The 55,307-nt window shown below is 64.2% G+C and carries 52 protein-coding genes, 6 tRNA genes, 1 other RNA gene and 3 pseudogenes (1 of these 62 running past the window's edge); 40 read left to right on the top strand and 22 right to left on the bottom strand.

Going from position 1 to position 55,307, the window contains the following annotated elements:
* Together BN9444_RS03210 and BN9444_RS03205 are read left to right on the top strand one after the other, a co-directional pair.
* Positions 1–1,773, top strand: the 3' portion of a protein-coding gene (locus BN9444_RS03210) for a M13 family metallopeptidase (RefSeq protein WP_066513259.1). Its footprint begins 159 nt before the window's first position; only the last 1,773 of its 1,932 coding nucleotides appear in the window; the start codon falls outside the window, past its left edge; it ends in the stop codon at positions 1,771–1,773.
* Between the two features lie 537 nt (positions 1,774–2,310).
* A complete protein-coding gene (locus BN9444_RS03205) occupies positions 2,311–3,858 on the top strand; it encodes a CotH kinase family protein (RefSeq protein WP_066485849.1) in 1,548 nt (515 codons plus the stop codon).
* On the opposite strand, the gene BN9444_RS03200 is transcribed toward BN9444_RS03205, so the two are convergent.
* Positions 3,855–4,388 carry a CG0192 family protein gene (locus tag BN9444_RS03200; RefSeq protein ID WP_066485852.1) on the bottom strand — a complete coding sequence of 178 codons (534 nt, stop codon included), beginning with the start codon at positions 4,386–4,388 and terminating at the stop codon, positions 3,855–3,857. The two genes, BN9444_RS03205 and BN9444_RS03200, sit on opposite strands and share 4 nt — an antisense overlap.
* 39 nt (positions 4,389–4,427) lie before the next feature.
* Between BN9444_RS03200 and BN9444_RS03195 the strand changes: the two genes are divergently transcribed.
* Entirely contained in the window at positions 4,428–5,294 is an 867-nt protein-coding gene (locus BN9444_RS03195; RefSeq protein WP_068801406.1) for an alpha/beta hydrolase, read from the top strand.
* Between the two features lie 128 nt (positions 5,295–5,422).
* Here BN9444_RS03195 and BN9444_RS03190 read toward each other — a convergent pair whose 3' ends face one another.
* From BN9444_RS03190 to BN9444_RS03175, 4 genes are read right to left on the bottom strand one after another with little or no spacing between them, the layout of a single operon-like run.
* The gene (locus tag BN9444_RS03190; RefSeq protein WP_066485857.1) at positions 5,423–5,881 is read right to left on the bottom strand and encodes a GtrA family protein; all 459 of its coding nucleotides are present in this window, start codon (positions 5,879–5,881) and stop codon (positions 5,423–5,425) included.
* A 15-nt stretch (positions 5,882–5,896) separates the two neighbouring features.
* Complete coding sequence (locus BN9444_RS03185; RefSeq protein WP_373995793.1) at positions 5,897–6,385, bottom strand: GtrA family protein; 489 nt, start codon at positions 6,383–6,385, stop codon at positions 5,897–5,899.
* A 35-nt stretch (positions 6,386–6,420) separates the two neighbouring features.
* Entirely contained in the window at positions 6,421–7,296 is an 876-nt protein-coding gene (locus BN9444_RS03180; protein ID WP_066513251.1) for a plasmid pRiA4b ORF-3 family protein, read from the bottom strand.
* 52 nt (positions 7,297–7,348) lie between these two features.
* On the bottom strand, positions 7,349–7,813 hold the full coding sequence (locus tag BN9444_RS03175; protein WP_066485861.1) for a hypothetical protein: 465 nt from the start codon (positions 7,811–7,813) through the stop codon (positions 7,349–7,351).
* 19 nt (positions 7,814–7,832) lie between these two features.
* Between BN9444_RS03175 and BN9444_RS03170 the strand changes: the two genes are divergently transcribed.
* From BN9444_RS03170 to BN9444_RS03145, 6 genes are all read left to right on the top strand, one after another.
* Positions 7,833–8,111 (top strand): hypothetical protein, encoded by a 279-nt coding sequence (locus tag BN9444_RS03170; RefSeq protein ID WP_066485863.1) that lies wholly within the window; start codon positions 7,833–7,835, stop codon positions 8,109–8,111.
* A 123-nt stretch (positions 8,112–8,234) separates the two neighbouring features.
* Entirely contained in the window at positions 8,235–9,650 is a 1,416-nt protein-coding gene (locus tag BN9444_RS03165) for a decaprenylphosphoryl-beta-D-ribose oxidase (protein ID WP_066485871.1), read from the top strand.
* A 29-nt stretch (positions 9,651–9,679) separates the two neighbouring features.
* Entirely contained in the window at positions 9,680–10,441 is a 762-nt protein-coding gene (locus BN9444_RS03160) for a decaprenylphospho-beta-D-erythro-pentofuranosid-2-ulose 2-reductase (protein WP_066485875.1), read from the top strand.
* Between the two features lie 98 nt (positions 10,442–10,539).
* A complete protein-coding gene (locus tag BN9444_RS03155; RefSeq protein ID WP_082750355.1) occupies positions 10,540–12,531 on the top strand; it encodes a galactan 5-O-arabinofuranosyltransferase in 1,992 nt (663 codons plus the stop codon).
* 9 nt (positions 12,532–12,540) lie between these two features.
* Entirely contained in the window at positions 12,541–12,765 is a 225-nt protein-coding gene (locus BN9444_RS03150) for a hypothetical protein (protein WP_066513245.1), read from the top strand.
* 87 nt (positions 12,766–12,852) lie between these two features.
* On the top strand, positions 12,853–16,260 hold the full coding sequence (locus BN9444_RS03145) for an arabinosyltransferase domain-containing protein (RefSeq protein WP_068801475.1): 3,408 nt from the start codon (positions 12,853–12,855) through the stop codon (positions 16,258–16,260).
* A 64-nt stretch (positions 16,261–16,324) separates the two neighbouring features.
* On the opposite strand, the gene glfT1 is transcribed toward BN9444_RS03145, so the two are convergent.
* From glfT1 to wzm, 5 genes are all read right to left on the bottom strand, one after another.
* A complete protein-coding gene (glfT1, locus tag BN9444_RS03140) occupies positions 16,325–17,248 on the bottom strand; it encodes a galactofuranosyltransferase GlfT1 (protein ID WP_181734619.1) in 924 nt (307 codons plus the stop codon).
* Positions 17,249–17,394: 146 nt separating this feature from the next.
* On the bottom strand, positions 17,395–17,844 hold the full coding sequence (locus BN9444_RS03135) for a hypothetical protein (RefSeq protein ID WP_066485883.1): 450 nt from the start codon (positions 17,842–17,844) through the stop codon (positions 17,395–17,397).
* Between the two features lie 111 nt (positions 17,845–17,955).
* The gene (locus BN9444_RS03130; protein WP_066513241.1) at positions 17,956–18,351 is read right to left on the bottom strand and encodes a hypothetical protein; all 396 of its coding nucleotides are present in this window, start codon (positions 18,349–18,351) and stop codon (positions 17,956–17,958) included.
* 299 nt (positions 18,352–18,650) lie between these two features.
* A complete protein-coding gene (gene wzt, locus BN9444_RS03125; protein ID WP_066485888.1) occupies positions 18,651–19,463 on the bottom strand; it encodes a galactan export ABC transporter ATP-binding subunit Wzt/RfbE in 813 nt (270 codons plus the stop codon).
* A gap of 12 nt (positions 19,464–19,475) precedes the next feature.
* Complete coding sequence (gene wzm / locus BN9444_RS03120) at positions 19,476–20,324, bottom strand: galactan export ABC transporter permease subunit Wzm/RfbD (RefSeq protein ID WP_230384185.1); 849 nt, start codon at positions 20,322–20,324, stop codon at positions 19,476–19,478.
* A gap of 173 nt (positions 20,325–20,497) precedes the next feature.
* On the opposite strand from wzm, the gene BN9444_RS03115 reads away from it, so the two are divergent.
* The gene (locus BN9444_RS03115) at positions 20,498–21,745 is read left to right on the top strand and encodes an aminotransferase class V-fold PLP-dependent enzyme (RefSeq protein ID WP_066485898.1); all 1,248 of its coding nucleotides are present in this window, start codon (positions 20,498–20,500) and stop codon (positions 21,743–21,745) included.
* Positions 21,746–21,756: 11 nt separating this feature from the next.
* Here the strand turns inward: BN9444_RS03115 and BN9444_RS03110 are convergent, their stop codons facing one another.
* On the bottom strand, positions 21,757–22,719 hold the full coding sequence (locus BN9444_RS03110; protein WP_068801404.1) for an NAD(P)H-quinone oxidoreductase: 963 nt from the start codon (positions 22,717–22,719) through the stop codon (positions 21,757–21,759).
* Positions 22,720–23,149: 430 nt separating this feature from the next.
* Here BN9444_RS03110 and BN9444_RS03100 point away from each other — a divergent pair.
* The 5 genes from BN9444_RS03100 (at position 23,150) to BN9444_RS03080 (ending at position 26,422) form a co-directional block, all read left to right on the top strand.
* Positions 23,150–23,237, top strand: a tRNA-Ser gene (locus tag BN9444_RS03100).
* A 131-nt stretch (positions 23,238–23,368) separates the two neighbouring features.
* On the top strand, positions 23,369–24,751 hold the full coding sequence (locus tag BN9444_RS03095; protein ID WP_077210023.1) for an IS3 family transposase: 1,383 nt from the start codon (positions 23,369–23,371) through the stop codon (positions 24,749–24,751).
* 123 nt (positions 24,752–24,874) lie between these two features.
* Positions 24,875–24,948 (top strand) — tRNA-Cys (locus BN9444_RS03090).
* Positions 24,949–25,088: 140 nt separating this feature from the next.
* The gene (locus tag BN9444_RS03085; RefSeq protein WP_066513237.1) at positions 25,089–25,478 is read left to right on the top strand and encodes an ArsR/SmtB family transcription factor; all 390 of its coding nucleotides are present in this window, start codon (positions 25,089–25,091) and stop codon (positions 25,476–25,478) included.
* Between the two features lie 2 nt (positions 25,479–25,480).
* Positions 25,481–26,422, top strand: coding sequence for a cation diffusion facilitator family transporter (locus tag BN9444_RS03080; RefSeq protein ID WP_066485922.1), 942 nt, complete (start codon positions 25,481–25,483; stop codon positions 26,420–26,422).
* A 50-nt stretch (positions 26,423–26,472) separates the two neighbouring features.
* Here BN9444_RS03080 and BN9444_RS14465 read toward each other — a convergent pair whose 3' ends face one another.
* The 5 genes from BN9444_RS14465 to BN9444_RS03060 are packed head-to-tail and all read right to left on the bottom strand — an operon-like array spanning position 26,473 to position 29,745.
* Positions 26,473–26,610 (bottom strand): hypothetical protein, encoded by a 138-nt coding sequence (locus BN9444_RS14465; RefSeq protein WP_154666889.1) that lies wholly within the window; start codon positions 26,608–26,610, stop codon positions 26,473–26,475.
* A 55-nt stretch (positions 26,611–26,665) separates the two neighbouring features.
* Positions 26,666–27,667, bottom strand: coding sequence for a ThiF family adenylyltransferase (locus tag BN9444_RS03075; protein WP_066485925.1), 1,002 nt, complete (start codon positions 27,665–27,667; stop codon positions 26,666–26,668).
* Positions 27,664–28,122, bottom strand: coding sequence for a molybdenum cofactor biosynthesis protein MoaE (locus BN9444_RS03070; RefSeq protein WP_066513232.1), 459 nt, complete (start codon positions 28,120–28,122; stop codon positions 27,664–27,666). Before BN9444_RS03070 ends, BN9444_RS03075 begins: the two co-directional genes overlap by 4 nt.
* Positions 28,112–28,582: a MogA/MoaB family molybdenum cofactor biosynthesis protein gene (locus tag BN9444_RS03065; RefSeq protein WP_066485932.1), complete on the bottom strand. Its 471-nt coding sequence runs from the start codon at positions 28,580–28,582 to the stop codon at positions 28,112–28,114. The genes BN9444_RS03070 and BN9444_RS03065 overlap by 11 nt, the downstream gene beginning before the upstream one ends.
* Entirely contained in the window at positions 28,582–29,745 is a 1,164-nt protein-coding gene (locus tag BN9444_RS03060) for a molybdopterin molybdotransferase MoeA (RefSeq protein WP_066513227.1), read from the bottom strand. The genes BN9444_RS03065 and BN9444_RS03060 overlap by 1 nt, the downstream gene beginning before the upstream one ends.
* Positions 29,746–29,852: 107 nt before the next feature.
* On the opposite strand from BN9444_RS03060, the gene BN9444_RS03055 reads away from it, so the two are divergent.
* Positions 29,853–30,110, top strand: a complete 258-nt coding sequence (locus BN9444_RS03055; RefSeq protein WP_066485938.1) for a MoaD/ThiS family protein — start codon at positions 29,853–29,855, stop codon at positions 30,108–30,110.
* Here BN9444_RS03055 and BN9444_RS03050 read toward each other — a convergent pair.
* The 3 genes and pseudogenes from BN9444_RS03050 to BN9444_RS15320 all read right to left on the bottom strand — a co-directional run.
* On the bottom strand, positions 30,107–30,544 hold the full coding sequence (locus tag BN9444_RS03050) for a phage holin family protein (protein ID WP_066485946.1): 438 nt from the start codon (positions 30,542–30,544) through the stop codon (positions 30,107–30,109). The two genes, BN9444_RS03055 and BN9444_RS03050, sit on opposite strands and share 4 nt — an antisense overlap.
* 51 nt (positions 30,545–30,595) lie before the next feature.
* Positions 30,596–31,963, bottom strand: coding sequence for a histidinol-phosphate transaminase (locus BN9444_RS15000; RefSeq protein ID WP_267886668.1), 1,368 nt, complete (start codon positions 31,961–31,963; stop codon positions 30,596–30,598).
* 219 nt (positions 31,964–32,182) lie between these two features.
* A pseudogene (locus tag BN9444_RS15320) lies at positions 32,183–33,055 on the bottom strand (thiamine pyrophosphate-binding protein); the annotation flags it as partial.
* A gap of 138 nt (positions 33,056–33,193) precedes the next feature.
* Here BN9444_RS15320 and BN9444_RS03040 point away from each other — a divergent pair.
* The 9 genes from BN9444_RS03040 (at position 33,194) to mgtE (ending at position 40,783) form a co-directional block, all read left to right on the top strand.
* Positions 33,194–33,285 (top strand) — tRNA-Ser (locus tag BN9444_RS03040).
* Positions 33,286–33,450: 165 nt separating this feature from the next.
* Positions 33,451–34,752, top strand: coding sequence for a TrkH family potassium uptake protein (locus tag BN9444_RS03035; RefSeq protein ID WP_196131607.1), 1,302 nt, complete (start codon positions 33,451–33,453; stop codon positions 34,750–34,752).
* Positions 34,745–35,422: a potassium channel family protein gene (locus BN9444_RS03030; protein WP_066485975.1), complete on the top strand. Its 678-nt coding sequence runs from the start codon at positions 34,745–34,747 to the stop codon at positions 35,420–35,422. The genes BN9444_RS03035 and BN9444_RS03030 overlap by 8 nt, the downstream gene beginning before the upstream one ends.
* 118 nt (positions 35,423–35,540) lie before the next feature.
* On the top strand, positions 35,541–35,909 hold the full coding sequence (locus BN9444_RS14660) for a YidH family protein (protein WP_066485977.1): 369 nt from the start codon (positions 35,541–35,543) through the stop codon (positions 35,907–35,909).
* Between the two features lie 39 nt (positions 35,910–35,948).
* Positions 35,949–36,965, top strand: coding sequence for a tartrate dehydrogenase (locus BN9444_RS03020; RefSeq protein ID WP_068801403.1), 1,017 nt, complete (start codon positions 35,949–35,951; stop codon positions 36,963–36,965).
* Between the two features lie 120 nt (positions 36,966–37,085).
* The gene (locus tag BN9444_RS03015) at positions 37,086–38,660 is read left to right on the top strand and encodes an SLC13 family permease (RefSeq protein WP_066485984.1); all 1,575 of its coding nucleotides are present in this window, start codon (positions 37,086–37,088) and stop codon (positions 38,658–38,660) included.
* A gap of 173 nt (positions 38,661–38,833) precedes the next feature.
* Positions 38,834–38,906, top strand: a tRNA-Arg gene (locus BN9444_RS03010).
* Between the two features lie 260 nt (positions 38,907–39,166).
* Positions 39,167–39,355 (top strand): hypothetical protein, encoded by a 189-nt coding sequence (locus tag BN9444_RS03005; protein WP_066485986.1) that lies wholly within the window; start codon positions 39,167–39,169, stop codon positions 39,353–39,355.
* Between the two features lie 57 nt (positions 39,356–39,412).
* Complete coding sequence (mgtE, locus tag BN9444_RS03000; RefSeq protein WP_066485989.1) at positions 39,413–40,783, top strand: magnesium transporter; 1,371 nt, start codon at positions 39,413–39,415, stop codon at positions 40,781–40,783.
* A 10-nt stretch (positions 40,784–40,793) separates the two neighbouring features.
* Here mgtE and BN9444_RS02995 read toward each other — a convergent pair.
* A pseudogene (locus BN9444_RS02995) lies at positions 40,794–41,749 on the bottom strand (prephenate dehydrogenase).
* Between the two features lie 38 nt (positions 41,750–41,787).
* On the opposite strand from BN9444_RS02995, the gene BN9444_RS02990 reads away from it, so the two are divergent.
* The 6 genes from BN9444_RS02990 to tgt all read left to right on the top strand — a co-directional run bounded on the left by BN9444_RS02990 (position 41,788) and on the right by tgt (position 47,163).
* A complete protein-coding gene (locus BN9444_RS02990) occupies positions 41,788–42,276 on the top strand; it encodes a tRNA adenosine deaminase-associated protein (protein ID WP_066513121.1) in 489 nt (162 codons plus the stop codon).
* Positions 42,277–42,349: 73 nt separating this feature from the next.
* Positions 42,350–42,811 (top strand): nucleoside deaminase, encoded by a 462-nt coding sequence (locus tag BN9444_RS02985; RefSeq protein WP_066486076.1) that lies wholly within the window; start codon positions 42,350–42,352, stop codon positions 42,809–42,811.
* Positions 42,812–42,846: 35 nt separating this feature from the next.
* Positions 42,847–43,056 carry a CsbD family protein gene (locus BN9444_RS02980; protein ID WP_066486004.1) on the top strand — a complete coding sequence of 70 codons (210 nt, stop codon included), beginning with the start codon at positions 42,847–42,849 and terminating at the stop codon, positions 43,054–43,056.
* 83 nt (positions 43,057–43,139) lie between these two features.
* A tRNA-Ser gene (locus tag BN9444_RS02975) sits at positions 43,140–43,227 on the top strand.
* A gap of 88 nt (positions 43,228–43,315) precedes the next feature.
* A complete protein-coding gene (locus BN9444_RS02970; protein ID WP_066513115.1) occupies positions 43,316–45,715 on the top strand; it encodes an MMPL family transporter in 2,400 nt (799 codons plus the stop codon).
* A 182-nt stretch (positions 45,716–45,897) separates the two neighbouring features.
* Positions 45,898–47,163 carry a tRNA guanosine(34) transglycosylase Tgt gene (gene tgt / locus BN9444_RS02965; RefSeq protein WP_066486088.1) on the top strand — a complete coding sequence of 422 codons (1,266 nt, stop codon included), beginning with the start codon at positions 45,898–45,900 and terminating at the stop codon, positions 47,161–47,163.
* Positions 47,164–47,205: 42 nt separating this feature from the next.
* Here the strand turns inward: tgt and BN9444_RS02960 are convergent, their stop codons facing one another.
* Complete coding sequence (locus tag BN9444_RS02960; RefSeq protein ID WP_066486096.1) at positions 47,206–47,916, bottom strand: queuosine precursor transporter; 711 nt, start codon at positions 47,914–47,916, stop codon at positions 47,206–47,208.
* Between the two features lie 62 nt (positions 47,917–47,978).
* Here BN9444_RS02960 and gluQRS point away from each other — a divergent pair.
* The 5 genes and pseudogenes from gluQRS to BN9444_RS02935 all read left to right on the top strand — a co-directional run bounded on the left by gluQRS (position 47,979) and on the right by BN9444_RS02935 (position 51,995).
* A pseudogene (gluQRS, locus tag BN9444_RS02955) lies at positions 47,979–48,820 on the top strand (tRNA glutamyl-Q(34) synthetase GluQRS).
* 75 nt (positions 48,821–48,895) lie between these two features.
* Complete coding sequence (locus BN9444_RS02950) at positions 48,896–50,458, top strand: cation:proton antiporter (RefSeq protein ID WP_066486016.1); 1,563 nt, start codon at positions 48,896–48,898, stop codon at positions 50,456–50,458.
* Positions 50,459–50,468: 10 nt separating this feature from the next.
* The gene (locus BN9444_RS02945; RefSeq protein ID WP_066486018.1) at positions 50,469–50,840 is read left to right on the top strand and encodes a hypothetical protein; all 372 of its coding nucleotides are present in this window, start codon (positions 50,469–50,471) and stop codon (positions 50,838–50,840) included.
* Positions 50,841–50,873: 33 nt separating this feature from the next.
* Entirely contained in the window at positions 50,874–51,101 is a 228-nt protein-coding gene (locus BN9444_RS02940; protein ID WP_141681470.1) for a hypothetical protein, read from the top strand.
* A gap of 63 nt (positions 51,102–51,164) precedes the next feature.
* Positions 51,165–51,995, top strand: coding sequence for a Cof-type HAD-IIB family hydrolase (locus tag BN9444_RS02935; protein WP_066486023.1), 831 nt, complete (start codon positions 51,165–51,167; stop codon positions 51,993–51,995).
* Between the two features lie 40 nt (positions 51,996–52,035).
* Here BN9444_RS02935 and BN9444_RS02930 read toward each other — a convergent pair.
* Positions 52,036–52,124 (bottom strand) — tRNA-Ser (locus BN9444_RS02930).
* Positions 52,125–52,276: 152 nt separating this feature from the next.
* Here BN9444_RS02930 and ffs point away from each other — a divergent pair.
* The 4 genes from ffs to BN9444_RS02910 all read left to right on the top strand — a co-directional run.
* An RNA gene (gene ffs / locus BN9444_RS02925) (signal recognition particle sRNA small type) lies at positions 52,277–52,371 on the top strand.
* 74 nt (positions 52,372–52,445) lie between these two features.
* On the top strand, positions 52,446–53,717 hold the full coding sequence (locus BN9444_RS02920; RefSeq protein WP_066486026.1) for an aspartate aminotransferase type Ic: 1,272 nt from the start codon (positions 52,446–52,448) through the stop codon (positions 53,715–53,717).
* On the top strand, positions 53,718–54,227 hold the full coding sequence (locus BN9444_RS02915; RefSeq protein ID WP_068801402.1) for a suppressor of fused domain protein: 510 nt from the start codon (positions 53,718–53,720) through the stop codon (positions 54,225–54,227). It begins immediately after the preceding gene.
* A 76-nt stretch (positions 54,228–54,303) separates the two neighbouring features.
* The coding region (locus tag BN9444_RS02910) for a DNA polymerase III subunit gamma and tau (protein ID WP_068801401.1) at positions 54,304–55,307 on the top strand (1,004 nt) is incomplete at its 3' end.

Here is a 55,307-nt window from a genome sequence, read left to right as displayed (position 1 = left end):
TACGCCGCGTTTATGGATGTCGACGCGCTCAACGCCGCGGGCGTGGCTCCGCTCGACGCGGACCTCGACCGCCTCGCCGTGGCGGATACACAGGAGCTCGCGCGCGTGTTGGGTGAGCTGGACCGACTCGGGATTGGTAGCCCAGTGGCTGCCTACATTGAGAAGGACCCGGGCGGCACTGATGCGATTGCGACGCTTATCCAGTCGGGCCTCGGCCTGCCGGATGAGGCCTACTACCGCGAGGAGGCCCACGCGGAGACCCTCAAGGCCTACCGCGCGCACGTGGAGCGCATGCTTGGCTTCCTCGATTCCGGCCGCATCTTTGGTTTGCCTGCCGATGCCGCCGCCACCCGCATCGTCGCACTTGAGACCTCCATCGCGGCTGGTCATTGGGACGTCGTCGCCTCCCGCGACGCTGTGAAGACCTATAACCCGACCGAGTTCACTGATCTGCCCGAGCACGTGCAAGAGATCCTGCGCGGCGCCCGGTTCCCTGAGTCCCGCGTCGTTGTCGCACAGCCGTCCTTCCTCACGCACCTGGATTCGCTGTTTACCGCAGACCGCATTGCGGACTGGCAGCTGTGGGCAACATGGCACATCCTGCGCGGCCGCGCGGCCCTGCTCACCGAGGAGATTTCTAAGGCCAACTTCGCTTTCTACGGCACGACGCTCACCGGTGCCACCGAGCAGCGCGATCGCTGGAAGCGTGCCCTTGGTCAGGCCGGCTACGTGGGCCAGGAGATTGGCAAGGCTTACGTGGACAAGCACTTCCCGGCCTCGTACAAGGAAGAGATGCTTGAGCTGGTCTCTTACCTGCTCGACGCCTACCGTTCCCGTATTTCCGAGCTGCCGTGGATGACCGCCGAGACCCGCGAGCGCGCCCTGGAGAAGCTGGGCAAGTTCAACGCGAAGATCGGTTACCCGGATAAGTGGCGCTCGTACGAGGGCCTGGAGCCCACGGACGACGCCGTCGAAAACGACCGCCGCGGCTCCGCCTTCTCGCACGACTATGAGCTGGCCAAGATGGGCAAGCCGGCCGACCGCACGGAGTGGTTCGCCACCCCGCAGACCGTCAACGCCTTCTACAACCCGGTGGCCAACGACATCACGTTCCCCGCTGGCATCCTGCGCCCGCCGTTCTTCACCGCGTCCGCTGAGGGCGGTGACGTCGCGGAGAACTTTGGCGCCATCGGTGCCGTCATCGGCCACGAGATCGGCCACGGCTTCGACGACCAGGGCTCCCAGTACGACGGCGACGGCAACCTCACCTCCTGGTGGACTGACGAGGACCGTGCCGCGTTTGAGAAGCTCACCGCCAAGCTCGTGGATCAGTATCAGGGCCAGGTGCCCACCGTGCTCAAGGAAGCCGGTATCGAGTCTTCCGGCGTGAACGGCGCCTTCACCCTGGGCGAGAACATTGGCGACCTCGGCGGCCTGGGTATTGCCGTCGTGGCGTACAAGAAGTACTGCGCCGATCACGATCTAGACCCGCTCGGTCAGGTCCGGCCCTTCACCGCTGAAGGCGCCGAGCCCGCTCTCGCCGAGCAGGAGTGGAACGGCCTCCAGCGCCTCTTCTTCGCCTGGGCCCGTGTGTGGCGCACTGCCATCCGCCCGGAGATGGCCGCCCAGTACCTCGCCATCGACCCGCACTCGCCGGCCGAGTTCCGCTGCAACCTCATTGTCGCCAATGTCGCGGAGTACTACGAGGCCTTCGACGTGCCTTCCGATGCCCCCACCTACGTCGCGCCCGAGGACCGCGTCACCATCTGGTAGCTCGCTTCGGCGTCCGATAGCCACAACGCCCGAATAAGGTCGAGAATTTTCAATTTTTCGCTTCTTATTCGGGCGTTGTGGCTATTTCTTCTTGTTGCTTGATGTCGTGCTGCTTGATTTCGAGCTGCGCGCCGATGCTAGCGCGTAGACGAACGCGACCGTCGTCACGCCGATGCGCACCCAGTCATTGGGAAACGCGAGGGTGAGGTGTCAGGATTCTTTTTGACACCCCACCCACAACGCCGTGCGGATCTCGGGCAGCGGGCGGGGCGTGGAGGTAGGCCGCCAGGTACTTCTCTCTAGGAGATTTCAAATCCTCGGGGTGAATGCAATGCTCCTTCCAGTCGCATTGCATTCACCACCTGAACCGGCCCCCATTGAAACGAGGAATTTTCGGCAGGAACAGGAACTGCTCAGCTGGCTTCCAGGAAACCAGGCTCGAACTCTCACGACCCTGCCCAGAAATCCGCGCGGTGCGTGCAGGTGGGTGTCCTTAAATAAGTCTCATACCCGAACATCACGTATAAGAGGACTCCCATGCAGCGCTTGACCTTGCGCACAAAGATCATCGCCGGCATCGTCGCCGGTGCTACCGCCATTTCCCTGGCCGCGTGCAGCGCGAACGACACGACCAGCACCGCATCCGCCACGTCCGTGCAGACCACGCAGCTCGCCGATCTCCTTGAGGACACCACCGACGTCGGCGCGGACAACCCCGACCTTTTTGATCTGTCGCAGTCCCACGAGGTTTCCCTCGATATTGACCAGGACGCCATCGACACCATGCTTGAGGACTACCAAAGCGGCGACGAAAAGACCTGGGTGAAGGCCAACATCACGATTGACGGCACGACCATCGAGAATGTCGGTGTGCGTCTCAAGGGCAACTCCTCCCTGCGCACTCTCGGCGGCAACTCCGGTATGCCGGGCGGCGGACAAGCGCCTGGTGAGAATGCCGACGGTCAGGCTCCCGCAGGAATGCAGATGCCCACGGACGGCGAGAAGCCCACCCCGCCCGACAGTGGTCAGGGTGGCCCTGGCGGGGCCCCGCAAGGCGGCGGCATGTCCGGCTCCAGCATCGACGAAAGCGACGTGACCACCTGGCCGTTGCTCATCAGCTTCGACAAGTATGAGGACGGCCGCGTCTACCAAGGCATGTCCCAGTTCTCGCTGCGCTCGGGCATTCCGTCGCTCAACGAGGCGACGGCGCTCTCGGCCACCGCCGAAACCGGTCAGGCCTCGCAGCGCTACACGTACCTCACGTATTCGGTCAATGGCGGCGAGACGCTTACTCGCATCGCACTGGAGAACCCGGACGAATACTACGCGGCCCGCCTTGGTGACGGCATCCTCTACAAGGCGGACTCCGAAAGCTCCTTTACCTACCAGGGCGATGACCCGGAAACCTACGAGGATCAGTTCAAGATCGAGTCCAAGGATGACGACGTGGAGAAGGAACAGCCCATCGTGGATCTGCTCAAGTGGATGGACTCCGCCGACGACACCGAATTCGACGCGCACCTCGAGGATTACGTCGACGTCGACTCCTTCGCGAAGTACCTCGCCACCCAGAACCTGCTCGTCAACAGTGATGACATGGCCGGCCCCGGCAAGAATTACTACCTCTGGTACGACAATGAGACGAAGAAGGTCTCCGTCGTGTCGTGGGACCTCGACATGTCGATGCAGAATAATGCGGAGCAGTCCCCGGACGAGTCCGCATCCATGGGTGGCGGCCGCCGCCAGCAGGCCCAGCCTTCCGATGCCGCCACCTCCACCACCGCAGACGCCGCAGCCACCCAGACCGCAGACATTCAGGAGCAGCAGGGCGGCATGATGAGCGGCAACGAGCTCAAGACGCGCTTCCTGGCGTCCGAGAAGTTCAAGGCCGTCTATGACCAGGCGTACTGGGACCTCTACGAGCAGATCTATGGCTCGGGATTCGCTGAAAAGACGCTGGAGAACCTGCGCTCGCAGGTTCCGGCGACGGACGGGACGCCACAGTCAGACATCGACTCGGCCGCAGACAAGCTGCAGGAATTCATCACGCAGCGCAAGGACTATCTGGCCACTCAGAAGGCCTAGGCCTTGCGTCGCGAGGCGCGCGGAACGACGGCACCAGCGAGGTAGTCGGCGCCGGTTTCGTGATCAATGACGCGTAATTGGCCGGGGGCCTTTGGCTCGTCGATGAGGGTGGAATAGCAAAAGAACTCGCCCTCGCCGCCGGTGCCATAGGCGGTAAAACGCTGGGGGATGTCGTTGTCCTCGCGGTCGACGAAGCCCGCGGATACGTCCGATTCTTCGACGATCCTCTTGAACTCAGCCTTTGCCACGCGGTCATCGGCGCCGAAGGCGACGGAGCGCTCGCCGAGCACGGAGTGATCCATGCGTGCGATTTCCTTCTTGGTGGCGTTATCCGCGGCGCGATAGGAGAGGAAGAGCTGGCCCAGCTCGCCGGAGAAGGTGCGGCCGATGATGACCTCGATGCCCACCTCGCCGTCCGGATCCACCGCGCGATACGAACCGAGACGCTCGGTGATGGTGGAAAACTCGGCGCACAGCTCGTCCTTGGTGGGCGAGAGGGTGGCTTCGGGGTGCACGGTCGCTTCAGTCATGCCGGCCAGCTTAGCGCGCCGGGGAGGTAGTCTGGGCCCATGACTGACAAGCAACCGCAGGAAGTACCGCACGCCGAACTGGCCGAAGGCCAGTCTTGGGAGATTGGCGGCCAGGACCGCCAGCTCAGCGAGAATGAACAGCTCGAGCAGCTGGGATCGTACATCGATGCGCACTATGAGCTGCCGGACTTCCGTCCGCCGTGGGCCGGTGGCGGCTCGCCGGAGGCGGATAATTACTGTGCGAAGCTGCCGGATCGCATTGTCCAGGCCTCCATGATGGTGTTGGGGACGGCGGTGGACCACTCCATGCCGGGCACGGCGTTTACGGACGGCGTGACCGTGAGCGATAACGAGCACGGCCGCGTCTTTACCCCGAGCGATCCGAACGGCACGTACGCCGTGTCGCTGAATTCGGGCGGCTGGTGGCGCGGCGACGGTCAGGCGCTCGAGATGCAGTGGCGCCCCGAGGTCGCGGCGGCCGCGCAGCTGTCCGGAACGACCATCGTGGACATTGATTACCCGCTGGCGCCGGAACACACCGTGGATGACATGGTGAAGGTCGTGCAGGCGGCCATCGATGCGCTGCCCGGACACGTGACCGTGTGGGGTTATTCCTCCGGCGGCGCGCTCGCGGCGCTGGTCAAGGCCGACGCGTACCTGCTCACGTTCCCCGACTTCGCAGCACTCGGCAACCTGCCGGATGAGCTGCGTGCGGGTTATGAGCTTCCCGATGCCCTCCCCAACACGCTCATCCAGACCGCGACGGAAGATGAAATCGCCGGGCGCGTGGAGCTGCCGGGCGCGCAGACCGCAGACTACGTGGCGCGGCACCGTATTTCTACGCCGGCCGTGGCGCGTCAGCGCATTAAGGACACGGCGGAGTTCCTCAAGAAAGTCGCAGAGTAACGCAGGCAAGCGCGACACGGCGCGTGAAGCCACGCTGATCTCCGCGCTTGTCGATCCGATTATGGGCGCTTGCTGCCTACGATGGAAAGATTCATCGGCGCGCGGCGGCCCGGGAGCGACCCTTAGTCTTAATCGACGACGAAGTTCTTCCGCGTCGAGCGGAAGATGACCCAGCGCTGCACGCAAAAGTTGATGAGCGTCGCGGTGCCTTGGGCGATGACATAGGCGACCACGAGGGCCCAGGAGCTGGGCCAGGCAAGATCGTTGTCGAGGAACTCGAAGCACCACTTGTATAGCGCGATGTTGACTGCGTAGGTGAGTGCGTACGTTGCGGCAACGGCGAGGAAGCGGCGGGTGGAGGCCTTCGCGTTGAAGGTCCAGCGGCGGTTGAGCAGGTACGCGGTGAGCGTGCCCACGATAAAACCGACGGTGCGGGCCGCGGTGTCGCCGAGGAGGTCGAGGCCGATCTGGAGCAGCCAGGTGATCCCGACGTCGATGACGCCGGAGATGCCGCCGGTGATGGCGAACTTCGTGCCCTGTGCCTGCAGGGAGTTGGAGCGCGAAAGGCGATCGGCGGCGGAATCCATGGCGGTGGTCCCGTCTTACTTGCCCTTGAAGATGAAGACGCGCTGGATGACGAAGTTTGTGATCGTCGCGACGGCCTGGGCGATGACAAACGAGATGGTGTCCTTGACGGCGCCCTCGAAGCCCATCGCGATGAGCGGGGCGTTCGTGGCCCAGTAGAGGAAGTTCTGCACCGCGAAGGTCGAGGCGTAGAGCAGGCCGACTGCGGTGGCAGTGCGGCCGGAGACCTGCGCCCCGAAGGTCCAGCGGGCGTTGGCGAGGTAGGCCGCGATGGTGCCGAAGACCCAGCCGATGGCCTTCGCCGCGGAGCGGTGGAGGCCCAAGTGCGTGAGGATGAGGGTGAGGCCAAAGTCGAGAATGGCCGTAAACACGCCCACGGACACGAAGCGGACGAGCTGGGTGCGCAGCGAATTATTGGGCGTCGCGTTGACGACGTCGTCCGTGCTCAGGGTGGCATCGTGCGCGTCGGGCTGCTGCGGGTTGGGGGTCTGCGCGGTATTTTCCACGCTGATAGCCTACCTGCCGCGGGCCTGCGGAATGGTTAACGACGAAGAAGCGCGCGGAAGAGGTCGAGTCGGTCGACTGGGGCGAGGGCCTCGGGACCGGTGGCGCGGACCTGCGTGAGGACGGCGAGGGAATCGGCGCAGAGGTTAAGGGCAGCATCGGCAAGCAAGGGCGCGCCGGAGTCGTCGACCCAGCCGAGGGCCTCGAGCGTGGTGGTGAGGACGGACTCCGTGAGTTGCTTGTCGCCCATGCAGGTAAGCGCCAGGGCGGTGGACCAGAAAGCGTCGCGGCCCTCGAGCGTGACCTCGCGGGGCAGGCTCGCCAGCGCGTGCAGCGTGGCGGCGGGAAGGCTCACCTCGCGGGTGAGATCGAGCGCCTGGAGGAGCGGCACGAAGTCGAAGAGCCGGGAACGCACGACGGCGTCGCGGACCTCGGGGCGGACTTGCTCGAGGACGGCGTTGATGGTTTTATCGCCGGTGAGCTGAGCATTAATCGCCGTGATATCGAAGGGGACATCGAAAGAACCGGAACCGCCGACGCACAGCGCGCGCGGGGTGTCAGCGTCGCGCAGGTAGACCTCCGCGACGGTGATGGTGAAGTCCCACAGGCCCCAGACGTAGTCGATGTGTTGGCCCGGGCGGCGCAGGAAGTCGCGCACGCGGTGGGCGGGATCGATACGCGCGCCGCGGGCGGCGTCGTGCTCAAAGAAATGCCAGGGCGCGTCTTCGTTGGGGAGCGCGAAGCACGTGGCGAGAACCTCGTGGAACTCCTCGAACGTGAGCGCGTCGTTGATGCCAATCTGGCGGTGGACCTCCGCGTCCGTGCGCACGTGGGCGACCTGGACGATGATGGTCGACTCGGCAGGCTGGCGTCGCGCGCGGGCCTGCTCGAGATCGATGATGGGGGAGGACATGGGCCCCAGCCTAACCACTTTGACGGTCCCGCGCCGTGGGCGCCGAGCTGAGTTAGCGGGACGTGTCGTTGAACGACTGCTTGTCGAGGCCGCGGGCCTCCGCCTCCGAGACGGCGAAGGTGAGTGCTGCGAGCAGCGCGCCGGTGAGGCTCCAGGGCTTGGTGGCGCCGCGCTTGCGCAAGAAGCTGACGATGCCGCGGGCGATCTTCACGTTGAGGAACGCGCCGACGGCGAGTAGAGCGAGGAGGACAAGGAATGCGCCGTACGTCTTGAGTGGGGATGCCGGCTCGACCGTAAGCGGTGCGTCATCGCGCTCGTCCTCGTTCTGGGCGTTAGCGAAGGCGACGAGGCTGCCGAAGGCGGTGAACCCGGTGAGGTAGCCGACCGTGAGACCGACCTTGGACTTGAGGTAGTCCGGCAGCGCGGTGAGAATTCCCACAGCGGCGGCCTGCGCGATGCGGCCGGCAAGCGTGTCGTCGAGGGCATAATTATCGGGCTTATTTTGCGGAGCGGTCATGCGGGATAGTCTAGACGGCATGTATTCCGATAAGCATGAGCATATGACGCCGGCGCAGCAGGCGGCCCAGGACGAGCGCACGGAGGACGACCGTCGCAATGGCTCCTACCAGGCAACACAGAATACGACGGCGCCGCTCAGCGACTTTATGACGCGACTCATGGCGCAGGAACTGCCCATCATGGACTCGACCTCGCGCCAGCGCGTGTACGACATTCTGCGGGAGTATGACGGCCCCGTGATTGAGACGCAGGAGGAACTGCCCAAGGAAATCCGTGACCTCATGGATTTGTATTAAAGGTTTTTGATCGGGCATGAGAATGCCCGGTTTGTTCCGTATATCACTTGGGTCCTGCGTGTCATGCGGGCTCACACGTGGGTAGGCTGGATGGAGCATTATCCGTCGAGCAAAGAGTAAGAGATGGAACTACACACCACCGAACAGTCCCTGCATGGTTGGGGACGTACTGCCCGCACCTCCGCTCACGTCCTGTCCACCGCAGACGTTGAGGTCATCCAGGCGGCCGTCGCCCAGGTGGCGGACGACAACTCCGACAAGCCCGAGCACCTCAAGCGCGGCGTCATCGCCCGCGGCATGGGTCGTTCCTACGGCGACCCGGCACAAAACGCCGGCGGCCTCGTGATCGACATGCAGCCGCTCAACAAGATTCACTCCATTGACCCTGAATCCGCCATCGTCGACGTCGACGGCGGCGTCACCCTGGACCAGCTCATGAAGGCTGCCCTGCCGTACGGCCTGTGGGTTCCGGTTCTGCCGGGCACCCGCCAGGTCACCATCGGCGGCGCCATTGGCCCCGATATTCACGGCAAGAACCACCACTCCGCCGGCTCCTTCGGCAACCACGTTGTCTCCATGGAGCTGCTCGTGGCCGACGGCCGCGTCCTCCACCTGGAGCCGGAAGGCTCTGCAGATGATCCGGACGGCACGCTGTTCTGGGCCACCGTGGGTGGCATGGGCCTTACCGGTATCATCCTGCGCGCCCGCATTCGCATGACGAAGACGGAGACCGCCTACTTCATCGCGGATACGGACCGCACGAACAACCTGGATGAGACCGTGGCCTTCCACTCGGACGGCTCTGAGGTGAACTACACCTACTCGTCCGCATGGTTCGACGTCATCTCCCCGGAGCCGAAGCTGGGCCGCTCGACCATCTCCCGTGGTTCGCTCGCCACGCTGGCACAGCTTGAGGAGCTCGCGCCGAAGCTGGCCAAGGACCCGCTCAAGTTCAACGCGCCGCAGCTGATGACGGTGCCGGATATCTTCCCGAACTTTACGATGAACAAGCTGTCGCTCATGGCGATTGGCGAGGCCTACTACATGATGGGTGCTCCGGCCCGGAACAAGGTGAAGAACCTCACGCAGTTCTACCAGCCGCTCGACCTCATCGGTGAGTGGAACCGTGGCTACGGTTCCAATGGTTTCCTGCAGTACCAGTTCGTCGTGCCCACCGAGGCCGTCGAGCCGTTCAAGGACATCATTCGCGACATGCAGCGTTCGGGCCACTACTCGGCGCTCAACGTGTTCAAGCTCTTCGGCCCGGGGAACAAGGCTCCGCTGTCCTACCCCATGCCGGGCTGGAACGTCTGCGTGGACTTCCCCATCAAGCCGGGCCTGGGTGCCTTCCTCGACGACCTTGACCGTCGCGTCATGGAGTTCGGTGGCCGCCTGTACCTGGCCAAGGAGTCGCGTACCTCCGCCGAGAACTTCCACAAGATGTACCCGGGCATGGAGGGCTGGCTGAAGACCCGCAACGAGATCGACCCGACCGGCGTCTTCGCATCTGACATGTCCCGCCGTCTCGAGCTGCACTAGAAACCACCCCGAAAGGACCTGAAAAGAACATGCTGAATGCAGTAGGCCAGGCACAAAACATCCTGCTTCTGGGCGGTACCTCCGAGATCGGTCTGGGCATCGTCTCCGAGTTCCTCTCCCACGGCGGCACCCCGCACGTCACGCTCGCCGCGCGCAAGGATTCCCCGCGTATCGACGCGGCCCGCGCACAGCTCGAGGCCCAGGGCGCACAGGTCGAGGTTGTCGATTTCGACGCCACGGACTTCGACTCCCATCCGGCCGTCATCGACGCCGCGTTTGCGCACGGCGACGTGGATGTTGCGATCATCGCCTTCGGCACCCTGGGCGACCAGGAAGCGCTGTGGCAGGACCAGGCGCAGGCTGTTGCCTCCGCACAGACCAACTTCACGGCGCCCGTGTCCGTGGGCGTGCTGTTGGGACAGAAGCTGAAGAAGCAGGGCCACGGCACCATCGTCGCCCTGTCCTCCGTTGCAGGCCAGCGCGTGCGTCGCTCCAACTTCGTCTACGGCGCGTCCAAGGCGGGCGTCGACGGCTTCTTCGTCAACCTCGGCGAGGCGCTGCGCGAGTCCGGTGCCAAGGTGCTCGTCGTGCGCCCGGGCCAGGTGCGCACCAAGATGTCTGCCGCCGCAGGCGAGGCACCGCTCACCGTCAACGTCGCGGACGTTGCCAAGGCCACGTACGACGCAGTCGTGCACAACAAGGAGTCCATCTTCGTGCACCCGCTGTTCGAGTACGTCTCCCTGGCGTTTAAGTTCATCCCGCAGCCCATCTTCCGCAAGCTGCCGTTCTAGAACGACCCGCAACCCCCGCGCCCGCTCGTCGACTGTGACGTGGTCGCGGGGGTTTCGCGATCCCGGATCCCGGTGGGGAATGTGGTTCACTGGAAGCCATGACTACTGCCGCCGCTCAGCCGCGCCGCCGGGGTACCATTCTGCGTCCCCAGATGCGCACCGAAAACTATGCGTCCGATCTGCTCTCCCTGCGCTCCACGCTCTTAGGGCTCTCGAGCGCCGGTGTGGGCGCCTTTGCGGTGACGCTCGTGGCGTGGATGGTGTTCAAGCGCACGCACCTGCCGGCGTTTAGTACCTCCATGGTCACGCGCGCGCTCGCGACGGCGGGTATGGTGCTCACCCTTGTCATTGTGGCGGGGCTGCTCGCATGGTGGATTTCGGATGAGTACTACGGTAAACGCCGCCGGCCGCAGTGGCGCGTGGCGCTCACGTATTTCTTCTCCTACATGGCACCGGCGTTCATCGTCATCGCTGCGGTAGGAATTCCGCTTTCGGCCACCAAGCTGTGGCTCGACGGCATTCAGGTCGATCAGGTCTTCCGCACACAGTTCCTCACGCGCACGACGGAGCAGGGCGGCTACGCCGACATGAACTACCTGGACATGCCCACGTTCTATCCCATGGGCTGGTTCTGGCTGGGCGGCCGGCTCGCGGCCGTGTTGGGCTTACCGGGCTGGGAGGTTTTCCAGCCGTGGGCACTCATCTCGCTCGCGGTGGCAGGCTCCATCCTCGTGCCGATCTGGCAGCACCTCGTGGGCTCGCTGCCTGTGGCGACGGCCATTGCTGTGATGACCACGGCGGTCACGCTCACGCTCGGCGCGGAAGAGCCGTACTCCGCGGTCATTGCGATGGGCGCGCCGGCGGCGGCGTTGCTCGCGCAGCGTGCCTTCCATGGCTCGTGGTCCGCGACGGCGGGCCTTGCCCTCTTCCTGGGCATCTCGGCGACCTTCTACACGTTGTTCACCGGTGCCATTGCGCTCACGGTGGTTTCCCTGCTCGCCATTATCACCGCGGTTTATGAACGCCGGTGGCTGCCGATTGTCCGGCTCGTCATCATCGGCGTGGCCTCGTTGGCCATCGCCGCCGTCGCGTGGGGTCCCTACGTCATGTCGGCGTTGCGCAGCGGCGTCCCGCTCGAGTCTGCCGCGCAGCATTACCTGCCCAGCGAGGGCACGCAGCTGCCCGTGCCGTTCCTCTCGCCCAGCGTCATCGGTGCGCTGTGCCTCATCGGTGTCATTTTCCTGGCGCTCCGGCTTGCCGATGCCGAGGTGCGGGCGCTTGCTTTCGCGCTCGGCGGAATCTACGCATGGATCGTCGCCTCGATGGTGGTGACGCTCGCCGGTACGACGCTGCTCAGCTTCCGCCTGGAAATCATCGTCGTGCTCTTCATGGCCACCGCCGGCATCCTGGGTCTGGCGGAGGTACGGCTGGTGGGCATTCACTCCCTGTATCCGGCGCGCTTTGACGTGCCGACAAACCGCGCGATTACCACGGCCTTCGTGGTGGTCATGCTGCTGTCAGGTATCTACTACGTGCAGCAGATTCCGCGCCTCAACGAAGACGCCATTGACCACGCGTACGCGGATACGGACGGCAATGGCGAGCGCGCGGACCAATTCACCCCGGACTCGGCCTCGAAGTACGGGGAGATCAATGACTTCATCGTGGACCACGGCTATACGCCGAACGGCACGGTCATCATGACTGACGAGAAGCTGTTTATGGCGTACTACCCGTACCACGGCTTCAACGCCTTTACCGCGCACTACGCCAACCCGCTGGGACAGTTCCGCGAGCGCAGCGCACAGATGGAAACGTGGGCGCGCGAGTCCTGGGATCAGACCCCCGAGCAATTCCGCGAGGCGCTCGATAGCGCCAAGTGGCAGGGTCCGTCCGCCATCATCTTCCGCGGCGAGGTCGCCGAGGACGGTGCGGAGACGGACGGCTATAAGATCCACCTCGCGGAGGATATCTACCCGAACCAGCCCAACGTGCGCTACCGCGCGATCTTCTACAACCCGGAGGTCTTCGCCGAGGGCTGGGACGTCAAGCAGGTCGGCCCGTTCGTCGTCGCCGTGCGCACCCAGTAGTAGACAGTCGTGACAGACCCGCTGGAACACGCCATCGCGGGCGCGTGGACGGCGTGGCTGCCGGACTTCCGGCTGGCCTTCCGCATCGACCGCGCGGCGGGCCTGCTCACGGCGGAAGCCTGCTTCGACCGCGCTCCCGCGAACACGCAGATGGAGGCGGAACTGCGGGCGGCAGAGGAGGAGCTGGCCCACGCAGCTCGGGTGCTGGGGCCGGGATCACCTGCGCAGAGATAAGGCGAACCGTGCGAGGTGGTTTAGACTATCTGGGTGACTTTATCGACCGAAAGCCCAGCATCGAGCGTTGCTTCGCAGCCCGTGCGCATGGAGACCGCGCCGGCATGGTTGAAGTGGACTGCTCTCGTCTCCGGCATTCTTGGCTTCCTGGCCTTTGTGGCCCTGCCGTTGTTGCCGGTCAACCAGGTGCAGTCCAGCGTGCACTGGCCGCAAAATGACTCGCTCAATTCGATCAACTCGCCGCTCATCTCGGTGGCGCCGGAGAAGATTGATGCGGAAATCCCCATCGCAGCGACGCAGTACCTGCGTGAGGGACAGTCGCTGCTCTACGGCACGGTGCCGCCCGAGTCGGAGAAGGCGACCAACCGCGGTATGTTCGTCCGCTACGACGAGGAGCGGGGCCTCACGGTCGCCTCCCTCGACACGGTCATCCTCTCCCTCGACAAGAGCGAGGTCGCGGCTCTGCCTGACGATGCCGTGCTGCATATCGCGGCGGATGGCGACTCCGTGCGCGTTGACGTGGGCAAGCACGAAGAAGAGACCGAAGACGACGAGCGTCCGCAGGTCACCGGTACCTACACCGAGATTGATAACACGCCGGAGGCTCGCGCAGCGCTCAGCGACATGCGTGTCGACGTGGAGGTCAACTCCCGCTTTACTTCCTCGCCGTCCACGGTGAAGACCATTGCCATGTGGTTCGGCCTGCTCATGGTCCTCATCTCCTTGTTCTGCCTGTGGCGTATTGACCGCCTCGACGGCAAGCGCTTCGGCTTTATGCCGGAGACGTGGAAGCAGGTCCGTCCGCTCGATGGCGTGGTCGCCGCCATCCTCGCGTTCTGGCACATCTTCGGTTCGAATACCTCGGACGACGGCTTCATCCTCACCATGGCGCGCGTGAGCGGTCACGCGGACTACATGGCGAACTACTACCGCTGGTACGGCGTGCCTGAGGCCCCCTTCGGTTCCCCGTACTACGACCTACTCGCCGCGCTCACGCACGTGTCGACCTCCTCGGTCTTCATGCGCCTGCCATCGCTCGTCGCCGCGCTCATAATCTGGTTCGTGCTGTCGCGCGAAATCCTCCCGCGCTTTGGCGAGCTCGTTAACGGCCGCCGCGTCGCCCACTGGACCGCGGCGTTTATGTTCCTGGCTTTCTGGTTGCCGTATAACAACGGCATCCGTCCGGAGCCTATGGTCGCCTTGGGCGTCATGCTGACGTGGGCGTCCTTCGAGCGCTCCATCGCTACGCGCCGCCTCCTGCCAGCGGCTATCGGCACCATCATCGCGACGATCACGCTGGCCGTCGGCCCCACGGGTCTGTTCGCCGTGGGCATCTTCCTGGTCTGCCTGCCGCAGCTCTTTGCCTTCCTCGGTGAGCGCGCCAAGGCCACTGGGCTGGGCTGGGTCCCGCTCGTCTCCACGTTCCTCGCCTCCGGCACCGCGATTATGGTGGCGGTCTTCCACGACCAAACGCTCGCGACCGTCCTTGAGTCCACCTCCGTGCGCTCCCAGGTCGGCCCCGCGCTGCCGTGGTACTCCGAGTACGTTCGCTACACCACGCTCTTCCAGGAGTCCGTGGACGGCTCGCTCACACGCCGCTTCGCGATGTTCACCATGCTCTTCTGCCTGGCGCTGATCGTCTACGCGTTCATTAAGAACCGCCGCGTCGTGGGCGCTGAGGCTGGCCCCACCGCGCGCCTGTTGCTCATCATCGCGCTGAGCATGTTCTTCCTCATGTTCACGCCGACGAAGTGGACGCACCACTTCGGCATCTACGCCGGTGTCGCCGGCGTCGTCGCCGCCCTGGGCGCGGTCGTGCTCTCCCAGATCGCCCTGCGCTCCTCCCGCGCACGCACCTTCGCCCTGGCCGCCGTGACCTTCCTCCTTGCCATCTCCCTGGCTGGCTGGAACGCCTGGTGGTACGTCTCCTCCTTCGGCATTCCGTGGTGGGACCGCACCGTCCAACTCAAGGCCATTGAGGCGAACACGGTGGTGCTCGCCATCGGCTTGGTCATCCTCGCTATCGGCATCATTCAGTCCTTCCGTCGCGAGTCGCGCCGCACCAAGGCGATTGCCGCGGGCACGAGCGACGAGGACTTCCGCGCCGCCGAGTCTGACCGCGTGACCCGCTGGGCCGGCGTCATGTCTGCTCCCATTGCCATCGCGTGTATTGGCGTCGTGGCCTTCTCCATGGCCTCCTTCGCTAAGGCCTACGTCTCCCAGGGCGACGCCTACTCCGTGGGCAAGGGCAATCTTGCCTCGCTTGCGGGTAACACGTGCTCGCTCGCCTATGCCACTTTGGTGGAGACCAATACGAACGACTCCTTCCTCGAGCCGATTGCCGGCACTCTGGGCGAGTCCCTCAACGACCCGAACTCCACGGGCTTTGCCCCGGATAACGTGCCGTCCTCCATCGAACCTGAGTATCAGAACTCCGCCTCCGTGGGTGCTATCGGCGGCTTGTCCACGTCGCAGAGCACGGATACGACCAACGCGTCCTCCGGCGCCGACCGCTCCCTGGGCGGCGCGGTTGACGAGAACGAGCAGAACGGCGAGACGGACGGTACGGCCTCCACGAAGACGGAGAGCGAGTCCGCCCACCGCAGCGAGCAGGAGAAGCAGGCTACCTCCGGCGAGCGTGATCAGGCGGGCGTCAACGGCTCCCACATCGCGCTGCCCTTCGACCTGGACTACACCAAGGTCCCCATCACCGGCTCGTACTCTGAGGACCAGGAAGGCACCGCCAGCCTCAAGTCCCAGTGGTTTAAGCTGCCTGAAGCAACCGACGCCGCCCCGCTCCTCGTCGTTTCCGCCGCCGGCAACATCTACCACCACGATGTCAATGGCATTGAGCAGGACGGCATGGAGCTCACGCTCCAGTACGGCACGCAGGACGGCGGCTCCATCAAGGACATCGGCGAGGCCGAACTGTCCGATGTCGGCGCCACCCCGAAGTGGCGTAACCTCCGCATGGCACTCGACCAGCTCCCCGCCGAGGCGAACGTCGTGCGCCTCGTCGCTACGGATGACTCCCTCGATGAGGAAGACTGGCTGGCCATCACGCCGCCGCGCGTACCCACCCTGGACACCCTCAATAATGTCATCGGCTCCGATACCCCGGGCCTTCTCGACTGGTCCACGGCCCTGCAGTTCCCCTGCCAGCGCACCTTCGACCACTACGCCGGCGTGACCGAGATCCCCGAGTACCGCATCCTTCCGGACGCGGCGGCGCAGACCTCGCTCACGGACTTCCAGTCCTTCTCTGGCGGCGGCGCCATGGCTACCGCGGAGGCCGTGAACTACGACTACGAGATCCCGGCCTACCTCAACCACGACTGGGCCCGCGACTGGGGCTCCATCAAGAAGTACGAGCTGCGCACCAACTCCGCCGGCGAGGCCCCCGACCTCGCCTCCATCGACCACGAGATCATCACACGCTCGGGTCTGTGGAAGGAATCTGAGATGAAGATTCGTCCGGAGGGCTCTGAAAAGTAGCCCTTCAATGCCGAAAGCCGCCGGACATCCGGCGGCTTTCGTTGTTTTCAATGAACCCGGGCGGCTACTGCCCCGGCCTACGGAAGTCTTCCTTGCGCCCCCGGTTATGCAGCGCGAGCCACTCCATAAAGCCCTTCGGGTCGTGCTGCTGGACGAGGAAGAACCAACCAAAGCGTGCGAATTCCTGCGGCAGGAGCTTGCGCATGCCACGCTGCCACAACAGGTAGCCGCGGTTGCGGTAGGTAAAGAAGCGCTTGAACTCGCCCTCTGGGTACTGCGTGTGCATCTTGCCGCCCAGAATCGGCTTGAACTCGTCCGAGCCGTCCGGGTGCAAGTACGCGCACGTGAGCGCCGTGCCAAACTCGAGTCCCGAGTTGACCAGGCGGCGGTGGTACTCGACCTCGTCGCCGCGAATGAAGAGGCGATAGTCCGGCACGCCGATGATCGTCATGGCCTCCGCCGAGATGAGCGCGCCATTAAACAGCGACGCGATCCCCGGCAGGAAGTCCCCCTCCAGCTCATCCATCCGGCGCCGCCACACGAGGCCCTGGCGCAGCGGGAACGCGAGGCGCTCCGGCTCGTTGATATTGCACACGGCCGGGGAGACCTCGTGCAAGGAGTTCGCCTCCGCCACGCGGTAGAGCTCCTCCAGCACGCCGAAGTCCGCCGGACGGCCATCGTCATCCGCGCACCAGATGGCATCCGCACCCAGCGCCAGCGCCTTCAAGAAGCCCAGCGCGAAGCCGCCCGCGCCGCCCAGGTTCGTCTTCGACCCGATGTATACCGCGCGTTCGCCCGCCATGGACTCCACGAGTTCACGCACCGCAGCCTCATTGCCATTGTCGACGACGATGACCCATTCCACCGGGTGAGTTTGCCCTACGACCTGCTCTAACGACGCGCGCAGCAGCTCCACGCGCTGGTGAGTGACGATGACAGCGGCAGTTGTTCCCGCCGCGGAAAGGGTCTTAACAGTCATGGCTTCCATTCTGCCACCAGCTTTCCGATGCCCCCTCTAGACACCCCGCGCCAGCCAGCGTCGCGCTCACAACGTGAATGAGTCGTGCCGATTTTTCAATTTTTTGGCCAACTCATTCACGCTAGGATGTGTGCCGGTGTGATGTGTGCCGGTGCTTAGAGCCCCGGGATGTCGATGATGCCCGCGGCATCCGCGCCCACCGCCGCGCCGCCGACCAGAAGTGTGGAGATAGCCGCAATCGTCACGCCGAGGATGATGTCGAGCGTCTGCCCAATCTTCCAGTCGTTCGCCACGTCCGACTTGATGGTCGACACGAGGAACTCGTCTGATGAGCCACGGTCAGCCGCATTCTTGAGATTCTCGATATCGGAGCTGCCGATCTCGCCCTTCTCCGCCTTGGAAGAGATAACGTCTGCAGCTACATCGATAGAAGACCCAAACCCGTCGCCGCCGAAAGCCTCCTTAGCTACGGCCTTGGTGATGGCGACTCCTACCTCACCATCAGTGACCTCCGACGAGGTCTTGCCGTCGGCCGCTCCCGCGACGCCGGTGGACAGGGGCAGGGCAGCGGCCACAGCCACAACGCCCGCAGTGAAACGCTTCATGGTCGTCAATCCTTGAAAGAGAAGATATGTTGAAAAGCAAAAAGCCCTGCTTGGCATGGTAACCAAGCAAGGCTTCGAAATCCGGAAACTAATCCTCGAAATTATCGAGAACTAGAACGGAAGGGAAACGCCCGGGATAACACCGGCATTGACGGCAGCGGCGCCAGCAGCCAGGACAGCAGCGGCGATGCCGAAGCCCCAGAGGATGTCAGCGGTGGTGCCGAGCTTGTACTTGTTGTTTGCGTCGTTATCCCAAGAGGACTGGTAGAAGTCGATGTATGCCTTGGAGGAAGCCGCCTTCTCAGACTTGGAGGAGCTATCCATGGCATCGGAGCTGGTCTCAGCGGAGCCGGAGGCCGGCTCGGAAACGCCGTTCACTGCACCGTAGATGCCAGCGGCAAGACCGACCAGTGCGCTTTCCTCATCAGTATTGGCGGCCGAAGCAACACCGGTGGACAGGGACAGAGCAGTAGCGACGGCAACGGCGCCAGCAGCGAAACGCTTCATGGGGAATCTCCTTGAAAGGGGGATGGAAAGATAGACACGCTCGTAGGGACACCTCCCTGCGGAACTGGTCTAAGCTTAGACCATTCCTGTGGGATTCGTAAGTCTTTTCCGGAGAAAGTAAAATCCCAGGTGGATGAGGTATGAATTAACTTAATCCGGGGGTAAAAGATGGCCGTGGCACAAATGGCGAAAAGGCAAGGTCACGCTAAGTATGTTCACGCTGTTACCTGCAAAAAGAAGGCCCCGCAGACTTCCTTAAAACGGAGCTGCGGGGCGAAGAAGGGGTAAGCGGAAAGCTCTTAGTCCTTATCTTTTTCTTCATCTTCTTCTTCGTTAAAGCGCTTAAGGAGGTCGCGCACATAGTCGCCGGCGCCGGGGCCCTCGTAGGCTTCGACAACGTCGGCCACTTCGCCGACTTCCTTGATCTCGCCGTGATCGACCCACAGGGCGGTATTGCATAGCTGGGCGAGGAAGTCATTGGAGTGCGACGCGAAGACGAGGATGCCGGACTTCTTCACCATTTCCTGGAGCTTGACGCGGGCCTTGGCCATAAACGCGGCATCGACAGCACCAATGCCCTCGTCGAGCAGGAGGATTTCCGGCTCGATGGAGGTGACGACGCCGAGCGCTAGGCGCACGCGCATGCCGTTGGAGTAGGTGCGCAGCGGCATCGCCAGATAGTCGCCGAGCTCAGAGAACTCCGCGATCTCATCCATCTTGGACTTCATCTGCTTGATGGTCTGGCCCAGGAAGAGGCCGCGGATGATGATGTTGTCGTAGCCGGAGACCTCCGGGTCCATGCCCACGCCCAGGTCGAAGACCGGCGCGATGCGCCCGCGCACGTCCGCGGTGCCGCGGGTGGGCTCATAGATGCCGGAGAGCAGACGCAGCAGCGTGGACTTGCCGGCGCCATTATGGCCGACAAGCCCCACGCGGTCGCCCTCACGCAGGTGAAGGTTGATGTCCTTGAGTGCCTCGACCACGACGGTATTGGAAGCGTTCTTACCAATCGCGCCACCGGCGGTGGAGAGCATGGCTTTCTTCAGGGAGCGGGACTTCGCGTCAAAGATGGGGAAGTCGACGCAGGCGTTATACGTATCGATGGAAACCATGGTGAGAAGTCCTTATACCCAGTAGCTAACGCGGAAGCGCCATTGGCGCATGGCGAGGGCGGCGAGCAGCACGCCGCCGATGGTGCAGGCGATCACGATCCACCAGTGGTAGGCCGCGACAGGCTGGCCAATCATGGGGGCGCGGACGATCTCCATGTAGTGGTACAGCGGGTTAAGCTCCGCCAGACGCGCGCGCGAGGACACGGAGGCGTTGTCCTTCAGCGTCGAGGTCATCCACACAATCGGCGTGACGTAGAAGAGCAGCTGCGTGAGCGAGTCGAGCAAGGGCGCGACGTCGCGGAAGCGCGTGGCCACGATGCCGAAGAACATGGACACCCACACGCCATTGACCAGCAACAAGGCGAGAGCTGGAAGGAACAGCCAGAACTCCCAGCCCAGGTGGCGCGGGAAGATGGCGAGGAGGATAAGCCAAATAATGAGGTTGTGGCCCAAGAAGAGGGTCTGGCGCCACACGAGGCGGTAGACGTGGACCGAGAGCGGCGCGGGGAGCTGTTTAATAAGGCCCTCGTTGTCGATGAAGACGGTGGCGCCTTCCTTGATGGCGCCCGAGATGAAGTTCCACATGATAAGGCCCACGGTGACGTGGGGCAGGAACGTAGCCAGCGGGATCTTGAACAGCAAGGAGTAGAGCAGGCCCAGCGCGGCGGCCATGACGCCGGTGGCGATGGTGATCCAGAAAGGACCCAGGACGGAGCGGCGGTAGCGCTGCTTGATGTCCTGGACGCCGAGCTTGAACCAGAGCTCGCGTTGGCGCGCACCCTCAATGAGATCGGCGAAGGCTGCCTTGAAGGTCATCGACTGCGAAGGAGGAATCTCTCCTTGGTCGGTGACGGCAGTCATGCGGGCGATATCGGCGCGCAGTTGGTTATTGTCATGCACGTGGCATACCCTATCGTCTCCGAGGTCCCCAGTGGGAGTGGCCCGCCGTGAAAAGGCGATGAGCTGCAAGAAACACATTCTGGTGCGAACGGTATAGAGTGGGGAAGTTGTCAGCGCGGAAGGGAAGAGTTGCCATGGTTGCCTATGACGCGGCGAGTGTTCGTGGTTTATATACGGGACTCGCTGACGGCTGGACGTACCTCAACGCGCACGCCGCGCCGCAGATTGCGGAGAAGGTTGCCTCCGGCGTCGCCCGAGCCTTCCGCACCGCGAATGCCGTCTTGCCTGCAGATGCCCCCGTGGGCGCCCATTCCGCAGCCCCTGTCGCCGGCATGCTTGAGGGCGAGAAGCACCTTCAGGCCGCCCGCATGGCCGTCGCCGATCTCGTGGGCGCGCGTGCCGATGCCGTCGTGCTCGGCCCCTCCCTGCCCGTGCTCTACCAGTCGCTCGCCCGCGCCCTCGGCCCGCTCCTGCGCCGCCAGTCCTCGGTGGTGCTCTCCAAGCTTGACCCGCCGGCGCTCTACGCCGCCTTCGCCCACGGTCCGCATGGCTCGACCGTGCGCTGGGCCCAGCCGGATCTCGGCACCGGCGAGCTGCCCGCCTTCCAGTACGCGGAGCTTGTCGATGGCTCCACGCGCCTCGTGTCCCTTTCCGCCGCGCATGAGTTGCTTGGCACCGTGGCACCCGTCCATGACATCATCGAGACCGTCCGCTCCCGCTCCCGCGCCTGGACGCTTCTCGACGTCACCGCGCTCGCCCCGTACCGTCCCATCGACATGGATGACCTCGGCGCGGACATCCTTGCCATTGACCTGGCGCAGCTCGGTGGCCCGCAGATCGCCGCGCTCGTCTTCCGTGACACCGCGATGTTCCGCCGCCTCGACGCTCTCAGCCCCGGCCAGACAGCGCACACCGCCGCGAAGCTCGAGACCCCCGTCTCCGCGGGCCTCGCTGGCGGCGTCGGTCCGCTCGTCGACCATATGGCGACCCTCGCCGGCGGCGACCGTGGTTCCCGCCGCGTGCGCCTGCGCGGCTCGATGGAGTCCCTCGAGGCCTACCTCGACGATCTCCGCGCAGACCTCTATATCTATCTCGGCACGCTGAGCCAGGTCCACATCCTCGGCGCTACCGGCGAGGCCGCCGCCGAGGCTTCCGATGACCGCCTCCCGCGCCTATCCTTCGCCGTGCGCGGCGTGCCGGCCGAGACCGTCCACCGTCGTCTCTTCGACAACCGGCTTGTCACGACGCTCGCCCCGGCCACGCCCCTGCTGCGCGACATGGGCATCGACGAACTCGGCGGCGCCGTCACCGTAGCGCTCGGTCCGTTTAACACGCACAACGACATCGAGCAGCTCACCCGCGTCGTCGCCTCGCTGGCGTAAGTCTCCCCGGCCTAGTCGGCGTTCGTGAGCACCAGGGTGCCCGTGACCTCACCGGAGTCGAGGGCCTCGTGGGCGCGGGCGGCACGAGCAAGCGGGAACGTCGTGTGGAGTGCATGCTTGACGCGGCCATCCTCGAGCATGGGCCAGACGTTCTTCACCGTCTCGGCAACGATGGCGGCCTTGTCCGCGTGGTTGCGGCCACGCACCGTCGTGCCCTGAATGGTGAGCCGCTTGTTGAGGACGACGCCGAGGTTAATCTCGCCTTTCGTGCCGCCCTGCATACCGATGATGACCATGTGGCCGTCCACGGCGAGCGCCTTGAGGTTCTGCTTCAGGTACTTCGCGCCAATGATGTCGAGGACGACGTCGCACTGGTTCTTGAGCTCTTCAGCGAAGTCCTGCTCCTTGTAATTGATGAGGATATCCGCGCCGAGCTCGCGGCAGCGCTCGAGCTTTTCCGCCGAGCCTGCGGTAACAGCCACCGTCGCGCCGAGAGCCTTGGCGACCTGGATAGCGAAGGTGCCGATGCCGCCGCCACCGCCGTGGATGAGAATCGTCTGGCCTTCCTTGAGGCCCGCGGCCATGACGATATTCGACCATACGGTGCAGGCGACCTCGATGATGGCGGCGGTCTCTTCCAGTGTGAAGCCCTTGGGGATAGGCAGCAGCTGGCCTTCCGGCACGGCGACGAACTCGGCATAACCGCCGCCGGCGAGCAGCGCGCCGACTTCCTCGCCGACCTGGCGGTCGGTATCGCCTGCGTCAACGATGACGCCAGCGGCCTCGAGACCGATAATCTCCGACTCGCCCTTAGGCGGCGGGTACGCCCCGCGCGCCTGGAGGAGGTCCGCGCGGTTGACGCCGGCGGCCTTGACCTCGACGAGTACCTCCCCGGGCTTGAGCTCTGGCGTATCCACTTCGCCCAGTTCGAGTGAGCGGGGATCTTCTACGTCTTTCTGAATGATTGCGTGCATGCACCCCAAACTAGCGTTTTCTTCCCGCCGCGCGCCGGGCTTTCGGGGCGCTGACTTGGACTGGGGATTCTTTTAGACCGTGGGTACGTACACATTCACGCAGCTAGCGAGAAAGGAGTCAACGATGGTGACTCCGCACTTGGTGATGTGGGCGACCGCGGAGCCTGTCGTGTTCGATGCAGACGATGATGCCTCGTGTCTGCGCGTGTACCGCGAGACTGTGGGCGTCGCCTCTTACGAGGAGCTCACGCGCATCGTGAACAAAAGACATTCTGATACGCCTCTGGCCCAGGTCACTGGCGCCCGACTCGTGCGGGCCACGTGGGAGGACCGATTTTCGGAATTGCGAGGCGAGTGTGAATCGCGGCCCACGGTTTAGTAGGCTAAAGCAGTAACGTTCTGTGGTCGCTTGCGACTGCAGTTGTGACGAGGAGACGTGGCAGAGCGGCCGAATGCACTGGTCTTGAAAACCAGCGTGGGGAAACTCACCGAGGGTTCAAATCCCTCCGTCTCCGCCAATATCATTTCCCCTGGTGGCTATCCACCGGGGGTTTTGCTTTGTCTAGGCTGGTCAACGGCATAATCCATTTTGTCATTTGGGGTTAAGGGACAAAAGGGCATGCGGACGAAATCTTGGAGGATTTCCCGTATGACTAATGTGCGATACACGGATGCCCAGCGGCTTAAGGCATTAGAGGTATTCGATAGAACACAATCTGCTACCAAGACCGTTCGCGAGTTGGGCTACCCAGGCCGTTGGACACTCCATCGATGGATCAGAGAGCGTGATGTACCCCCAGCTGCCCCCATTCGGCGTACGACCTTAAAGCGCTACCCACTTGCGACAAAGCTCAAAGCCGTTGAGCTTTTTACCGCTGGTATGTCTCCTGAGGCCATCGCATCTGAGCTTTCGCTGAACTCGAAAATGAGCGTCTATGCTTGGGCCCAACGATTCCGCGAAGAAGGAAAGTGGGGCTTGATGAGCGCAACTGAACGCAAACAGTCTGCCGGCATTGTTACTCGTAAAGCCTTTGAGAAATCGCTTCCAGATGATGCGGCTGAACTCAAGAAGCTGGCAGCACGCCTATCAGCAGAAAAGGCCGTGTTAGAAAAAGAACTGGAAGAATTAAAAAAAGACGACAGCATCGACCCAGCCAACCTCAGTAACAAGTTCAAAGCCATTGTGGTCGATGCGTTACGGTCTTCTTTTCCAATTTCATTGTTGCTCGACATTGTTGGTCTCTCTTCATCCAGCTTCTATTACCAGCTCAAAGCCCTAAATGGCCCGTCAAAATATGCAGAACTGACAGAGGTGGTAACCAAAATCGTCGAGCATTCTGGATTCAGCTATGGATATCGTCGCGTATGGATCCAGTTGAAGAAACTGGGTATCAAGGTCAGTGAGAAAGTCGTGCGTCGAATCATCTCTGCCGAAGGACTCACGGTGCGCTACGTGAAGAAAAGGCGTCGCTATTCGTCCTATCGTGGTGAGATTTCGGAGGCGCCACCGAATCTGGTTAAACGAAATTTTCATGCCGAAGCGCCGGGTTTATTGTGGTTGACGGATATTTCTGAGTTTCCTGCTGATGACGGGAAAATATACTTTTCGGCGTTAGTGGACTGTTTCGATGGAAAGATTGTTGGGGCGACAACGAGCCGACACCCTAATCAGCAGCTTGCCGACGACTGTCTGAAGCAGGCGCTTGAAAACAATGCACCGCCTGACCCCGCAAAACTAGTAGTTCATTCCGATCGAGGTTGCCATTATCGGGGCAACAGTTGGATTCAAGCCTCACAGGACATCGGCTTTACGCGTTCGATGTCGAAGAAGGGATGTTCGCCCGACAATTCAGCGTGCGAGGGATTGTTCGGCAGAATGAAAAATGAGATGTTCTATGGACGTAAGTGGCCCCATTGTGATGAATTAGAGCAAGCAATTCATGAATATGTTGGCTTCTATAACGAACATAGAATCAAGCTTGAGTTCGATGGATTAAGCATCAATCAACGCAGGCGCGAACTGCTACTCTAAACATTCCTAAAAAATGTCCGCATCCCCTTCTGTCCCTTAACCCGTCATTTGGGGACAGGTATAGCCACAAAATGACGTAATGAAGGGAAAGTTAAGGGAATTTTCTTCCCGTTCCGGCGACTTGGTGCCTTGGCCGAGAGGATAGGCAGCGGTCTGCAAAACCTTTGACACGGGTTCGAGTCCCGTAGGCACCTCCACTTTCCGCTGAGTCCAATAGGGCACGCGTCGCAGGCGGCTGGCAGTCCACCCTCAGGCACGCCGAGACCTCTGAGCTTCATTTCGCATCGAGCGACAGATCACACTCGATAATATCGTCATCGGGCGATATAATCGCCATATGGCTATGAAGCAACAGGACGGGGCAACCCTCGACGAGGTGGCGACGGCAGCATACGCCCACCTATTCCAAGCATTTGCAGAACCGACGAGGTTGGCGATCGTGCAGCACCTCGCCTCGGGTGAGCACCGGGTCCGCGATCTGGTCGAGCACATGGGCCTGGCCCAGTCTACGGTGAGCAAACATGTCGGCTTTCTCGTTGAGTGCGGCCTGGTGACGATGCGCCCGGAAGGGCGCTCCACCTGGTACTCGCTGACACAGCCCGAGCTCCTGCGTACCCTCATCGCCGCTGCTGAATGCCTCCTCGATGCCACCGGCACGCAGGCCCTGCACTGCACGCACCTGCGACTCCCACATATCCACCACGCGACAGATACGGAGAAGAAGTAGATATGGGGGCAGGACACAATCACGGCCCCGCCGCCAGCGAGAACGGGCACCCTGGAGATTTCCGCAAGAAACTCTGGATCGCATTCTCGATCACCGCGATGATCGTCGTTGCCCAGGCCATCGGCTCGGTCATCACCGGCAGCCTCGCACTGCTGACCGACACCGCCCATGCCATCACCGATGCCTTCGGCCTGCTGGTTGCACTGATTGCCGGGACGCTGATGCTCAAACCCGCTAACGCCAAGCGCACCTGGGGGTTCCGGCGTATCGAGGTGATCGCAGCCCTCGGGCAGTCGGCACTGCTGCTGGTGCTGGGCACGTACGCCGCCATCGAAGGCATCCGGCGACTGTTCGAGCCGCCGGAGGTGCCCGCAAGCGAACTGCTGATCTTCGGCATTATCGGCCTGGTCGCGAACACCATCGCCATCACCGTCCTCGCCTCCAGCCGCGGTTCGAACTTCAACATGCGTGCCGCGTTCCTCGAAGTCCTCAACGACGCCCTCGGCTCACTCGGAGTGATCATCGCGGCGATCGTGATCGCCACGACCGGGTTCACGCAGGCCGACGCCATCGCCGGACTGTTCATCGCCAGCCTGATCGTGCCTCGCGCGTTCAAGCTGATGCGTGAGACTATCGGCGTCCTCATGGAGTTCACTCCTAAGGGCCTCGACCTCGACAAAGTCCGCTCACACATCCTCGAACTCGACCACGTTCAGGATGTCCATGATCTGCACGCCTCCACTGTGGCGACCGGCTTACCGACCCTGACCGCCCACGTCGTCGTCGACGACGAGTGCTTTACCGACGGTCATGCCGCCCAGATGCTCCAAGAGATCAAAGACTGCGTTGCAGGACACTTCGAGGTCTCCGTTCATCACTCGACCTTCCAGATCGAGACCGAGCACATTGCCGAACATGAACCGGAAGTCAGCAAGCACAACTGAACGCAGCGCCCCCTCCCGGGCTCGTACCGGGCGGGGGCGCCTAGTGCTGCCTAGTGCGTATGTGGGGATCGATATTCAGCGTCCTCGAGGCGGAGGGTGCTCGTGGCGTTGTCCTCATCGATAATGAGGTCCCCACCGCCGTACCACGTGCGGGCGGTTACGACGAGCGGTGCTGCGGAGGTGGTCATCGCGGTATTCCTTTCGCGCGCTAGCGACGCTACCGGTAGATAACGGTGTTGGCCACTACGAATTCTGCTCTAGCCAGGCGTTGATTCCGCCGCGCAGCGAGACGACGTTGGTGAAGCCGCGCTCGCGCAGGAGGGCCACGGCCTGGGCGGAGCGGATGCCGGAGGCGCAGTGGATGACCGCGTATTCGTCGGGGTCGAGGTCGGGGTTCTCGCCGTCGACGATGCGGTCGAGCAGGAAGTGCTCCGCGCCGGGGATGACGGAGTGCTCGCGTTCCTCGGCGGTGCGCACGTCGATCAGACGGGTGCCGAGGGGAACGGCGCGGACTTCGGGGGCATCGTCAGGCTGGGTGGGTACGGTGCCTGAGGTGACCAACGGGATGTACTCCCACGTGCCGGACAGGGCGTCGAAGTAGCCGAGCTTGCCCACGAGGGGCTCGCCGACGCCGGTGATGATTTTGAGGGCCTCGAGGGCCATGGCGGAGCCGACGATGCCCACGACGGGGCCGAGCACGCCCGCCTGCGAGCACGACGGCACGGAGCCGGGCGCGGGGGCCTCGGGGAAGACGTCTTCGTAGACGGGGCCGTGGCCAGACCAGAAGACGGACAGCTGCGCGTCGAAGCCCAGGATGGAGGCCCAGATATGGGGAATGCCCAGCTCGTGGGCGGCCCAGGAGGACAGGTAGCGCGCCTCAAAGTTATCGGTGCCATCGAGGATGACGTCCGCGCCACGCAGCTGTTCGAGCGCGGTAGCGGACTCGAGGCGGCCGAAGGTCTCGACTGTGACGGCGGGGTTGAGCGCGGCGATTTTTTCGGCTGCGGATGAGGTCTTCGGGCGTCCCACGTCCGGCGTGGCATGGATGACCTGGCGCTGCAGGTTGGACAGGGAGACCTCGTCATCGTCGAAGAGAAGGACGCGGCCTACGCCGGCGCCGACGAGGTAGAGCAGCGCGGGGGAGCCGAGCCCCCCGGCGCCGATGACCGCGACGGTGGCACGGGCAAGCTTGGCCTGGCCCTCCTCGCCCCAGAGAGCCTCTTGCCGGGCATAGCGGACGCTCATTCGAGACCCACCCAATTCACGGAGCCGTCAGTGTGGCGTTGCTCTTTCCAGATGGGCACCTCGGCTTTGACGCGGTTGGCGCAGTCCTCGGCGGCATGGAACGCGTCAGCACGGTGCGCGGCGGCGGCGACAACCACAAAGGCTGAGTCCCCGACGCGCAAATCGCCCGTGCGGTGCGCGCACCACAGGCGGGCGTTGGGATGGGAGCTGATGACCTCAGCGGCGACGCGTTTGATTTCCGCGTCCGCGCTGGGGTGCGCAGTGTAGGTGAGCAGTTCGACGCCGCCGCGCCCGCCGTCATGGTTGCGCACGATGCCGTCGAAAGTGACGGTCGCGCCCATGGCAGGCGTTACGGTCGCGGCGACTGCCGCGGCCGTGTCGATGGTCTCGTTCGTCATAAAAGCGTCGATGACCAGGCCGGTGTGCTCTGCTACGTACTGTGGATCAGTGCTCATGCTTCCCTTCGAGCTGTTCAATGATGTGTCCCAGGATAGGCTCCAGCACCTTGACGCCGTCCTTGACCCCACCCGTCGAGCCGGGCAGTGCCATGGCGAAGGTCGTCCCGCGCGTGCCCGCGACGGTGCGCGAGAGTGGGGCGGTGGGCACGCTTGCCGATGCCGCGTAGAACGCGTGGGCAATTCCCGGCAAGGTTCGCTCGAGGTGGGCTTCGAGGGCCTCGACCGTCTGGTCATCGGGGCTGAGCCCCGTGCCACCCGAGGTGAGGATCACCGCGGGCTTCTCGGCGAAAGCCTGGTCGACAGCGGCGCGAATGTCTGCGTCGGGAACCACGGAAGCATCGGCGCACTCCAGGCCCTGCGCGCGCAGGAACTCGACGGCGATGGGGCCGGAGCGGTCCTCATACGTGCCCGCGGCGGCGCGGGTGGAGGCGACGATAACGATTCCGGTGCGTGCCATTAGATGGGGAAGACCTCAACTGGATCGCCGGCCTTGAGGTGCGCGCCAGCGGGGATGCGGATAAGGGCGGTGGCGGACATAGCCTGGGAAATGAGGTGGGAACCTGCACCCGGGAGAAGCTCGGCCTGGCCCATGCCCTCCGGCGAGTGGGAGAGCACACCGCGGCGGAACTGGTCGCGGGACTCGAGGCCGTCCACGTCCTGCATGATGCGCGAGATATACGGCGGGCGCGAGTGGCCGAGGACCGGACCGACGTAGAGACGGAAGCTCACAAGCGTGGAGACCGGGTTACCGGGCAGGCAGATGACCGGAACATCGCCCAAGTGGGCGAGGCCCTGCGGGCCGCCGGGCTGCTGAGCGACGTGGCCGAACCAGCCGTTGGCCTCGAAGACCTGGCGCACGACCTCGAATTTGCCGTGGGAGACGCCGCCGGAGGTGACGATGGCGTCCGGCTGGTAGAGACGCACGACGCCTTCCAGATCGGAGCGCAGGATGCCCGGGTCATCGTTGGTGCGTACGTAGGCGACGACCTCGATGCCGTACTCCTTGCACAGCGCGGCGATCATCGGGCCGTTGGAGTCCGGAATCTGGCCGGCGGACAGGTTGGCGGTGCCGATCTCGGCGCCGCCGGTGACGACGACGATGCGGGCGGGGGCGTACACCTCGACCTCGGTGTAGCCCTGGCCAGCGAGCGCGGAGATAGCGGCCGGGAGCAGGCGCGTGCCGCCGGGGATGAGCAGCTTGCCTTCCTCGACGTCAGAGCCGGCCTTACGGATGTACTGGCCTTCCTTGACGGCCGGGATGGTGACGGTGCCGCCTTGTTCGACGAAGGTGGACGGCTCGCAGAATTCCACCGGCACGATGGCCTTGGTGCCCTCCGGCACCTTGGCGCCGGTCATGATTGGGGTGGCGATGCCCTCCTTGAGCGGTGTCGCAGCCGTGTCACCTGCGGCGACCGTGGCGCCCACAGTGAGCGTGCCGCCAGCTGGGTCCGTGATGGCGTAGCCATCCATCTGGGAGTTATCGAAGCGCGGGGAGTTGTAGGTCGCGTTGATGGACTTGGCCAGGACCATGCCATCGGCCTCCAGCAGGGAACGCGTGACGACGTTCGGTGCGGTGACGACGGCGCGGACGGCGCTCAAGTGTTCTTCGTACGTGCGCATGGCAACTCCTTGTACAAGGGGGATCCGTGGGTGAAACCCCGGTGGGGACACATCTTCTACAAGTCTAGGCTTTTTCTCGCGTGTTCTCGGCTGGCATAGTGGGGTGCATGCTTGAGATTCATTACTTTGCCGCGGCCCGCGCCGCCGCCGGTACCGCCCAGGAGTCTGCGGAGCCCGCAGCCTCCCTGGGCGAGCTTCTCGATGCCCTCGCGGCCGCGCATACCGGCACCACCGAGGCGGGCATGACGCTTGCGCAGGTCCTCGAGCGGTGTACTTTCCTCATCGACGGCAAAAACGCCGAACGCGACGCCGTCCTCGACGGCGCCGCGCGCGTGGATATCCTCCCGCCCTTCGCCGGCGGCTAGCGCGCCCGCAGCGGGCTTGTGAAGAAATTCACCACGCCTGAGACGAGCCCGAGCACGATCGCGCCGAGGATGGCGGGCAGCCAGCCGTCGATGTCGAGGTGACCCAGCGAGGTATCGAGGGAGTTAAATGCCCACTCCGTGATGAGCAGCGCCGCGCCATTGATGACGAGCGCGAACAATCCGAGTGTGGCGCAGGTGAGGGGTGCGCCGAGGAACCGCAGCACCGGCGTGATGACGGCGTTGACGAGAACGAAGACGGCCGCGACGGCGAGGAACGTCGACGAGGAGCCCGCCTCATTGGTCGACCCGATGCCTGGCTCGCCCGGAGTGAGCGCGGGCGGCACGATGTCGATGCCGGGGACGAAAGAGACAACGACCCATAAGGCGAGGGCGACGGCTATGACGTTGAGTGCGAAGTTCCACAGGGCTTTCATGGGTGTGACACTACCGGCCGTCCCTGCGGACCGCCTGAGAAAACGCGCAGACTAGCCGCGGACGGCCTTCCACGCGGCGAGGAGCTGATCGGTCTCCTCCGGGGTCGTCACCGTGATGCGGATGCCTTCGGGGAAGGAACGCACGAGCACGCCCTGCTCGGCGAGCGCGGCGGCGAGTTCTGGGGTCTCGCCCGGCAGCCACACGAAGTTGGCCTCGGAGGGGTACGCGCCGGTGGCCTCGATGACGCGCTGGCGCTCGACGACGGCGGTATCGGTGCGCTGCTTCAGCTCATCCTGCGCGGCGAGGGAGGCGAGAGCGCCAGCCTGGGCCACGGAGTTCACGGAGAACGGGATCGCCACCTTGTTGAGGGCCTCGATCATCTCCGGCTGGCCGAAGGCGTAGCCGATGCGCAGGCCGGCCAGGCCGTAGGCCTTGGAGAAGGTGCGCAGACCCACGAGGTTGGGGTACTTCGCGATTTCCTCGGTGGCCAGCGGGGTGTCCTCGGCGCGCAGGTACTCGGTGTACGCCTCGTCGAGGGCGACGGTGATCTCGGCCGGGACCTTGGCCATGAACTCAGCGAACTCGGCGCGGGTCACGATGGAGCCGGACGGGTTATTCGGGTTGCAGATGAAGATCAGGCGTGTGCGGTCGGTGATCGCGGCGGCCATGGCCTCCAGATCCACGCCCTCGTCCTTGAGCGGGATGGCGACCGGGGTGGCGCCGTGGACCTGGGCGAAAATGGGGTAGGCCTCGAAGGAACGCCACGGAAAGACGACCTCGTCGCCGTCGGTGCAGGTGACCTGGACGAGCTGCTGGCACAGCGCGGAGGAGCCGGTGCCCACGGCAACCTGCTCGAAGGCGACGCCGAGGTGCTCGGCGAGGGCCTCGCGGATGGCAACGGCGCCCATGTCCGGGTAGCGGTTCGCGCCGGNAAGGTGCAGCTCGAGGAACGCGCCGGCATCCGAGGACTCGATGGCGGCGAGCGCCTCCTCGAGTTCCTCGAAGGTCTGCGCGGAGTAGGACTTCATCGTCGTATCCGGCTTGAAGACCTGCGGCAGCGCGCCGTACGACCAGTTCTGGATGTCGTTGTACTCGTCCTCCATGCCCAGGATGTAGCGCTCGATGGTGTAGCCGCGGTTATTCATGAGTACGATGATGGGATTGAGTTCCTCGCGCAGGATGGTGGACAGCTCCTGGGCGGTGAGCTGGAAGGAACCGTCGCCGATGAAGAGGACGTGGCGGCGGCCCGGCTCAGCAAGCTGAGAGCCGAGCGTCGCGGGCAGGGTAAAGCCGATGGAGCCCCAGATGGGCGAGTTGATGTACTTGACGTTCGCGGGCAGCTGCTGGGCGCTCAGGCCGATATGCGAGGTGCCGGCCTCGGCGATGACCACGTCGTCCGCGCGGAGGAAACGTGCCATGCGCGGCCACAGCTCGGCCTGCGTGAGCGGACCGGTAGGCGCGGCGGCGCTCGTGGTCGGGGCGGGCTCGCGCGGGGTGGCGGGACGCTCGGGGGCGCGGTCGATGAGGGCATCGATAAGTTCGCGGGTGGTGAGCCCCACGAAGTACTCGCCGTCAACGCTGGCGTGCTGGTCACCGAGGTTAACCACGAGCGCGTGGTCAAGCTCGTGCGTGAACGAACCGGAGTTGACCTCGATGAAGCGCGGGTTCGTGGTCACCAGGAAGTCCGAGTGCTCGACGCGGTCCTTGACGCCGGGCGCCGAGGCCGCGCCGTTGTAGGTGCCGATGAAGAGCGGATGATTCTCGGGCAGGAGGGCCTTGCCGGAGGACATCTGGGCGAAAGGAATCTGTGCCTTCTCCGCCAGGCGCAGGAGGGGCTCGGTAAAACCGTGGCGGTCCGCGTCCTGGTCAATAAGGAGGAGTGGGTGCTCGGCGCGGGCGAGGACCTCGAGGATGCGTGCGGCCGCGGCCTCGAGGCGCTCGGGGTCGGAGGCGGGCAGGGAGGTGTCGAGCGGGGCATCGGGAGCCTCGATGGTGAGATGCGTGATGTCCGAGGGGAGCTGGATGTGGACGGGGCGCTTCTCACGCAGACAGGTGCGCAGCGCGCGATCGATTTCCTCAACGGCGTTCATGGGGGAGACGCGCACGGCGACCTCCGTGAACGGCGCGATGGCCTCGAGCATATTCGCGAAGTCGCCATCCGCGAGGGAGTGGTGGAGGTTCCAGCGGAACTCCGTGGCGTACTGCGGTGGGGCGCCGCCGATGGAGACGACCGGGATGTGCTCCGCGCGCGAGCCCGCAATGCCGTTGAGAGCGGAGAGCTCACCCACGCCGTACGTGGTAAGAAGCGCGCCGACGCCGCGCGAGCGAGCATAGCCATCCGCCGCATACGCCGCGTTGAGCTCGTTGCAGGCGCCCACGAAACGGATGCCTTCTGCGTCGCGCAGCTGTTCCAAAAAGCTCAGGTTAAAATCGCCAGGCACGCCGATGACTTCGGTAATGCCAATGTCTTTGAGACGGCGGAGGAGGAATTCGCCCACGGTTGTCTGCATGCAGTGCTCCTTTCGAGACGGTGAGTGCTGCCGTCTATTATGACGCGTTGACATAAAGGGGGCGGTCTTTTGTGTGCGCTCTTTTGTGTGCAGGGGCGGCCCTCAGGTAAAGTCTCCGTGTGATACTTTCGAGTATCTGGAGACGTGCCAGAGCGGCCGAATGGGGCTCCCTGCTAAGGAGTTGACTTACTTGCGTAGGTCCGGAGGTTCAAATCCTCTCGTCTCCGCCACTCAACCCCCGGTTCTCGCCGGGGGTTGTCGCATGTGTGGGGCAAGGCGCCACGCGCGTCGAGGAACCTGCGTCACATAACTAGGCGGCGGGAACGCGCTGGGGTTAGGATCGGCTGGTGAAAATCTCGTGGCTTGGACCCGCGCGGCTCACCGCGGTCGGGTTTATGGCTCTCATCTTGACGGGCACGCTGTTGCTCATGTTGCCCATCTCGGCGCATGTGCCGCACTGGACGCCGTTTCTTCCGGCATTTTTTACGGCGACCTCGGCGGTGTCGCTCACCGGGCTCATCGTTGAGGACACCGGTTCGTACTGGACACATTTCGGCCAGTGCGTCATCCTGGCGCTCATCCAGCTGGGCGGTTTGGGCATCATGTCGCTCGCGTCGCTGTCGGGCATGCTGCTTACCGGGCGGGTGAGCCTCAAGGCGCGTGCTGCGGGCGCGGCGGAGGGACGCCCCATCGTCGAAGGCGGCATTCGGCGCACGCTCACGTTTACCTTTCTCTTCACCTTCGCAGCAGAGGCGGCCGTGGCGCTCGTCGTGGGTGTGCGCGGCATGGTGCACTACGGCTGGACCGGGCCGCAGGCGGTGTGGGAAGGCACGTTTCACGCGGTCTCCGCATTCAATAACGCGGGCTTTTCCACGTACTCGGATAACCTCGTGGGTTTTGCCGCGGACCCGTGGATTCTGCTGCCGCTGGCGGCGGCGATCATCGGCGGCGGTCTCGGCTATCCGGTTCACGCGGAGTTCCTGCGCCGCGTCCGCGCGCGGCTTACGGTGCGCGCACGCGTCCACCATGCATCGGTGACCGCGCGCATGACCTTGTGGGCATCTGCGGTGCTGGTCGTGGGGGGGACGGCGTTCATGTGGGCATCGGAAAGCCGGGGCGTCCTGGCGGGGATGCCGGCGGGGCAGCGGCTGCTCAATGCTTTCTTCATGGCGGTCTCGCCGCGCACGGCGGGCTTCAATGCGATTGATTATGGCCAGGCGCACCCGGTGACGCTCATGGGGACGGATGTCCTTATGTACATCGGCGGCGGCTCGGCGGGTACGGCCGGCGGCATCAAGGTCACGGCGGCGTGTGTGCTCCTTGCGGCGATCGTGGCGGAATTTCGCGGCCGTGATGACGTCGCCATCGGACACCGGCGCATCCCCACTGCGGCGGTGCGCCAAGCGCTGGTGCTGGCATTCTTCGGAATCGCCGTCATTGCGGTGGGCGTGGGCCTGTTGCGCGCCTTCGACCCGCAGTTCACCGCGGACCAGGTCATGCTGGAGGTGACCTCCGCGTTTGCGACGGTGGGCTTGTCCACCGGCATTACCGCGTCGCTGAGTGCGCCGTCCCAAATTATCCTGTGTTTCATTATGTATCTGGGCCGCGTCGGCCCCACCACACTCATCGCGGCGCTCGCCGCGCGCGCGGTCACGCAGCGCTTTAGCTACCCCGAGGAAAGGCCCTTCATTGGTTAATATTTTTGGTTCCCGGAAGACCATCGACATCGCACCCGTCGTGGTCGTGGGCCTCGGCCGCTTCGGCCACGCGTTGGCCCGCGAGCTCATGGACCATGGCGTGGAGGTGCTCGGCATCGACGCTTCGGACAAGTTGGTGCGCGAGATGGCGCCCGAGCTCACGCAGACCGTCCAGGCAGATACTTCCGATGCCGCCGTGCTCACGCAGCTCGGCATCGACGAGGTCGAGCGGGCCGTTGTCGCCATCGGCTCGGACGTGGAGGCCTCTATCTTGACGGCCTCGAATTTGGTGGAGCTGGGCGTGCGCGACGTGTGGGCGAAGGCAGACTCGGAGGCGCACGCGCGCATCCTGCTCAAAATCGGTGTCCATCACGTCATCCGCCCAGAACGCGATACCGGTCGGCGCATCGCGCACCTCCTGTCCGGCCGCTTCGAGGATTTTGCGGAGATCGCGCAGGACTACGGCGTGACCAAGCTCGTGCCGCCCGCGTGCGTGCAGGGCAAGCCGCTCGACCTGGCCAAGGTGCTGCGCGAGTACAAGGTGCAGCTGGTCTCCGTGCGCACGCTGGGGCGGTGGCTGCCGCTTACTGATGGCCGCGAGCTCACGGCGAACGACCTCATCGTGGCGGCGGGCTCGCCGGCGGCGTTGGAGAAGTTCACGGAAGGATAAGCTGCGGCGCCGGCTACAACTCGACCGGCCAGTGGTGGGGATACCGCTTCCTGTGCGCCCTGCGGTCGATCGATGGCCTGCGGGGCGCACGCCTGTCTGCCGCGTTAGACTGCGGGGCATGAGCAACCCTGACAAGCGTTTCCCGCGCGCCGTCTACGGGCGTGGCGAGGAGCCGGACCCGCGCTTTAGCCTGGCCAATGAACGGACGTTCCTCGCGTGGACGCGCACGGCGCTCGCGTTCATTGCTGGCGGCGTGGCGTTGCGCGCCTTCGAGCTCGACTTGCCGGACCGCGTGACCGGCGCGGTGAGCGTCGTCATGCTCATCGCGGCGCTCGTGCTGCCGGTAGCCGCGTGGTTGCACTGGGCGCGTTGCGAGCGTGCCATGCGTGAGGGAACACCGCTGCCGGGCAGCTTCGCGCTACCGGTGTTGATCCTCGCCGTCCTCGTCATCGCGGGCATCCTGCTGTACGGAGAAACCCGTGCCTAGCGCGCTCTNATCGCCGGTGATGGAATCGGCACCGAAGTTATGCCCGAAGGCCTGCGCGTCCTGCGCGCGGCGGCTGAAAAATTCGACCTGGAGATCGAGTTCACCGAGTTCGATTGGTCCTCGGCGGAGTACTACCAGCGCACCGGAAAGATGTTGCCGGACGATTGGAAGGCGCAGCTGGGTGGTTGTGACGCCATCTACTTCGGTGCCGTAGGCTGGCCGGATGTCGTCCCTGATCATGTGAGCCTCTGGGGTTCGCTCCTCCAGTTCCGCCGCGAGTTCGATCAGTACATCAATCTGCGTCCGGTGAAGCTACTCGCCGGCGTGCCCTCGCCGCTCGCAGGCCGTGAGCCCGGCGATATCGATTTCTGGGTCGTGCGCGAGAACACCGAAGGCGAATACTCCTCCGTGGGCGGCACGATGTTCCCGGACACGGATCGCGAGACCGTCATCCAGGAAACTGTCATGACCCGCACTGGCGTCGACCGCGTCTTGAAATACGCCTTCGATCTCGCGCAGCGTCGCGACGCCAAGCATCTCACGTCCGCGACGAAATCGAATGGCATTGCCATCACCATGCCGTATTGGGATTCCCGCGTTGAAGCCATGGCGGAGAATTACCCGGAAATAAGCGTGGATAAATATCACATCGACATCCTCACGGCCCAGTTCGTCATGCACCCGGACCGCTTCGATGTGGTGGTCGCCTCCAACCTCTTCGGTGACATTTTGTCCGATCTCGGCCCGGCCTGCACCGGCACCATTGGCATCGCGCCGTCAGGCAATATCAATCCCACGGGCGAGTTCCCCTCCCTCTTCGAGCCCGTCCACGGATCGGCCCCAGACATCGCTGGCCAGGGGATTGCCAATCCCATCGGCCAGATTTGGGCCGGCGCGATGATGCTCGATCACCTCGGCGAGCGCGAGGCTGCCGATGCCGTCATCGCGGCCTTCGAGTCCGTCCTCGCCGAGGGCCAGGGTTTGACGCCCGATATGGGCGGCACCGCGACTACCTCCGAATTGGGGGCCGCAATCGCGGCTCGGCTGGCGGACTAACGGCCCGCCGTGGGGTTGACGTGGGGGTGGCACGATGTGGCCCCGACCCTAGTGCGTGGTTTATGGTAATGCGTGTCTCTCGCGGTGAACGCCGCCGTGTATCTCATTTCCAGGAGCATCATGACCACCCCACAAACGCACCCATCGACCGCCCATGCCGAGGGCGAAGACGACAAGCCCCTCGGCACTTTCGAATGGCGCCGTGAATTCACCGGCCTCATTGTCGGTCTTGTTCTTGCCGCACTCATTTGGTTCTTTTTCCCGTCCAACGCCGTGGAGACTGTGATGCAGTCTTCCGGAGCTGACCCGGAGGAGACCTACACGCTTGAAGGCCTGCGCGCCGTCGCCGCCGTTACCGTCCTCATGGGCGCATGGTGGATGACCGAGGCCATTCCGTTGGCCGCCACCGCCCTTATCCCGCTCGTCGTCTTCCCGCTGGCTGGCGTGGGCACGATTAAGGAAGTCGGCTCGCCGTACGCGTCCTCGACCATCTTCCTGTTCATGGGTGGCTTCCTTATCGCGCTGGCCCTCCAGCGTTGGAATGTCCACCGCCGCATGGCGCTTGCCGTTGTCAAGGTCGTTGGTACGTCGCCGAAGCGCCTCGTGCTCGGCTTCATGCTTGCCACGGGCTTCCTGTCCATGTGGGTGTCCAACACCGCGACCGCCGTGGTCATGCTGCCTATTGGCATGTCCGTCCTGACGCTTACCGCTGACACGGTCGGCGGCATGGCTAACCAGAAGAAGTTCGCGACCGCGCTCATGCTCGGCATCGCCTACGCTGCGTCCATCGGCTCCCTGGGCACGCTCATCGGTACTCCGCCGAACGCCCTGCTCGCTGGCTACATGCGTGAGTCGCATGACATCGACCTGAGCTTCGGCAAGTGGATGATCGTCGGCATGCCGATTGCCATCGTCTTCCTCTTCATCGCCTGGTTCCTGCTCGTGACCATCTTCAAGCCGGAGATGGATCGTATCCCGGGCGGCAAGGAGCTCATCAACGACGAAATCAAGGCCATGGGTCCGTGGACCGGCCCGCAGATCGCCACCGCCATCATCTTCCTGTGCGCCGCTGTCGCGTGGGTTGCTCTCCCGTTCTTCCTTGATAAGGAGTCCGGCTACGACGATGCCATCGTAGGTATCGCCGCTGGCCTCATCCTCTTCATCCTGCCGGCCAACTTCAAGTCCGGCGTGCGCCTGCTTGACTGGAAGACGGCCAATGACATGCCGTGGGACGTCCTCCTCCTCTTCGGCGGCGGCCTGTCTCTGTCCGCGATGTTCAATAACTCCGGCCTGTCCCTGTGGATTGGTGAGCTGGCCAAGGGCCTGGGCTCCCTGCCCGTCATCCTGCTCATCGCCGCGATTGCCTTCTTGGTCCTCTTCCTGACGGAAATCACCTCAAATACCGCAACCGCCGCGACCTTCCTGCCGATTATGGGCGGCGTCGCCGTGGGTATTGGCCTCACGGCGAACGGCGACATCAATGTCCTCGTGCTCTGCATCCCGGTCGCACTCGCCGCCACCTGTGCGTTCATGCTCCCCGTCGCCACCCCGCCGAACGCCATTGCGTACGGCTCTGGCCACGTGAAGATTGGCGACATGATCAAGGGCGGTATTTGGCTCAACATCATCGGTACCGTGCTCATCACACTCACCGTCTACTTCATCGCCATCCCGGTCTTTGGCCTCACTGCTTAATCACTTTCTCTTTCTGCGAATGCCCCGCCTCGTGCGGGGCATTGCGTATGGTCTGACCCGGGTAAACAGCAGGTAAAAACATTGACTGGCCTGGCGATTTGTCACAATTCAAAGCCGTGGGTATAGTTATTCCACGTTGCACAGAGAGCACCAACCGCTCGAGGCAATGGTTAGCGCCCGTAGCTCAACGGATAGAGCATCTGACTACGGATCAGAAGGTTGGGGGTTCGAATCCCTCCGGGCGCACAGCACAAACCCGCTGGCCGCAAGGCTAGCGGGTTTCTTCGTGTTCCATCCGCCCGTGCTGCAGCGTGGGGGTAGGGGCGCTTATATTTCGGGCGCGTTATCAGGAGTGTGACGCTGAAAATGAGGCTAGTGCGCCCGATAGTGCCCGCCGTGTTCAATAATGACGGGTCTTATGCTGGTGGCCCAGCGCCGTCGGGTAAAAGCATGGGGCATTAGGATAAAGCCAACAGGCGTGCCCGGCGGGCAGAAGGAGACGAGCAATGAACAAGTGGACCCCGGGCCTCATCGGTGGCGCCGTGCTGGGCGGCATTATGTGGATTGCCACGGGAACGTTCTGGTGGCTGCTTGCAGGCATAGTCGTGGGGCTGGCTGTCGTGCCGCTCGTAGGACGCGAGGACCGGCAGAAGAATTACGCGCGCAAGAAGCGTGATGATAACTTTCGTGACTAACTACTAACGCGGGGTAAGGTGAAGGCGATTAGTTCGCGGTGATAAACGGTGGTGCGCATGAATAACGAACAGCAGGTTCTCGACAACGTAGACAAGCTCGAGGTTATGCTGCGCAGCGAGGATGAACTCGACCCCGGTCAGGCACAGGAGCTCAAGACCTTGGCCACGGGTCTGCCCATTCGGGATGTCATCGCTATTGTGGAGCGTTGCAATGCGGTGCGCGCGGCGCTGGTACTGCGCCTGCTGCCGCGGCGCAAAGCCATCGAGGTATTCGACGCCATGGACTTCGCCCAGCAGGCGGACGTTATCGATGAGTTGGGCAACGCCGAGGTCTTCGAGTACTTCGATGCACTTGAGCCCGAGGACCGCGTGGCGCTGCTCGATGAGCTGCCCGTGGAAATTGCGGACCGCCTGTTGCGCTCGCTTAATAAACCGGACCGTGACATTACGGGCGTGGTGTTGGGCTATGAGAAGGGCTCAGTGGGCCGCCGCATGTCGCCGGAGGTGCCCACGCTGCATCCGGAGATGACTGCGGCTGCAGCGCTGGCGCAACTTAAAGAGACCGCGCAGGACTTGGAGACGATCTACACGCTGCCCATCGTGGAGGCGGACCGCCGGCTGGTGGGCGTGGTGAGTTTCCGTGAAGTATTCCAGGCGCCGGATACAACCCCGCTAGGTGAGCTCATGCGGGAGGCAGTGTTTGCGACGGCCACGGATGATGCGGAGGAGGTCGCGCGTTGGTTCCTGCCGCTGGACTTCCTGGCGCTGCCCATCGTGGATGCCTCGGGGCGCCTGGTGGGACTGCTCGCCTGGGATGACGCTATGGATATCCAGGAAGAAGCAGATAACGAGGACACCGCGCGTGCGGGTGGTACGAATCCACTGCATCAACCGTATCTGTCTACGCCGCTCATGAAGCTGGTGAAGTCGCGCATTGTCTGGCTGCTGGTGTTGGCGGTCTCCGCGCTGCTCACCGTGCAGGTGCTGGCCATGTTTGAGGAAGCACTTGCAGCCGCGGTGGTGCTGTCCTTGTTTATTCCGCTGCTCACCGGCACCGGCGGCAATACGGGCAATCAGGCTGCCACCACGGTGACGCGAGCTCTCGCGATGGGCGATGTGCGCGACCGTGACTTGTGGGGCGTGTTGTGGCGCGAGTTGCGTATTGGCATGGTGCTTGGCGCCGTGCTGGGCACTGTGGGCTTTATCCTTGCGACCCTGGTCTATGACGTGAAGATCGGCACGGTCATCGGAACCACGCTGTTCTTGGTGTGCACGATGTCTGCCTCCGTGGGCGGACTCATGCCGCTGGTCGCGAAGAAGGTGGGAGCGGACCCAGCAGTCTTCTCCAACCCGTTTATCTCGACTTTCTGCGACGCGACCGGCCTTATTATTTACTTCCTCATTGCCAAGTCCGTGTTGGGAATCTAACGCCAGGGAGCTAGAAGACCTCGATACGTCCACCCATGGACTCGGCCTGACGCAGCTGGGAGACCCAGCCGTGGGAGCCGGGGGACAGGCGCAGGACGGGGCGGGAAGAAATCTTCACGGGGGAGACGGACTCCTTGCGGGCGCCGGTGCGCGCTTCGAGGCGGGNTCGCGCGCGGCGGTGACGTAGTTCAGGAACTCGTCGAGCGCCTTGACCACGGCCGCGGAGTTGGTCTCACACATCTGCTGCACGAGCTCCGGTCGGGTGCCCGCCACGCGGGTGGCGTCCTTGAAGGAGCCGGCAGCCAGCGACTGGGAGAGGATTCCGCCGTGGTCGCCGACGACGGCGAGGGACTCGGCGATGACGTGCGGCAAGTGGCTCACGCGCGCGACGGCTTCGTCATGCGGGGCGACCCGCACCGGCATGGCCTCGGCCTTGGCCATGGCGGCGAGGCGCACGACGTCGGCGAAGAGGTCGATCCAGGACTGAGGCAGCTTCTCCACCTCCAGGGCGTAGTCATAGGTCACGGCCCACGCCGCACCGGCGAAGAGACCGCGCTGCGAGTTATCCCAGCCGGACTGGGAGGTGCCGGCCATGGGGTGGCCGCCCACGTAACGGGACTCGAGGCCGCGTTCCTTGACCAGATCGTAGACCTGGGTCTTCACGGACACGACGTCCGTGATGCCGCACGTAGGGGCGTGCTCCACGATGGCGTCGAGGACGGAGGCGACGGCCTCGAAAGGCACGGCGAGGACGATGAGTGCGCCTTCTTTCTCTGCGCGGGCGAGAACGCCGGGCAGGTCATTGGTGACGTCAAAGCCCTGCTTAGCGGCGCGGCGGGCGCCGGAGGTGGAGTGGTTATAGCCGAATACGGCATGTTCGCGTGCGGTCAGATCGCGCAGCAGCGAGCCGCCGATGAGGCCGAGGCCAATAATGCAGACAGGGCGGGAGACGGTATAAGGATTCACATGACAATCATGGCACAACCCGACTAACCTGACGAGGTATGAGTCAGGATGAATTGCTCTCCTTCGCCGTGACGGTCGCGCGCAGCGAGGGTGCCTGGGTTGTCCGTTCCTTCGCGGATGATTTTGAAGACCCCCAGACGTCCATCGCCGCAGTGCGTGCGCTGCGCAGCGAGGGCGCAGCGTTTGCGCTGCTGTGCGTCGACGATGACTACTTCGTCATCGTCCGCCCGGTTCCGGGCGATGTGCGCATGTTGCTTTCCGATGCCACCATGGCCGTCGATGATGATTTCGCGGCAGGTTTCCTGGAGTTGCGCGACCTTGAGATCCCCGATATTGCCCCGGAAGACCTCGATGACGCGGCCCCCTTCGGCGACGGCGACTTCGACATCCTGGCCGACCTCGGCATGGACGAGTATCAAATCGAGGCCATCATCGACAATGACGAGGACTATCCCTCGGACATGCTGCTGCGCATCGCGGGCGAGCTGGGCTTCGGCGACGAGCTGGAAGATGCCCTCGATCTCTAGCACCCCCGCCGCGCCCGACCAGCCCGAGCGCGTCCTGCCCCGCGAATCCGGTCTCGCCCGCGCCGAGGAACGCATGCGCCGTGCCCTCGCGGTCGCGCGCACTACTCCCGCCGGTGACGTGCCCGTCGGCGCGGTTATCTACGGCCCCGACGGCCGCGAGCTTGCCACCGGCGTTAACCGCCGCGAGCAGCGCCAGGACCCCACCGCCCACGCGGAGGTCGAAGCCATCCGCGCTGCCACGGCTGGCGCTGCGGCGAAAAGCAATGATGGATGGCGGCTCACCGATTGCGAGCTCGTCGTCACCCTCGAGCCCTGCGCCATGTGCGCTGGCGCCCTCGTCGGTGCGCGCGTCGGCTCCATTGTCTTCGGCGCGTGGGAACCACGCACCGGCGCCTGCGGCTCCCTCCTCGAGGTTCCTCGCGCCCCGGGTGCCCTACACGTCCCACAGGTCCGCGGCGGCGTCCTCGAGGACGAATGCGCCGAGCTGCTGCGCGGCTTCTTCGGCGACCTGCGCTCAATCGTTACGTCGCTGTAACCCACACAGCTGTGTCACGCCGTTAGGGTGGGGATATGAGCGATTTTGAGAACAAGAAAGACGAAGTACTCGGTTCTGCCAAGGAGAAGTTTGGTCAGGCCACGGATAATGAATCCCTCGAGAACGAGGGTAAGGCGGACCAGGCCAAGGCAGGCGTCAAGCAGAAGTTTGAGGACGCCAAGGATGCCGTAAAGGAAAAGGTCGATGACTCCATCGCCGCTGTGAAGGACGCTACGGAAGACTAAACCGCAACCACACCGCAGTGACGGACGCGCCCGCGGGGCTAGTGATTTTGTTCGGGCCCTAGGTCTGCTTTAAGCTGTTTCGCGGTGGCGTGTCCGAGCGGCCGAAGGTGCTCGCCTCGAAAGCGAGTGTTGGGTAATCCCCAACCGCGGGTTCAAATCCCGCCGCCACCGCACTGAGCCCCAACCTGTTTATGCAGGTTGGGGCTTTATCTTTTGTGTCGGCTACACTTGGGTGAGTTTTCAACCGAGAGAGGACGACATGGCTAAGTTCCTGTACCGCGTGGGACGCTGGTCTTTCCTGAACAAGTGGAAGGTCATTATCGCGTGGCTCATCCTGGTCGCTGCTGCGGCCGGCGCGATGGCCACACTCATGAAGCCGATGACGAGCGAGTATTCCATTTCGAATACCCCGGCCATCGACGCCACCCACCGCGCGTCTGAACTCTTCCCCGAAGCGGGCAACCTCGCCAACGCGCCGAGCGTCAACCTTGTGTTCCAGGCGCCCGAGGGCGAGAAGCTTTCGGATCCGGAAAATATGGCTGCGATCCAAGACGTCGTCGACTACATCAAGGACAACCTCGGCGTCGAGGGCCAGCGCTTCGGCAACCCGCTTGAGGTCTCGCCACAACTTCAGCAGAGCGTTATTGACCAGTTCACGTCCATGGGCCTGCCCGAGGAGACCGCGCGCGCGGACGCGGATAACCTCGCGATGGTCAACGAGGACGAGACCATCGCGTACACGACCTTCGACTTCGACGCGGACTCCGCGAACTCCGTGAAGCAGGAGGATAAGGACGTCGTTACCGCCGCGATGGAACTCGGCCGCGAGCAGGGGCTCACCGTCGAGGGCGGCGGCGCTGGCTTCGGCGACGCCATCGCCGTCGAAGAAATGTCCGAGATCATCGGTCTCGCCGTCGCGTTCATCGTTCTGGTCTTCACCTTCGGCTCGCTCGTCGCTGCGGGCATGCCGCTCATCACCGCCGTCGTGGGCGTGGGCCTGGGCGCTATGGGCGTCATGATTGCCACCCACTGGGTCACCCTCAACTCCATTACCCCGGTCCTCGCCCTCATGATCGGCCTGGCCGTGGGCGTGGACTACTCGCTGTTTATTATCTCCCGCTACCGGCAGGAGCGCGCCCGCATGGAGCCTGCCGATGCCGCCGGTATGGCCGTCGGCACTGCCGGCTCCTCCGTGGTCTTCGCTGGCGCCACAGTGTTCACTGCGCTCTTCGCGCTGCTCGTTGCCAACATCGGCTTCCTCACCGCCATGGGCCTGTCGGCTGCGGGCACCGTGGCCGTCGCGGTGCTCGTCTCGCTCACGCTTGTCCCGGCGCTACTCGGCCTGTTCGGGAAGAAGGCCTTCGCCGGCCGCATCCCGGGCATCGCCGGTAACCCCACGCGTCGCGGCAGGGTCCGCCACGGCGAGACCATGGGCAGCCGTTGGGTGCGCTTCGTCCAGCGCATGCCGGGCCTCGTCATGGCCGTCGCGGTCCTCGGCCTCGGCGCGCTCACCACGCCGGTGCTCCACATGCAGCTCGCGCTGCCCACCGACACGACCTCGGACCCAGACACGACGCAGCGCAAGGCGGCCGACCTTATGGCCGAAGGCTTCGGCCCCGGCATCAACGGCCCCTTCCTCGTCATCGTTAACGGTCAGGACGCCAACCCGGATTCCGCGGCGCTCGCCCCGTACATGGCGGCGCAGGCCGAAGGCACGGATCAGGACAAGGCGACGCTGAGCTCCTTCCTCTACACCGCCTCGCAGCTCAACCAGGTGGGCGGCGTGAAGCACGCGCAGCTCGTGGGCCTCAACGGCGAAGGCACCGCCGCGCAGGTCATGGTCACGCCCGAGACCTCGCCGTCTGACGCGCGTACCGAAGGCACGGCCCAGGCCCTGCGCACCGCCACCGAGGAAATCGCGGACTCCACTGGCGCCGACATCGGCATGACCGGCCTTACCGCCGTCCAGCTCGACATCACCGAGCGCCTCCAAGCCGCCATGCTGCCGTACCTGACCATCGTCGTCGGCCTCGCCATTCTCCTGCTGCTCGTGGTCTTCCGTTCGCTACTCGTTCCGCTCGTCGCCGGCCTGGGCTTCCTGCTCTCCGTCGGCGCGGCCTTCGGCGTCACGGTCCTCGTCTGGCAGGACGGGCTCACCGGCCTCGTCCCTGCGCCGGGCCCGCTCATCTCGTTTATGCCGATCTTCCTCATCGGCGTGACCTTCGGCTTGGCGATGGACTATCAGGTCTTCATCGTCACCCGCATGCGCGAGCACTTCATCCGCAATCCCCGCGGCTCGCAGGCCTTCCACGGGAAATACAACGCCGTTGAGGAATCGACCATCGTGGGCTTCGCCCAGGGCGCCCGCGTCGTCACCGCCGCTGCCATCATCATGATCGCCGTCTTCGTGGCGTTCATTGGCCAGCCGCTGCCGTTCATCAAAATCTTCGGCTTCGCGCTCGCCGCCGGCGTCCTCTTCGACGCGTTCTGCATTCGCATGGCGCTCGTGCCCGCAACGATGTTCCTCACCGGCCGCGCCACGTGGTGGATCCCGCGCTGGCTCGACAAGATCCTGCCCACCCTCGACATCGAGGGCACCAAGCTCGAGGAAGAGTGGGAAGCCCGCCACGCCGCAGAGCCTGTAGACACGAGCCACTAGTGCGAGGTGGTGCATTCAAGGGAAACCTGTCTTAGTATGGACCTTGTATTCCTCCTCGCATTGAGGTCTTCCGTTCAGCGGAAAGGCCGCGAGGGGGTCTTTTGTTTGCTAAGAAGCCCTGGAGCCCAGTGTTGTTGTACCGCGGGCAGCTCCTCGCGCGGGCGACCGGTACGCTGGTTCTCATGACAAAACCACTTCTGGATACCGACTTAAGCTTCGACGTGCACACGCGCCTGCCCGAAGGCACCGGCAAGCACGGCCGCACCGGCGTGATTCATACCCCGCACGGCGATATCCAGACCCCGGCGTTTATCCCGGTGGCGACGAAAGCGACGGTCAAGACGCTGACCCCGGAGCAGATCCGTCAGACGGGCGCGCAGGCCATCCTCTCCAACGCGTATCACCTCTACCTGCAGCCGGGCCACGACATCGTGGACGAGGCAGGTGGCGTCGCGGAGTTCGAGAACTGGCACGGCCCCACGTACACGGACTCGGGCGGATTCCAGGTCATGTCGCTGGGCGTCGGCTTTAAGAAGGTCCTCGCCATGGACGTCGCGAACCTTACTGAGGGCGATATCCGCGCGGCGAAGAAGGAGCGCATGGCGCAGGTCGACGAGGACGGCGTGGACTTCAAGTCCATCATTGACGGCTCGAAGCACCGCTTCACGCCGGAGGTCTCCATGCAGATTCAGCACTCCCTGGGCGCGGACATCATGTTTGCCTTTGATGAGCTCACCACGCTCGTCGACACTCGTCAGTACCAGGAGGAATCCGTCGCGCGCACGCACCGCTGGGCCAAACGCTGCCTCGACGAGCATGACCGACTCACCAACGCGCGCGCCGGAAAGCCCCGCCAGTCCCTGTGGGGCGTGGTCCAGGGCGCGCAGTACGAGGACCTTCGCCGCCAGGCCACCCGTGGCCTCGTGCAGCTTTCCGATGCCGCCGTCGCCGCCGGCATGCGCGGATTCGGCGGGTTCGGCATCGGCGGAGCGTTGGAGAAGGAAAACCTGGGCACCATCGTGGGCTGGGTCTGCGACGAGCTGCCGGAGGACAAGCCGCGCCACCTGCTCGGCATCTCTGAGCCGGACGATCTTTTCACCGCCATCGAGGCCGGCGCCGATACCTTCGACTGTGTTGCGCCCACGCGCTTGGGCCGCCGCGGCGGCGTGTACACGCTCGACGGCCGCCTCAACCTCATGGGCGCCAAGTTTAAGCGCGACTTTAAGGGAATCGACGAGGAGTTCGGCGGCTACGTCTCGGAGAACTACTCGCGCGCATACATCCACCACTTGCTTAAGGCTCACGAGTTCCTCGCGGGCACGCTGTGCACCATGCACAACCTGGAGTTCATGATTCGCCTCGTCGACAATATCCGGGCCTCCATCGACGGCGGCTACTACGAGGCCTTCCGCGACGAGTTCATGGGCCGTTACTACGCGAAAAAGTAGTAAAGCCCCTGGCGGGAAGCCAGGAGCAAGGGACGCGGGAGATTAGGCGGCACGGTCAAGCGGCACGTAATCCTCGCGCTTCTTCACCCACTTGATGACCTGCGTCGTGATGGGCAGCATGACCACCTCGCAGGCGGTCTTCCACAGGAAGCCCACGATGACGTAGTTGAGGAACCCGCCAACGGTAGCGACACCGATGACGGGCGCGGCGATGGCGCAGAAGATGACCGTGTCGCCCAGCTCGCCCACGACGGTGGACGCGATAAGGCGGCTAATGAGGCCCTTCTCGCCGGAGCGGGCCTTCATGCGCACGAGCGTGAACGAGTTGAGCAGCTGGCCCACGACGTAGCCGGCAAGCGAGGCGCCGAGGATTTGCGGCATGAGTCCGAGCGTGGCGGCGAAGGCCTCCTGGCCCTCATAGAAATCTGCGGCCGGCAGCCAGATCGCGATGTAGAAGGCGATGGCTGCGAGGATCGCCATCGCGAAGCCGATGGCCACGGCGCGCCGGGTGGACTTGAAGCCGTAGCACTCGGAGAGCACGTCGCCCACGATGTAGGCGAGCGGGAAGAGGAAGAACGCGCCGTCCGTGATGAGCGGGCCGAGCTGTACGCCCTTCGTGGCGTTGATATTCGAGATGAGGAACGTGACGACGAAGAGCGTGACCAGCCACGGATACAGCGTGGACTGTACCGGGATGAATCGGATGCTCTCGCCACGTGAATCCGTGGTTGCGGTTGCCGATTGAGTTGTCATGAGCATCAACTATGCCGCATGCGCGCGGTCTGCGCGAAACGCGCGCGATAGACTGGGCAGCTATGACACCAGCCGGACGTTATGCCCCTAGCCCCAGCGGCGACCTGCACTTTGGCAACCTGCGCACCGCGCTCATCGCGTGGCTCGCGGCGCGGGGCTCGGGGCGGCGCTTCGTGCTGCGCGTCGAGGACGTGGACACGCAGCGCTCTTCGGCGGACTCCGCGCAGCGCCAGCTCGAGGATCTCGCGACGCTGGGCTTGGACTGGGATGAGGTGCTCTACCAGCACGATCGGGACGCGGCCTACGAGGCGGCGCTCGAGACGCTGCCGTACTACGAGTGCTACTGTTCGCGCAAGGATATCCAGGAGGCCTCCCGCGCGCCGCATGCCATCCCGGGCCAGTACCCAGGGACATGCCGTGAGCTTTCGCGTGCCGCCCGTGCCTCCAAGCGCGCCGAGCTCGCCGCCCAAGGCCGGGNGCGCTGCACGGCGACTACACCGGCGAGGTGGATGACTTCATCCTGCGGCGCGGGGGCCAGGCGCCGGACTGGGCGTACAACCTGGCCGTCGTTGTCGATGACGGATTCCAGGGCGTGGACCAGGTTGTGCGCGGCGACGACCTACTTACTTCGGCGCCGCGGCAGGCGTACCTCGCGACGCTCCTGGGATTACACGTGCCCGAGTACATCCACGTGCCGCTCGTGCTCAACGCGGAGGGCAAGCGCCTGGCTAAGCGCGACGGGGCAGTGACGCTGCGCGAGCTGCTCGAGACCCGCAGCGTGGGCGACGTCGTGGAAGCGATGGCCGCAGGCCTGGGCTACGAGGGCGTGCGCTCCGCAGATGAGTTCCTCGAGGTCTTCGAACTCGGGCGGTTGGGCACGGAACCCAGCGTTTTCGAAGGATAATCTCGACCGCATGACAGTAGGGCGGCCTACACTGGTTTGAGTTGTTTCTTGAACTTGAAAACTGGGGAGTGCCGCGTGGAAGTCCTGTTGATCTTGGTCGCCTTGATGCTGCTGACGGTGGTTGTCGCCGCTGTCGGCGACAAGATCGGACTGCCCTGGCCGGTGCTGCTCACCATCCTCGCGACCGTCGCCGCGCTTGTGCCGAGCATACCCACCGATCTGGAGATCCCCGCCGAGCTCATCCTGCCCATCTTCCTGCCGCCGCTGCTGTGGTCGCTCGCGCGCCGCACGTCCTGGGGTGTCATCCGCGAGCAGTGGATGACCATCGCGTTGCTGTCCGTCGCGCTTGTGGTCGTCACCACCTTCACGGTGGGCTTTACCGCATACGCGCTGCTGCCGGGAATTGGCATCGCCGGCGCCATCCTCATCGGCGCGGCCATCGCCCCGCCTGACCCCGTGGCCGTCGACGCCGTCGCCGAGCCCGTCGGCATCCCGCGTCGTATTATCTCCGCCCTGCAGACCGAGGGCCTGTTCAACGACGCCGCGTCCATCGTCGCCTTCCACCTCGCGCTCGCCGCGGTCACGGCGCAGGGCGAGCTTTCTTTCGCAGAGGGCCTGGGGAACTTTGCCTACTCGGCGGTGGTGGCGACGGCGCTGGGATGGGGCATCGGCAGGCTCGCAGCCTGGTTTATTCGCGGCGTCCACGACTCGACAACCCGCAACGCACTGACCTGGGTTATTCCTTTCGCGACCTATATCGCAGCGGAGGAACTCGGCGCCTCCGGCGTCATCGCCGTGGTCATCGCGGCCATCGAGCTGCACTCGCGCGCGCCGATTCATGCGGAGGACCGCCTCTCCGGCCAGGGCTTCTGGGAGACGGTGGAGATGCTCTTTACCGGCGTCGCCTTCGGCCTCATCGGCCTGTCAGCCAATAACGCCATCAGCGCGGTGGGTGCGGATATCCTCCATTCCATCCTCGTGGGCGTCATCCTCTCCCTCGTGGCGTTTGCCGTGCGCGGGGTGTGGATGTACCTGTTTTACCTCATTAATCGCCGCTCGGGCCGCCCGCACCTGGCACCCCTGCGCCTCCAGGAGGTCCTGCTCATGACGTGGTCCGGCATGCGCGGACTCGTCACCCTGGCGCTGGTCCTCTCCGTGCCCTCCGGCGCATTCCCGTTCCACCACGAGCTCGCCGTCATCGCGCTCACCGTCCTCCTCGTGACCATGGTGATTCCCGGCCTGCTCCTGCCGTGGCTCATGCGCCAGCTGGATCTCACGACCACGGCCGAGGCCGCACACGACAAGATGCGCACCGCGATTACCGAGCGCGCCCGCAAGGCCGCCCTCTCCGCCTTGCGCCGCCACTACGCGGACGCCGACCCCGAGATCGCCGCCACCATCGACGACTGGTTCACCGACCGCCTGGGCGATGAGCTCGACGACGAGCAGAACCCCGACACCCGAGCCTGGAAGATCGAGAAGGCCCGCGAGAAGGCCACCGAGGCCCAACGCGTCGCCTACACCGCTGCCCAACAGGCCCTCGTGCGTATGCGCGGCGAGCGCGGCCTCAACCCACACATCGTGGACGAGGTCTTGGTCGAGGTCGACCGTATGGTTCTCGTGGCGGAGCACCGCTAGGCTGGCTTTCATGGATGCGCCTTCCGATGCCGCCGCTGCCGCCTTCGAGTACGCCGGGGCCGACGCCGCGATGGACTACCTTTACGACTTCTTTGACGCGGACCTCGCCGATCGCGTGCGCGCGGACCGCGCGCTCGTGCCCGAGGGCATGGAAGACCTGCTTGCCGCGCACTCGCTGGAAGACTACGTGTGGCTGTGGCTTAAGGACACCGGCCCCAATAGCTTCTGGCAGTTCCTCCTCGACGGCGCCGCGGACGAGGACTATCAGATTGAGGATGCCCGCTGGGCGCTGGGCATGAGGCTGAAAGAATGGGCGATGGATTCGCCGCCGCACATCGCGTGGTTCAAGGAAGACGGTTCTGAGCTCCCCGTGATCGCCTAGCCGCCGGGCTGGCGCTTATCCGACACGCAGATCATGGATGTTGAAAAGCGCACCATGGGCGCAAGCATGAGCACCGGCACGTACGTCGAGCCCGACTGTACCTTCGACGTCACCCTCCACCGCTCCAATCCCAACACCACGCGTGTCTGGGCTGAGGGCGCACCCGTGTACGGCGACGACGGGCGGATTGTGGGCATCATTGTCGGCCCGGCTGATAATGGCGGGGATAGTGCGGTGACGCCGTTGGGTCGGTTGGGATAGCCCGGTCCTGTTTCCTTCCTGAAACAGGACCGGACTTTCCGCGTTTTCCGTAGCCTCGGAACCATGATTATCTTCCTCGACGTCGATGGAACCTTGGTCAACTACTCCAACGAAATTCCCCCGTCGGCCGCGGCGGCCGTGCGTGCCGCCCGTGCGAATGGGCACGCCGTGCTGCTCAACACGGGTCGCTCACGCGCGGAGATTCCGCAGTTCCTGTGGGACTTGGGCGTGGACGGCCTCGTGGGCGCGAATGGTGGCTACGTGGAGCTCAACGGGACGGAAATCTACCGGCATTCACTCAGCGCGCAGCAGACCGCAGAAATTGTGGATTGGCTCACCGCGCGTGGCTGCGAGTTCTACCTCGAGTGCAACGCGGGGCTCTTTGCCAGCCCGGGCTTCGAGGAGGCCGCACAGGGGCCCATGGCCGCGTATCAGGCAGCCAAAGGGCGTGAGCCGGTGCCCGTCACCGTTGCCTTCCACGGCATGGTCTTCGGCGAGCAGCTCGCGCGTCTTCAGGCGCGCGACGACGTCAATAAGATCAGCTACATCCTGGGCAGCTACGCGGACTTCGAGGAGACCGCGCAGCGCTTCCCTGAGCTGGAGAATCACACGTGGGGCGGCGCCGGCGCCACCGCTCTTTTTGGCGACCTCGCGCCGGCGGGCGTGAGCAAGCAATCTGCCGTCGCCGCCGTGCTGGACCATCTGCATGCTCAGCCTTCCGATGCCGCCGCCTTCGGCGACGCCGCCATCGACCTCACCATGTTCGCCGCGTGCGGCACCTCCGTCGCCATGGGCAACGCCCCAGCAGACGTCCAGGCTGCCGCCACGATGGTCACCGACGACGTCGACGAGGATGGCTTGGCTCACGCCTTCGAGAAGCTCGGGCTGGTTTAAGATCCAAAAATCCCGACTCTAAAAGAGCCGGGATTTCCTTTGGCGGAGGATAGGGGATTTGAACCCCTGAGGGATGTGACTCCCGCACGCGTTCCAGGCGTGTGACATAGGCCGCTAGTCGAATCCTCCGCTGAGAAACATTATCAGGCCGTAGCAATCACGCAAAATCGCCAGCTCAGGCGAAGCTTTGGGGAGGGGAGGCTGCGGTGGGGTGGAGGGGGCATCGGAAGGCTGGGGCAACCTAGTTTGGAACGGACGCGGGGCAGCGGTTAAAGTAGGCAGCAGGATTCCGCGTGGCGTTTATCCTCTGAACTCCCCCAGGGCAGGAATGCAGCAAGGGTCAGGAGGCTCTGGCGGGTGCGCGGGGTCCGTTAATCGTTTTTCGGGGCGGGGAGTCGGCTACACTGTGTGCGGCATAGCAATTTGTTCATCACGTTAGGGAAGGCCACCATGTCGCTGCTATCACTCGATGCTGATCAGCTCAAGGAACTCGCTGAGCGCATCCGCAAGGACTACGCGGAGCTCAAGGCCAAGGGCCTGCAGCTCAACCTCACGCGCGGCAAGCCCTCCAAGGCACAGTCGGACCTGGCTAATGACCTGCTGTCCCTGCCGGGTGAGGACAACTACACCGACGCGGCGGGCAACGACCTGCGCAACTACGGCAACCTCGACGGCATCCGCGAGGTTCGCGAGCTGTGGGGCAAGCTGCTGGGCATCCCGGCGGAGAACCTCGTCGCGGCGGATAGCTCCTCGCTCAACATCATGTTCGACCTCATCTCGTTCGCGCACACGTGGGGCACGAACGACTCCGAGCGCCCGTGGGGCCAGGAGGACAAGGTTAAGTGGATTTGCCCGGTGCCGGGCTACGACCGCCACTTCGCGATCACCGAGAAGTTCGGCTACGAGCTCATCACCGTGCCTATGCTTGAGGACGGCCCGGACATGGGCGCTATCCGCGAGCTCGTCCAGGACCCACAGGTTAAGGGCATGTGGACGGTGCCGATGTTCTCCAATCCGACGGGCGTGACCATCTCGGAAGAGATCGCTCGCGAGCTCGCTTCTCTGGAGACCGCCGCCCCGGACTTCCGCGTCGTGTGGGACAACGCGTACGCGGTCCACACGCTCACCGAGGATTTCCCGCAGATTCTGCCCATCCTCGACTACGCGCGCGAGGCTGGCAACCCGAACCGTTTCTGGGTGATGTCCTCGACGTCGAAGATCACCTTCGCCGGCGCGGGCGTCGCGTTCTTCGCGTCCTCGCTGGAGAACCTCGAGTGGTACCGCTCGTTTGCGGGCATCCGCGGCATTGGCCCGAACAAGATTAACCAGCTCGCGCACTACGAGTTCTTCGGCTCGGCTGAGGGCGTGCGTTCGGTCATGCGCCGTCACGCAGCGCTCCTCGCGCCTAAGTTCGACGCGGTCCTGCGCATCCTCTCCGAGCGTCTCGGCGAGTACGAGGTCGCGCGCTGGACCGAGCCGAAGGGCGGCTACTTCATCTCGCTGGACGTCATCGACGGCACGGCGACGCGCGTGTGGGAGCTCGCCAAGGATGCCGGCATCGTGCTCACCAAGGCCGGCTCCGCGTACCCGCACGGCGAGGACCCCAACGACCGCAACATCCGCTTGGCGCCGTCCCTGCCGCCGCTGGCCGAGGTCGAGACGGCCATGGATGGCGTGGCCACCTGCGTCCTGCTCGCGGCGCTGGAGAAGCTCGGGGCGTAAATGAACGCCGCGGAGACCCAAGCCTGGTTGGCTAATATCATTCCGGCGCAGTTGCGCTTTGAGAATGACTTGGCCTACGCGTCGCTGGACAATGACGAGAACCTCGTCGCCACGACCCGCTTCGCGGAGGTCTCCACGGGGCTTTCCGCGGAGGGCATGGACGTGCGCGCGGAGATTCTCACCGTCGCCCGCGCCCCCTTGTCCTCCCTCGCCGCTCTTATCACGGAAGCCACTGAGCTTCTCGATGCCGCCCGCGTCATCCCCGCCCAGCCGGGCACCCTCCTGCCCAAGCTGGGCCCGGGTCGCCACGGCGTCCTCGTTGCTCCTTGGCTCTGGGGCGGGCCCACGCCACAGGTCAAGCTGGATGGCCGCTGGACGCTCATGCTTCAGCTCGTGGCGCTCACGGATTCCGAGTACGCCTATGCCGTCGAGGAAGGCGTGCCAGCGCTCCAGGACGCCGTCGCTGAGTCTGAGATCGACCTCCTCGACTGGTCGCGTTTCGAGTCTTAACCCCGCGTCTTTCCTGGCGCCTTTCTGGTCGCCGCCCGGCTTTGCCCGCGCGCGCTAGACGGTAGACTGTGCAATCGTGGCTCTTTACCGGAAATATCGTCCAGCAACCTTCGCCGAGGTGGTAGGCCAAGAGCAGGTCACCCGGCCCTTGTCCACCGCGCTCGACGCGGGGCGTATTAATCACGCCTACCTGTTTTCCGGCCCGCGCGGCTGTGGCAAGACCTCCTCCGCGCGCATCATGGCCCGCTCGCTCAACTGCGAGCAAGGCCCCACCTCGACGCCCTGCGGCGTGTGCGATTCCTGCGTCTCGCTCGCCCCCGGCGGCCCCGGCAATCTGGACGTCACGGAGCTCGACGCCGCTTCGCATAACGGCGTGGACGACATGCGCGATCTGCGCGACCGCGCCTACTTCGCGCCTGCCGAGTCGCGCTACCGCATCTTCATCATCGACGAGGCCCACATGATTTCGAATGCGGGCTTCAACGCGCTGCTCAAGGTCGTCGAGGAGCCGCCGGAGCACGTCATCTTCATCTTCGCCACCACCGAGCTGGAGAAGATGCTGCCCACCATCCGTTCGCGCACGCACAACTACCCGTTCCGCCTGCTCACCCCGTCCGCGATGAAGGGCCTGCTCCAGCGCACTGTCGCCGCTGAGGGTGTCACGGTCGAAGATTCCGTCTACCCCATGGTCATCTCCGCGGGCGGCGGTTCCCCGCGCGATACCCTGTCCATCCTCGACCAGCTCCTCGCCGGTGCTGGCCCCGATGGCCTCACCTACGATCTCGCGCGCCCGCTCCTCGGTATCACGGACATTTCGGTCATCGACGACGCCGTCGCCGCCCTCGCCGCCGGTGACAAGGCCGCGTTCTTCCAGCTTATCGATGCCGTCGTCGAAAGCGGCGAGGAACCCCGCCGCTTCGCTACCGACCTGCTCGACCGCCTCCGCGACTTGCTTGTGCTCCAAGCCGTGCCCGATGCCGTCGCCGCCGGCCTCGTCGCCGTGCCCGAGGATCGCGCCGAGGCCATGACCAACGAGGCCGCTGCCTTCTCCAACGCGCAGCTGGCCCACCTCGCCTCCGC

This window comes from Corynebacterium phoceense (assembly GCF_900092335.1).
GTDB classification, from domain to species: domain Bacteria; phylum Actinomycetota; class Actinomycetes; order Mycobacteriales; family Mycobacteriaceae; genus Corynebacterium; species Corynebacterium phoceense.
Note: the sequence above shows the minus strand (reverse complement) of the source record. Positions and strands in the feature narration are given on the sequence as shown.

What these genes read in the sequence shown, in the direction of transcription:
- BN9444_RS03110 (WP_068801404.1), bottom strand. Translation starts at nt 22,719, where the DNA reads ATGCACGCAATCATTCAGAAAGACGTAGAAGATCCCCGCTCACTCGAA.
- BN9444_RS02920 (WP_066486026.1), top strand. Translation starts at nt 52,446, where the DNA reads ATGTCGCTGCTATCACTCGATGCTGATCAGCTCAAGGAACTCGCTGAG.
- BN9444_RS02985 (WP_066486076.1), top strand. Translation starts at nt 42,350, where the DNA reads ATGCGCCGTGCCCTCGCGGTCGCGCGCACTACTCCCGCCGGTGACGTG.
- BN9444_RS03135 (WP_066485883.1), bottom strand. Translation starts at nt 17,844, where the DNA reads ATGAAGCGTTTCACTGCGGGCGTTGTGGCTGTGGCCGCTGCCCTGCCC.
- BN9444_RS03080 (WP_066485922.1), top strand. Translation starts at nt 25,481, where the DNA reads ATGGGGGCAGGACACAATCACGGCCCCGCCGCCAGCGAGAACGGGCAC.
- BN9444_RS03095 (WP_077210023.1), top strand. Translation starts at nt 23,369, where the DNA reads ATGACTAATGTGCGATACACGGATGCCCAGCGGCTTAAGGCATTAGAG.
- mgtE (WP_066485989.1), top strand. Translation starts at nt 39,413, where the DNA reads ATGAATAACGAACAGCAGGTTCTCGACAACGTAGACAAGCTCGAGGTT.
- BN9444_RS02980 (WP_066486004.1), top strand. Translation starts at nt 42,847, where the DNA reads ATGAGCGATTTTGAGAACAAGAAAGACGAAGTACTCGGTTCTGCCAAG.
- BN9444_RS03190 (WP_066485857.1), bottom strand. Translation starts at nt 5,881, where the DNA reads ATGGATTCCGCCGCCGATCGCCTTTCGCGCTCCAACTCCCTGCAGGCA.
- BN9444_RS02945 (WP_066486018.1), top strand. Translation starts at nt 50,469, where the DNA reads ATGGATGCGCCTTCCGATGCCGCCGCTGCCGCCTTCGAGTACGCCGGG.
- wzm (WP_230384185.1), bottom strand. Translation starts at nt 20,324, where the DNA reads ATGACTGCCGTCACCGACCAAGGAGAGATTCCTCCTTCGCAGTCGATG.
- BN9444_RS03020 (WP_068801403.1), top strand. Translation starts at nt 35,949, where the DNA reads ATGCCCGAAGGCCTGCGCGTCCTGCGCGCGGCGGCTGAAAAATTCGAC.
- BN9444_RS14465 (WP_154666889.1), bottom strand. Translation starts at nt 26,610, where the DNA reads ATGACCACCTCCGCAGCACCGCTCGTCGTAACCGCCCGCACGTGGTAC.
- BN9444_RS02935 (WP_066486023.1), top strand. Translation starts at nt 51,165, where the DNA reads ATGATTATCTTCCTCGACGTCGATGGAACCTTGGTCAACTACTCCAAC.
- BN9444_RS03035 (WP_196131607.1), top strand. Translation starts at nt 33,451, where the DNA reads ATGGCTCTCATCTTGACGGGCACGCTGTTGCTCATGTTGCCCATCTCG.
- BN9444_RS03200 (WP_066485852.1), bottom strand. Translation starts at nt 4,388, where the DNA reads ATGACTGAAGCGACCGTGCACCCCGAAGCCACCCTCTCGCCCACCAAG.
- BN9444_RS03075 (WP_066485925.1), bottom strand. Translation starts at nt 27,667, where the DNA reads ATGAGCGTCCGCTATGCCCGGCAAGAGGCTCTCTGGGGCGAGGAGGGC.
- BN9444_RS03085 (WP_066513237.1), top strand. Translation starts at nt 25,089, where the DNA reads ATGGCTATGAAGCAACAGGACGGGGCAACCCTCGACGAGGTGGCGACG.
- BN9444_RS03145 (WP_068801475.1), top strand. Translation starts at nt 12,853, where the DNA reads ATGGAGACCGCGCCGGCATGGTTGAAGTGGACTGCTCTCGTCTCCGGC.
- wzt (WP_066485888.1), bottom strand. Translation starts at nt 19,463, where the DNA reads ATGGTTTCCATCGATACGTATAACGCCTGCGTCGACTTCCCCATCTTT.
- BN9444_RS02970 (WP_066513115.1), top strand. Translation starts at nt 43,316, where the DNA reads ATGGCTAAGTTCCTGTACCGCGTGGGACGCTGGTCTTTCCTGAACAAG.
- BN9444_RS03165 (WP_066485871.1), top strand. Translation starts at nt 8,235, where the DNA reads ATGGAACTACACACCACCGAACAGTCCCTGCATGGTTGGGGACGTACT.
- BN9444_RS03005 (WP_066485986.1), top strand. Translation starts at nt 39,167, where the DNA reads ATGAACAAGTGGACCCCGGGCCTCATCGGTGGCGCCGTGCTGGGCGGC.
- BN9444_RS03155 (WP_082750355.1), top strand. Translation starts at nt 10,540, where the DNA reads ATGACTACTGCCGCCGCTCAGCCGCGCCGCCGGGGTACCATTCTGCGT.
- BN9444_RS03195 (WP_068801406.1), top strand. Translation starts at nt 4,428, where the DNA reads ATGACTGACAAGCAACCGCAGGAAGTACCGCACGCCGAACTGGCCGAA.
- BN9444_RS03205 (WP_066485849.1), top strand. Translation starts at nt 2,311, where the DNA reads ATGCAGCGCTTGACCTTGCGCACAAAGATCATCGCCGGCATCGTCGCC.
- BN9444_RS02915 (WP_068801402.1), top strand. Translation starts at nt 53,718, where the DNA reads ATGAACGCCGCGGAGACCCAAGCCTGGTTGGCTAATATCATTCCGGCG.
- BN9444_RS02990 (WP_066513121.1), top strand. Translation starts at nt 41,788, where the DNA reads ATGAGTCAGGATGAATTGCTCTCCTTCGCCGTGACGGTCGCGCGCAGC.
- BN9444_RS14660 (WP_066485977.1), top strand. Translation starts at nt 35,541, where the DNA reads ATGAGCAACCCTGACAAGCGTTTCCCGCGCGCCGTCTACGGGCGTGGC.
- BN9444_RS03070 (WP_066513232.1), bottom strand. Translation starts at nt 28,122, where the DNA reads ATGAGCACTGATCCACAGTACGTAGCAGAGCACACCGGCCTGGTCATC.
- BN9444_RS03170 (WP_066485863.1), top strand. Translation starts at nt 7,833, where the DNA reads ATGTATTCCGATAAGCATGAGCATATGACGCCGGCGCAGCAGGCGGCC.
- BN9444_RS03060 (WP_066513227.1), bottom strand. Translation starts at nt 29,745, where the DNA reads ATGCGCACGTACGAAGAACACTTGAGCGCCGTCCGCGCCGTCGTCACC.
- BN9444_RS03115 (WP_066485898.1), top strand. Translation starts at nt 20,498, where the DNA reads ATGGTTGCCTATGACGCGGCGAGTGTTCGTGGTTTATATACGGGACTC.
- BN9444_RS03180 (WP_066513251.1), bottom strand. Translation starts at nt 7,296, where the DNA reads ATGTCCTCCCCCATCATCGATCTCGAGCAGGCCCGCGCGCGACGCCAG.
- BN9444_RS03175 (WP_066485861.1), bottom strand. Translation starts at nt 7,813, where the DNA reads ATGACCGCTCCGCAAAATAAGCCCGATAATTATGCCCTCGACGACACG.
- BN9444_RS03055 (WP_066485938.1), top strand. Translation starts at nt 29,853, where the DNA reads ATGCTTGAGATTCATTACTTTGCCGCGGCCCGCGCCGCCGCCGGTACC.
- BN9444_RS03130 (WP_066513241.1), bottom strand. Translation starts at nt 18,351, where the DNA reads ATGAAGCGTTTCGCTGCTGGCGCCGTTGCCGTCGCTACTGCTCTGTCC.
- BN9444_RS02940 (WP_141681470.1), top strand. Translation starts at nt 50,874, where the DNA reads ATGGATGTTGAAAAGCGCACCATGGGCGCAAGCATGAGCACCGGCACG.
- BN9444_RS03160 (WP_066485875.1), top strand. Translation starts at nt 9,680, where the DNA reads ATGCTGAATGCAGTAGGCCAGGCACAAAACATCCTGCTTCTGGGCGGT.
- BN9444_RS02960 (WP_066486096.1), bottom strand. Translation starts at nt 47,916, where the DNA reads ATGACAACTCAATCGGCAACCGCAACCACGGATTCACGTGGCGAGAGC.
- BN9444_RS03050 (WP_066485946.1), bottom strand. Translation starts at nt 30,544, where the DNA reads ATGAAAGCCCTGTGGAACTTCGCACTCAACGTCATAGCCGTCGCCCTC.
- BN9444_RS03065 (WP_066485932.1), bottom strand. Translation starts at nt 28,582, where the DNA reads ATGGCACGCACCGGAATCGTTATCGTCGCCTCCACCCGCGCCGCCGCG.
- BN9444_RS03015 (WP_066485984.1), top strand. Translation starts at nt 37,086, where the DNA reads ATGACCACCCCACAAACGCACCCATCGACCGCCCATGCCGAGGGCGAA.
- glfT1 (WP_181734619.1), bottom strand. Translation starts at nt 17,248, where the DNA reads ATGGAAGCCATGACTGTTAAGACCCTTTCCGCGGCGGGAACAACTGCC.
- tgt (WP_066486088.1), top strand. Translation starts at nt 45,898, where the DNA reads ATGACAAAACCACTTCTGGATACCGACTTAAGCTTCGACGTGCACACG.